The 56,393-nt window shown below is 69.0% G+C and carries 50 protein-coding genes and 1 tRNA gene (1 of these 51 running past the window's edge); 25 read left to right on the plus strand and 26 right to left on the minus strand.

Going from position 1 to position 56,393, the window contains the following annotated elements:
• Positions 1–32: 32 nt before the first annotated feature.
• Positions 33–106 (minus strand) — tRNA-Gly (locus ITJ67_RS15925).
• Positions 107–320: 214 nt separating this feature from the next.
• Between ITJ67_RS15925 and ITJ67_RS15930 the strand changes: the two genes are divergently transcribed.
• The gene (locus ITJ67_RS15930) at positions 321–1,016 is read left to right on the plus strand and encodes a hypothetical protein (protein ID WP_194678290.1); all 696 of its coding nucleotides are present in this window, start codon (positions 321–323) and stop codon (positions 1,014–1,016) included.
• Between the two features lie 68 nt (positions 1,017–1,084).
• Here ITJ67_RS15930 and ITJ67_RS15935 read toward each other — a convergent pair whose 3' ends face one another.
• Entirely contained in the window at positions 1,085–1,258 is a 174-nt protein-coding gene (locus ITJ67_RS15935; protein ID WP_194678291.1) for a hypothetical protein, read from the minus strand.
• Positions 1,259–1,305: 47 nt separating this feature from the next.
• Between ITJ67_RS15935 and dcd the strand changes: the two genes are divergently transcribed.
• The 3 genes from dcd to ITJ67_RS15950 all read left to right on the plus strand — a co-directional run bounded on the left by dcd (position 1,306) and on the right by ITJ67_RS15950 (position 3,746).
• Positions 1,306–1,911, plus strand: a complete 606-nt coding sequence (dcd, locus tag ITJ67_RS15940; RefSeq protein WP_104330022.1) for a dCTP deaminase — start codon at positions 1,306–1,308, stop codon at positions 1,909–1,911.
• 156 nt (positions 1,912–2,067) lie between these two features.
• Positions 2,068–3,192, plus strand: coding sequence for a VIT1/CCC1 transporter family protein (locus ITJ67_RS15945; protein ID WP_160073712.1), 1,125 nt, complete (start codon positions 2,068–2,070; stop codon positions 3,190–3,192).
• Positions 3,193–3,197: 5 nt separating this feature from the next.
• The gene (locus ITJ67_RS15950) at positions 3,198–3,746 is read left to right on the plus strand and encodes an NUDIX hydrolase (protein ID WP_194678292.1); all 549 of its coding nucleotides are present in this window, start codon (positions 3,198–3,200) and stop codon (positions 3,744–3,746) included.
• Positions 3,747–3,832: 86 nt separating this feature from the next.
• Here ITJ67_RS15950 and ITJ67_RS15955 read toward each other — a convergent pair whose 3' ends face one another.
• The 3 genes from ITJ67_RS15955 to ITJ67_RS15965 are packed head-to-tail and all read right to left on the minus strand — an operon-like array spanning position 3,833 to position 6,933.
• A complete protein-coding gene (locus ITJ67_RS15955; RefSeq protein ID WP_194678293.1) occupies positions 3,833–4,897 on the minus strand; it encodes a DUF4333 domain-containing protein in 1,065 nt (354 codons plus the stop codon).
• Between the two features lie 48 nt (positions 4,898–4,945).
• A complete protein-coding gene (locus tag ITJ67_RS15960) occupies positions 4,946–5,851 on the minus strand; it encodes a hypothetical protein (protein WP_160073718.1) in 906 nt (301 codons plus the stop codon).
• Positions 5,851–6,933, minus strand: a complete 1,083-nt coding sequence (locus ITJ67_RS15965) for a trypsin-like serine peptidase (protein WP_194678294.1) — start codon at positions 6,931–6,933, stop codon at positions 5,851–5,853. Before ITJ67_RS15965 ends, ITJ67_RS15960 begins: the two co-directional genes overlap by 1 nt.
• A 191-nt stretch (positions 6,934–7,124) precedes the next feature.
• On the opposite strand from ITJ67_RS15965, the gene ITJ67_RS15970 reads away from it, so the two are divergent.
• Entirely contained in the window at positions 7,125–8,228 is a 1,104-nt protein-coding gene (locus ITJ67_RS15970) for an LLM class flavin-dependent oxidoreductase (RefSeq protein WP_323741485.1), read from the plus strand.
• A 3-nt stretch (positions 8,229–8,231) separates the two neighbouring features.
• Positions 8,232–9,911, plus strand: coding sequence for a methyltransferase (locus ITJ67_RS15975; protein WP_160073722.1), 1,680 nt, complete (start codon positions 8,232–8,234; stop codon positions 9,909–9,911).
• Positions 9,912–9,956: 45 nt separating this feature from the next.
• On the opposite strand, the gene ITJ67_RS15980 is transcribed toward ITJ67_RS15975, so the two are convergent.
• Positions 9,957–10,898: a 2-hydroxyacid dehydrogenase gene (locus ITJ67_RS15980; RefSeq protein WP_194678295.1), complete on the minus strand. Its 942-nt coding sequence runs from the start codon at positions 10,896–10,898 to the stop codon at positions 9,957–9,959.
• A gap of 130 nt (positions 10,899–11,028) precedes the next feature.
• On the opposite strand from ITJ67_RS15980, the gene ITJ67_RS15985 reads away from it, so the two are divergent.
• From ITJ67_RS15985 to ITJ67_RS15995, 3 genes are read left to right on the plus strand one after another with little or no spacing between them, the layout of a single operon-like run.
• Complete coding sequence (locus ITJ67_RS15985) at positions 11,029–12,471, plus strand: GntP family permease (RefSeq protein ID WP_194678296.1); 1,443 nt, start codon at positions 11,029–11,031, stop codon at positions 12,469–12,471.
• A gap of 41 nt (positions 12,472–12,512) precedes the next feature.
• Positions 12,513–13,763, plus strand: a complete 1,251-nt coding sequence (locus ITJ67_RS15990; protein ID WP_194678297.1) for a CaiB/BaiF CoA transferase family protein — start codon at positions 12,513–12,515, stop codon at positions 13,761–13,763.
• A complete protein-coding gene (locus tag ITJ67_RS15995; protein ID WP_160073728.1) occupies positions 13,760–14,692 on the plus strand; it encodes a hydroxymethylglutaryl-CoA lyase in 933 nt (310 codons plus the stop codon). The genes ITJ67_RS15990 and ITJ67_RS15995 overlap by 4 nt, the downstream gene beginning before the upstream one ends.
• Positions 14,693–14,701: 9 nt before the next feature.
• Here ITJ67_RS15995 and ITJ67_RS16000 read toward each other — a convergent pair whose 3' ends face one another.
• The 13 genes from ITJ67_RS16000 to ITJ67_RS16060 form a co-directional block, all read right to left on the minus strand.
• The gene (locus ITJ67_RS16000; protein WP_194678298.1) at positions 14,702–15,505 is read right to left on the minus strand and encodes an IclR family transcriptional regulator; all 804 of its coding nucleotides are present in this window, start codon (positions 15,503–15,505) and stop codon (positions 14,702–14,704) included.
• A gap of 49 nt (positions 15,506–15,554) precedes the next feature.
• Positions 15,555–16,082 (minus strand): hypothetical protein, encoded by a 528-nt coding sequence (locus tag ITJ67_RS16005; protein WP_228503118.1) that lies wholly within the window; start codon positions 16,080–16,082, stop codon positions 15,555–15,557.
• Positions 16,083–16,211: 129 nt separating this feature from the next.
• Complete coding sequence (locus ITJ67_RS16010; RefSeq protein WP_194678299.1) at positions 16,212–17,201, minus strand: CPBP family intramembrane glutamic endopeptidase; 990 nt, start codon at positions 17,199–17,201, stop codon at positions 16,212–16,214.
• A gap of 159 nt (positions 17,202–17,360) precedes the next feature.
• Complete coding sequence (locus tag ITJ67_RS16015; RefSeq protein WP_160073732.1) at positions 17,361–18,404, minus strand: hemolysin family protein; 1,044 nt, start codon at positions 18,402–18,404, stop codon at positions 17,361–17,363.
• On the minus strand, positions 18,397–19,776 hold the full coding sequence (locus tag ITJ67_RS16020; protein ID WP_160073734.1) for a hemolysin family protein: 1,380 nt from the start codon (positions 19,774–19,776) through the stop codon (positions 18,397–18,399). The genes ITJ67_RS16015 and ITJ67_RS16020 overlap by 8 nt, the downstream gene beginning before the upstream one ends.
• A gap of 144 nt (positions 19,777–19,920) precedes the next feature.
• Positions 19,921–20,973 carry an aldo/keto reductase gene (locus ITJ67_RS16025; protein ID WP_194678300.1) on the minus strand — a complete coding sequence of 351 codons (1,053 nt, stop codon included), beginning with the start codon at positions 20,971–20,973 and terminating at the stop codon, positions 19,921–19,923.
• Between the two features lie 77 nt (positions 20,974–21,050).
• Positions 21,051–21,611, minus strand: coding sequence for a histidine phosphatase family protein (locus ITJ67_RS16030; protein ID WP_194678301.1), 561 nt, complete (start codon positions 21,609–21,611; stop codon positions 21,051–21,053).
• Complete coding sequence (locus ITJ67_RS16035) at positions 21,608–22,711, minus strand: ABC transporter ATP-binding protein (protein ID WP_194678302.1); 1,104 nt, start codon at positions 22,709–22,711, stop codon at positions 21,608–21,610. Before ITJ67_RS16035 ends, ITJ67_RS16030 begins: the two co-directional genes overlap by 4 nt.
• Positions 22,708–24,486 carry an iron ABC transporter permease gene (locus tag ITJ67_RS16040; RefSeq protein WP_323741486.1) on the minus strand — a complete coding sequence of 593 codons (1,779 nt, stop codon included), beginning with the start codon at positions 24,484–24,486 and terminating at the stop codon, positions 22,708–22,710. Before ITJ67_RS16040 ends, ITJ67_RS16035 begins: the two co-directional genes overlap by 4 nt.
• On the minus strand, positions 24,483–25,649 hold the full coding sequence (locus tag ITJ67_RS16045) for an ABC transporter substrate-binding protein (protein WP_194678303.1): 1,167 nt from the start codon (positions 25,647–25,649) through the stop codon (positions 24,483–24,485). Before ITJ67_RS16045 ends, ITJ67_RS16040 begins: the two co-directional genes overlap by 4 nt.
• Before the next feature lie 95 nt (positions 25,650–25,744).
• Positions 25,745–26,575, minus strand: coding sequence for a MurR/RpiR family transcriptional regulator (locus ITJ67_RS16050; protein WP_104243669.1), 831 nt, complete (start codon positions 26,573–26,575; stop codon positions 25,745–25,747).
• 133 nt (positions 26,576–26,708) lie between these two features.
• Positions 26,709–28,163: an MFS transporter gene (locus ITJ67_RS16055; protein WP_160073744.1), complete on the minus strand. Its 1,455-nt coding sequence runs from the start codon at positions 28,161–28,163 to the stop codon at positions 26,709–26,711.
• Positions 28,164–28,399: 236 nt separating this feature from the next.
• Positions 28,400–30,025: an ABC transporter substrate-binding protein gene (locus ITJ67_RS16060; RefSeq protein WP_194678304.1), complete on the minus strand. Its 1,626-nt coding sequence runs from the start codon at positions 30,023–30,025 to the stop codon at positions 28,400–28,402.
• Between the two features lie 277 nt (positions 30,026–30,302).
• Between ITJ67_RS16060 and ITJ67_RS20315 the strand changes: the two genes are divergently transcribed.
• From ITJ67_RS20315 to ITJ67_RS16090, 6 genes are all read left to right on the plus strand, one after another.
• Positions 30,303–31,544, plus strand: coding sequence for a DUF418 domain-containing protein (locus ITJ67_RS20315; protein WP_323741487.1), 1,242 nt, complete (start codon positions 30,303–30,305; stop codon positions 31,542–31,544).
• 100 nt (positions 31,545–31,644) lie between these two features.
• Entirely contained in the window at positions 31,645–32,391 is a 747-nt protein-coding gene (locus tag ITJ67_RS16070) for a MerR family transcriptional regulator (protein WP_194678305.1), read from the plus strand.
• A gap of 168 nt (positions 32,392–32,559) precedes the next feature.
• A complete protein-coding gene (gene dnaK, locus ITJ67_RS16075; RefSeq protein ID WP_104243663.1) occupies positions 32,560–34,425 on the plus strand; it encodes a molecular chaperone DnaK in 1,866 nt (621 codons plus the stop codon).
• Positions 34,426–34,427: 2 nt separating this feature from the next.
• A complete protein-coding gene (locus ITJ67_RS16080) occupies positions 34,428–35,138 on the plus strand; it encodes a nucleotide exchange factor GrpE (protein ID WP_160073752.1) in 711 nt (236 codons plus the stop codon).
• Positions 35,139–35,253: 115 nt separating this feature from the next.
• Positions 35,254–36,264: a DnaJ C-terminal domain-containing protein gene (locus tag ITJ67_RS16085; RefSeq protein WP_104243659.1), complete on the plus strand. Its 1,011-nt coding sequence runs from the start codon at positions 35,254–35,256 to the stop codon at positions 36,262–36,264.
• A gap of 8 nt (positions 36,265–36,272) precedes the next feature.
• Entirely contained in the window at positions 36,273–36,815 is a 543-nt protein-coding gene (locus tag ITJ67_RS16090; RefSeq protein ID WP_194678306.1) for a heat shock protein transcriptional repressor HspR, read from the plus strand.
• A 295-nt stretch (positions 36,816–37,110) separates the two neighbouring features.
• Here the strand turns inward: ITJ67_RS16090 and ITJ67_RS16095 are convergent, their stop codons facing one another.
• The 3 genes from ITJ67_RS16095 to ITJ67_RS16105 form a co-directional block, all read right to left on the minus strand.
• A complete protein-coding gene (locus ITJ67_RS16095) occupies positions 37,111–37,881 on the minus strand; it encodes an SDR family NAD(P)-dependent oxidoreductase (RefSeq protein ID WP_194678307.1) in 771 nt (256 codons plus the stop codon).
• Positions 37,882–38,175: 294 nt separating this feature from the next.
• On the minus strand, positions 38,176–39,021 hold the full coding sequence (locus tag ITJ67_RS16100; RefSeq protein WP_194678308.1) for a helix-turn-helix transcriptional regulator: 846 nt from the start codon (positions 39,019–39,021) through the stop codon (positions 38,176–38,178).
• A 9-nt stretch (positions 39,022–39,030) separates the two neighbouring features.
• Positions 39,031–39,966: an SDR family oxidoreductase gene (locus ITJ67_RS16105; RefSeq protein ID WP_194678309.1), complete on the minus strand. Its 936-nt coding sequence runs from the start codon at positions 39,964–39,966 to the stop codon at positions 39,031–39,033.
• 238 nt (positions 39,967–40,204) lie between these two features.
• Between ITJ67_RS16105 and ITJ67_RS16110 the strand changes: the two genes are divergently transcribed.
• Together ITJ67_RS16110 and ITJ67_RS16115 are read left to right on the plus strand one after the other, a co-directional pair.
• The gene (locus ITJ67_RS16110; RefSeq protein WP_194678310.1) at positions 40,205–41,200 is read left to right on the plus strand and encodes an NADP-dependent oxidoreductase; all 996 of its coding nucleotides are present in this window, start codon (positions 40,205–40,207) and stop codon (positions 41,198–41,200) included.
• A 52-nt stretch (positions 41,201–41,252) separates the two neighbouring features.
• Positions 41,253–42,113: an alpha/beta fold hydrolase gene (locus ITJ67_RS16115; RefSeq protein WP_194678311.1), complete on the plus strand. Its 861-nt coding sequence runs from the start codon at positions 41,253–41,255 to the stop codon at positions 42,111–42,113.
• A gap of 212 nt (positions 42,114–42,325) precedes the next feature.
• Here ITJ67_RS16115 and ITJ67_RS16120 read toward each other — a convergent pair whose 3' ends face one another.
• Positions 42,326–43,039, minus strand: coding sequence for an SDR family oxidoreductase (locus ITJ67_RS16120; RefSeq protein WP_104300042.1), 714 nt, complete (start codon positions 43,037–43,039; stop codon positions 42,326–42,328).
• 155 nt (positions 43,040–43,194) lie between these two features.
• Here ITJ67_RS16120 and ITJ67_RS16125 point away from each other — a divergent pair, with 155 nt between their 5' ends.
• A complete protein-coding gene (locus ITJ67_RS16125) occupies positions 43,195–43,797 on the plus strand; it encodes a TetR/AcrR family transcriptional regulator (RefSeq protein ID WP_194678312.1) in 603 nt (200 codons plus the stop codon).
• Positions 43,798–43,868: 71 nt separating this feature from the next.
• On the opposite strand, the gene ITJ67_RS16130 is transcribed toward ITJ67_RS16125, so the two are convergent.
• On the minus strand, positions 43,869–46,106 hold the full coding sequence (locus ITJ67_RS16130) for a beta-glucosidase family protein (protein ID WP_194678313.1): 2,238 nt from the start codon (positions 46,104–46,106) through the stop codon (positions 43,869–43,871).
• Positions 46,107–46,153: 47 nt separating this feature from the next.
• The gene (locus ITJ67_RS16135) at positions 46,154–47,593 is read right to left on the minus strand and encodes a helix-turn-helix domain-containing protein (RefSeq protein WP_160073774.1); all 1,440 of its coding nucleotides are present in this window, start codon (positions 47,591–47,593) and stop codon (positions 46,154–46,156) included.
• Positions 47,594–47,718: 125 nt separating this feature from the next.
• Here ITJ67_RS16135 and ppsA point away from each other — a divergent pair, with 125 nt between their 5' ends.
• From ppsA to ITJ67_RS16150, 3 genes are all read left to right on the plus strand, one after another.
• On the plus strand, positions 47,719–50,136 hold the full coding sequence (gene ppsA / locus ITJ67_RS16140) for a phosphoenolpyruvate synthase (RefSeq protein ID WP_194678314.1): 2,418 nt from the start codon (positions 47,719–47,721) through the stop codon (positions 50,134–50,136).
• Between the two features lie 86 nt (positions 50,137–50,222).
• Positions 50,223–51,050, plus strand: coding sequence for an alpha/beta fold hydrolase (locus ITJ67_RS16145; protein ID WP_228503121.1), 828 nt, complete (start codon positions 50,223–50,225; stop codon positions 51,048–51,050).
• 193 nt (positions 51,051–51,243) lie between these two features.
• On the plus strand, positions 51,244–51,963 hold the full coding sequence (locus ITJ67_RS16150; protein WP_194678315.1) for a riboflavin kinase: 720 nt from the start codon (positions 51,244–51,246) through the stop codon (positions 51,961–51,963).
• A 14-nt stretch (positions 51,964–51,977) separates the two neighbouring features.
• On the opposite strand, the gene ITJ67_RS16155 is transcribed toward ITJ67_RS16150, so the two are convergent.
• A complete protein-coding gene (locus ITJ67_RS16155; protein WP_194678316.1) occupies positions 51,978–53,048 on the minus strand; it encodes a helix-turn-helix domain-containing protein in 1,071 nt (356 codons plus the stop codon).
• Between the two features lie 279 nt (positions 53,049–53,327).
• On the opposite strand from ITJ67_RS16155, the gene ITJ67_RS16160 reads away from it, so the two are divergent.
• The 4 genes in view from ITJ67_RS16160 to ITJ67_RS16175 are tightly spaced (at most 31 nt apart) and all read left to right on the plus strand, a layout consistent with a single transcriptional unit that may run on beyond the window.
• A complete protein-coding gene (locus tag ITJ67_RS16160) occupies positions 53,328–54,524 on the plus strand; it encodes an LLM class flavin-dependent oxidoreductase (RefSeq protein ID WP_194678317.1) in 1,197 nt (398 codons plus the stop codon).
• Positions 54,525–54,555: 31 nt separating this feature from the next.
• Positions 54,556–55,077 carry a cupin domain-containing protein gene (locus ITJ67_RS16165; protein ID WP_194678318.1) on the plus strand — a complete coding sequence of 174 codons (522 nt, stop codon included), beginning with the start codon at positions 54,556–54,558 and terminating at the stop codon, positions 55,075–55,077.
• A gap of 2 nt (positions 55,078–55,079) precedes the next feature.
• On the plus strand, positions 55,080–56,033 hold the full coding sequence (locus ITJ67_RS16170; RefSeq protein WP_194678319.1) for an isocitrate lyase/PEP mutase family protein: 954 nt from the start codon (positions 55,080–55,082) through the stop codon (positions 56,031–56,033).
• Positions 56,030–56,393 carry the 5' portion of an SDR family NAD(P)-dependent oxidoreductase gene (locus ITJ67_RS16175; protein ID WP_194678320.1) on the plus strand. The gene runs 404 nt beyond the window's last position, so the window shows 364 of its 768 coding nt (coding positions 1–364); it begins with the start codon at positions 56,030–56,032; the stop codon falls past the right edge of the window. Before ITJ67_RS16170 ends, ITJ67_RS16175 begins: the two co-directional genes overlap by 4 nt.

Consider the following 56,393-nt stretch of genomic DNA (forward strand, 5'->3'; position numbering starts at 1 on the left):
CGGTCGCGTTCAGCGACCGGCCTGGCCTTTTTTGGAGCGGATGACGGGAATCGAACCCGCGCTATCAGCTTGGGAAGCTGAAGTTCTGCCATTGAACTACATCCGCGCATTCAGCACCCCGGGGCGATGAACTCCACCATCGTACAACGAAGCCGCCTGGGGGTGGTGGCGGCGCGGTCGTGAGGGCCCGGCTGAGGTGCCCGTCCAACTCCCCAGAATGTTGCGGTCCAATCGGTGGTCTGTCATCGTGGGCGTCACGCTGCAGTGAGGCCAGGCATGGGGGAATGTCGGTTCACTGTTCACTAACTCCGGGGGGACACATGAGCGATATTCTGCGCGCCGAGAAACAAGAACCGAGTCGACGAGCGGTCGCATCCGTGGTGGCGTGGGCGCTGCCGACCATTGCCGTCGCGGTCTCCGCGCCTGCCCGGGCGAGCTCAGGTGTTCCGGCTCAACCCGCGGGCCTGAACGGGTGGATCCTCTTCAAGATGCCGGGCGACAGCACGGGTGCCTACCGCGTTGAGGGACGCCCTGGCGAGACTCACCAATACGGAAGCTACGGGCTCTGGGTGACGAACACGACGAGGAGATCCGTCATCACGGATACGCGAATCATCCTGCACTACCTTCCCGGACCGAGCTCGTGGTCGCCGAGCACTTCATCGGCCTGGAGCGATCTCAATCAGATCGGCACACACGACTTCCCGGAGGGCAGGCACGAGAGCTACGAGATGACCTACCTGAGCACCATCGTGCCGACGGAGGGCGTCACGAACCTCGTCAGCGACATGGTCTTCACGGGCGACGTCCGCGTTGACGGCACTGAACCGTCCCTCTACGTCGACAGGTACGTGACGGTGGACGGCGTGGAGCTCGCGTTCCGGCGGAAGTACGGCACGAATGTGTACACGCCGCTCAACAGCAACACCCCACCGAGCACGCCGAACACTCCTCGTGACCGGCGCGCGTTCACCGCACCCGATGAGGAGCTCGAGTCGGACGCCACACCAGCGTGAAGCAGCACTCCTGAGGGTGCGCGTCCGAACTGCACCTCTGAACCCGACCGGTGGTGCGCCGGTCGGGTTCAGTCGCGTTTGGCGACGAGCGCGCGGATGACGAAGAACACGATGACGGCGACAACGGCGACGATGCTCAGTCGCGCCACCAGCCAGGCCAAGTGGAAGAGCACGTCGACGAGCCACCAGGCGATCACGACGGCCACGATGACGCCGATGACGGTCCACACGTTTCTGCTCACGTCGTCAGCCTAGCTTCGCGCATCCGTCGACCAACTAGGCTGACGACGTGCTTCTCAGCGATCGCGACATCAAGCAGGGCGTCGAAGCGGGCCGTATCGGCCTCGAGCCGTACGAGCCGGGGCTGGTACAGCCCTCGAGCATCGACGTGCGCCTCGACAGGTACTTCCGGCTGTTCGACAACCACAGGTACCCGTTCATCGACCCGGCGGAGGAGCAGCCGGAGCTGACGAGGCTGGTCACGTCGAAACCAGACGAGCCGTTCGTGCTGCACCCAGGCGAGTTCGTGCTCGCCTCCACGTTCGAACGCGTCACCCTCGGCGACGACGTCGCGGCCCGGCTCGAAGGCAAGAGCTCTCTCGGCAGGCTCGGACTGCTCACGCACTCGACGGCGGGATTCATCGACCCCGGCTTCACGGGGCACGTGACGCTGGAGCTGTCGAACGTCGCGACGCTTCCCATCAAGCTCTGGCCCGGCATGAAGATCGGCCAGCTCTGCTTCTTCCAGCTCTCGAGCGCCGCGGAGCACCCATACGGCTCCGCGATCTACAGCTCCCGCTACCTCGGGCAGCGCGGCCCGACCGCTTCGAGGTCGTTCATGAACTTCACCCGCGCCGACGTGTCGGTCACCGAGGCGGGCGCGCCGGGCGAGTAACTCGAGAGGTGCGGCGAGCCGCGCCGCTCCGGTGCGCCGAACTTCTGTGCGAGGTTGCGGAAACCGGGGCATGCGCACGTAGCGTTGGGGCAACGTTGTCAACGATGCCCGTGCTCCATTCGGGCTCGAGGTGTCCCCACGAAGGATGCATGGCCCATGCCACAGACACCACCCCCGCAGCGCGGGCCTGGAACCGGGGATCTCACTCGCGAGCCGAGCGCTGCCGATATTCGCCGTTGGCGCCGGTACCTCGCCGATGAGCGCGCCGAAGGGTCCGTGTACCGAGACCTCGCGGCGAAGCGCGAGGGTGAGGAGCGGGAGATCCTGCTGGGTCTCGCGAGTGCCGAGGTGCGGCATGAGGAGCACTGGCTGAGTCTCCTCGGCCCAGCCGGTGATGGCGGGGTGCGCGCGCAACTCGGCACGCGCCTCTTCGGCTGGTTCGCGCGGCGCTTCGGCTCCCTCTTCGTGCTGGCGCTCATCCAGCGAGCAGAGTCTCGTTCGCCGTACGAGCGCGAGGCGGATGCGACCCCCGAGATGGCAGCGGACGAACGCATCCACGAGGAGGTCGTGCGGGGCCTGGCCATGCGCAGCCGGTCCCGCATGTCTGGCGGCTTCCGGGCGGCGGTGTTCGGTGCCAACGATGGGCTCGTCTCGAACCTCGCCCTCGTGCTTGGCATCGGCGCGACCGGTGCACCCACGGTGATTATCCTGGCGACGGGCCTCTCCGGGCTCCTCGCCGGTGCGTTGTCTATGGCGGCGGGAGAGTACGTGTCCGTCCGGTCGCAGCGTGAACTCCTGGAGGCGTCGACGCCAAGCCCGGACACTCCCCAGACCATCCAGCGGCTCGACGTGAACGCGAACGAACTGGAGCTCGTCTACCGTGCCCGCGGCATGGGCGAGGACGAGGCTCGCAGCTACGCGCACCGCGTGTTCGCGCTGCAGGGCGCCGATCCGGAGTCCGGCCCCATCTCGCTGCAGTCCGCAGAGGAGGAGCACGAGGAGCTCGGTACCGCGTGGACTGCGGCCCTGTCCAGCTTCTGCTTCTTCGCAGGTGGCGCGCTCCTCCCGGTGCTTCCCTACATCTTCGGTATGAGTGGGATCGCCGCCGTTGCGGTGTCAGCGGCGGTCGTCGGTGTCGCGCTTCTCGCGACGGGCGCCATCGTCGGCGTGCTGTCGGGTGGTCCGCCGTGGCGTCGCGCCGGACGCCAGCTGCTCATCGGCTTCGGGGCCGCAGCCGTGACGTACGTGCTCGGCCTCGTCTTCGGAGTTGCGGTTGGATAGGGCCCATGCCCATTCCTGAGTTCGTCTCCGAGCTGCGCGCCAAGATCGGGCCGGAGCATCCGCTCTGGCTCGCTGGTTCGACTGCCGTCATCATCCGCCCCGCGACAGCACCCGCTGGTGTGCCCGCTGCCAGCGGTGAGGAGGTGCTGCTCGTGCGGCGTTCCGACAATGGGGTGTGGAGCCCGGTGACGGGCATCGTCGACCCTGGCGAGCATCCGGCGACGGCCGCCGTGCGGGAGAGCCTCGAAGAGGCGATGGTCGAAGTCCGCGTCGAGCGCCTCGTGCGGCTCAGCGTCTCGCCGAAGATCGTGCACGCGACGGGCGACCGCGCCCAGTACTGCGACCTCGTGTTCCGCTGCTCCTGGGTGTCCGGGGAGGCGGCGGTCGGTGACGACGAGTCGGTGGACGTCGCCTGGTTCCCGGTGGATGCTCTGCCCGAGATGCCTGAGCACCTCGCCTCCCGTGTCGCCGTCGCCGTCGCGGATCGGCCCGAGTGCGAGCTGCTCGTCGACGGGGTGCCGCTGCCGATCGTCGGACCCGGAGGGTCTCGGTAGACCTGCCGGTGCCGGTGCCGGTGCCGGTGCCGGTGCCGGTGCGAGTGCAGCTGTGAGTGCGGGGCGGGTGCTGTGGCGCTGCCGGTCTACTCCGGCGCGCCGACGACAACCTGCCCGTCGGCTGACGACACCGTGACGGTCACGGACTGCTCCTGCTCTGCGTACGTGAACGTGCACTGGAACTCGGCACCTTGATCGGCCTTGACCTGCTCTGGGCAGACGACGTCGGTCACTTCGACGAGACCGAAGTCGTCTTGCAGCACGCGCGTGACCTCAGCCTGCAGCGGCTCCGCCGCGAGTACGCTGCCGTTGCTCTGCCCGATGAAGTAGCCGCCGAGACCAGCGACGAGCGCCGCCGCGGGAATCGCGAGGATCAGGAGCAGACGAGAGTTGCGTTTCGGCTTGCCGGCCGGTGCGAGACCGGGCCCCGGCCCGTACTGCTGGCCTTGGACGCCGGGCCCTTGGGCGCCTGAGCCTGGGTAGCCAACCGGCGGCTGCTGGTAGCCGAAGCCCTGCTGTGTCGAGGATGCGGGGGCTGGCACGCCATAGGTGGCGCTCGGGACGCCGTAGGCGGCGTTCGCGGCCGCATAGCCGGAGCCGTACCCGGAGCTCGGTCCAAGCCCGTAAGCGGACGCGGACGCAGCTTGAGGACTGGGACCGTACGCGCTGGGGGTTGACCTCGCTTCTGTCGTCGATCCGAACTGGCCGTTCTGGGCGGCCTGACCGGCGTTGCTCGCGCCCGGCGTCGCCGAAGCGGCCGGGTCTCCGGGCTGGGGATACGGCTGTCCGTACTGGAAAGGCTGCTGGTGCGGTGCCGGCTGCTGCTGACCCTGACCCTGACCCTGCTGACCCTGACCCTGCTGACCCTGCTGGCCTTGTCCCTGCTGCCCCTGCGCCTGGCCCTGCTGGCCATGGGCCTGCGCATACTGCTGGCCCTGGCCCTGGCTCTGGCTCTGGCCCTGGTTCTGGCCGTGACCGTACTGCTGGTTCTGGTTCTGGGCGTAGTGCTGTTCTGGCCCCGACCCTGACCCCGACCCCTGTCCAGGCCCGTGCGGTGGCCCGGCCTGCTGCCCCTGCTGCCCCTGCTGCGGGTCGCGTGGATCGTTCGGGTCGCGCGGCCTCTGCGGGCCGCCCTGCGGTGGAAAGGTCATCGTGGTTCCTCCAGCTTGATTGCTGCGAAGCGCATGAGCGGGCCCGGGCTAGCCGGTTCTCGCGTTCCCGATCGCATCCCAGAACGCGCTCGCCTGATCTGCGGTCACGTTGGTCACGTACTGGGGCGCGAGCGACGCTGGGTCGTCCGGCAGATCGTCCGCAGAGGGCGTGCCCGTGATCTCGAATCCGAACTGCACCTCGACGTCGAGCGATGCAGCATCCATCGTGCCGTTCACCTCGATCTTCTGCACGATGCCATCCGTGCCGACCCACACGTGCAGGGGCAGCAGCGTGCCGAGCTCGTCGTCGCTGAGCTGCGAGCGGAGATCATCGCCCAGTGTGTACAGCCCGGCCTCCTCGAGCGAGTCGAACGTGACCGCCGACGTGAAGTGCTTGCTGCCATCGGCCGAGACCTCGAGCTTCTCGGGAAGCTCCTCGCCGTTGCTCTCCTTCGACAGCTGCCATGCCTTGACGAGATTGCACATGTAGATGACGGTGCCGAGGATGCACGTGCGCTGCGGGTCGTTCGCGCGGTCGAGGTCGCCCATCGGCAGGCGCGCCCACGGGGTCGAGACGACCGTCGTGTAGGCGCTGCCGAAGAGGTAGTAGGTGTAGCCGCTGCCCGCGATGTGGACCTCGTCGATGGAGGTTCCCGGCTCGGCGGTCGATTCCTTCGTGACGTAGGACGCGCCGACCACGCTCGTCTCGTGCTGTGTGCTGAGCGTCGCCCCGGTCGAGGCCTTGCCGTGCGTGTAGGCGGTGGCGGAGAAGTTCTCGACCTTGGCGAGGCCCTCCACGAGGGAATCGCCGAGCAGCTCCGCGCCGGTGTCGGCGTGGTACTCGAGCTTCGCCTCGTGGTTCGCGACCGCTGTCGGGGTTGTCGTCGCGCATCCGGAGAGCGCGAGTCCGACGAACAGTGCGGTCGCGCCTGCGATGAGGCGTTGGCTGCGCATCAGGACCCCCCGAGCTCGTTGTACAGCGAGAGCGCGGTCTGGCCGAGCACCGAGCCCTCCCACCGGAACGGCGGGTTCGCCGATGAGAGGACCGTGGACGAGGTTGCGGCGACGTAGCCGGCCCCGATCGCCGTGTCGTAGTAGACGAGCCAGGCCCCACCCGATCCTCCCGGCGTCATGCTGCACATATGGGTGTACCCGCCCGCGGAGCCTTCCCGCCACTGGCTGGAGGCGCACATGTACTCCTCAGAGCCGTCGTAGGGGCTTGCGCTCGGGTAGCCGACCTGCGTGATCGCCTTGGCAGGGACTCCGAAAGCGATGCCCTGCCCGCCCGTCACGTCCTGGATGCGCTCGCCGTCTTTCTCCTCCATCACGAGGAACGCGAAGTCGTTGTTCCATCCCTCCCCGTACACGCCCTGATCGCCGTAGTTGGCGTTGTCGAGGAAGTGCTGCGGGATGCTGTAATCGGTGGCCGCCCAGCGGCCGTAAGGCTGCTCGGCCCCGTCGCCGCGGTCGCCCGGGATGAAGACGACGTTGCTCGCGATGGCCTTGTTGCTCTCGAAGTCGACGAGGCAGTGCGCCGCCGTGACGACGATGTTGCGCTCACCGGAGTTCACGACCGTCGCAGAGCACACCGCGAGACCACTCGCGAACGACATGTACAGGCGACCGAAGGTGGACGCGCCGAGCCCGGCGCGGTCGTAGGGCACCGCCTCCGAGACATCGCCGTAGCCGTTCGCCGACTCGGCAGCGGGCACCGGGGTGGTCGGTGGCACGAACGCGCCGGTCGCCGGGTCGCCGACGCCGACCGTGATGCCGTTGTCTGGTGCCGTGTAGTCGAAGCCCTCGGCGTCTTTGAACATGTCGGGGTCTGACCAGAAGTCGTGCGATTCCTGCGCGGAGGACTCGAACGAATCGCGCAGGCTGACCGTGCCGCCCTCGATGGGCGCATCGACGGCGTCGTACCCGTTGGCCGAGGGGGTCGCCGTCGCGCTCACCGAGCACCCCGCGAGCAACGCGACCGCAGCGAGCGCGCCGATGCTCGCGAGCACAGCCCGTGGTCGGCGACGGTGTCGGGTCATGGGGTCTCCTTCGGCACGCTGGGTATGCCGTTCGTTGTCATGCTACGCAGAGCCACCGACACTCAGGCCGCGAACCTGCCGAAAACCCCGGTGGTGGGGACTTCTCCCCGGGGCTGCCCGGGGAATGCGTCGCCTTCACCTGGTGGGGCGTGAGGAGCGCCTGATGGAGCGTGAGGAGGACCGGGTGCGCCGTGAGGAATAGGGAAGCCGGGGCGCGCGTTGCCCCGACCATGCCAGGAACGCCCAAGCTCTCCGTGCTGGACCTCATCCCCGTCGCCGAAGGGCAGTCCAGTGCCGACGCTGTAGCCGCATCCGCCCGCCTGGTGCGGCGAGCCGACGAGCTCGGGTACCACCGCTACTGGGTCGCTGAGCACCACAACACCGAGCTCGTCGCCTCGACGACACCGCCCGTGCTGCTCGCGGCTCTCGGCGCGGGAACGCAGCGCATCCGCCTCGGCTCGGGTGGCGTCATGCTGCCGAACCACGCCCCCTTCGTCGTCGCCGAGCAGTTCGCGACCCTCGAGTCGCTCTACCCCGGGCGCATCGATCTCGGTCTGGGCCGAGCGCCCGGCACCGACCCGTTCACCGCCGCCGCGCTTCGTCGTGACCTCTCCCGCGATCGCGTCGACGAGTTCCCCAACGACGTGCTCGAGCTCCTGGGCTACCTGGGTGACGTGAGGGCGGAGCACGACCGTGAGGTGCTCAATCGCCTCCGCGTCAGCCCAGGAGCGGCGACGAACCCCCAGATCTGGTTGCTCGGCTCGAGCCTCTACGGGGCCGAGCTGGCCGCCGCCTTCGGCCTGCCGTACACCTTCGCGCACCACTTCGCGATGCACGCAGACCCTAAGGCCGCCGCCGACCACTACCGCGACCACTTCGTGCCGTCGCCCGTGCTCGCCGAACCGCACTTCATGGTGTCCGTCTCCGCGATCGCCGCGGAGACGGTCGATGAGGCCACCCGTCTCGCGCTCCCCAGCAGGGCGGCCATGCACCAGATCCGATTCGGTCGCCCCACGAGGGTCCTCTCCCCGGAGGGCGCTGCCGCGTACGCGGACCGGATGCAGGACCGCTCCCTCTACGACGCGACGACCGGCACGCAGCTCATCGGAACCCCCGAGATGGTCGCCGACGGCATCGACCGCCTCATCGAGCGCACGGGGGCCGACGAGGTCATCCTCGCCGCCACGACGCACGACGTTGAGGTGCGCATCCGCACGATCGAGGCGCTCGCAGAGCTGCGCGACCCCGCATCCTGGCAGCCGCGCGCGACTGTCGGTGCACATCCGCATAATTGACGGGTGACTTCACACGCGCGCCATGCCTCTTCCGCCTCCACTCCTGACGACTTCACGTTCGACGACCCGAGCGACGCCCCCGACAGCACCGACGAGGTTCTGCTCCGCGCGCTCGCGGTGACGTTCGCCGGCGCTGGCTTCACCGTCGACGGCGTCGAGTCGCGTCTGGGGGCCGAGGCTGCGGATGCGCTGCACCGCGACCTGCTCGAGCCTGCGTCGTTCGCACTCTCGCGCGAGCCGGACGACGCGCTCTCCGCACTCATCCGTCTGTTCGTGCTCGCGGAGACCGTCGAAGCGAGCGACGTCCCGGCGCTCGACGAGCTGCTCGCTGCTCGTCTCGTCGCTCGCGTCCCGCGCCGGAGCGCCACGGAATCGGGCGAGGAGGCCAGCGCCGAGGAGCTCGTGGACGAGCTCGTGGCCGCACTCGTCGACGTGCGCCCGTACGCGAGCGAGGGTGTCAACGGCAGCGTCGAGATGTGGGTCGCCTCAGACCTCGGCGGCGTGCAGCTCGGCCGAGATCAGCCGCTGCGCCGCGACCACGTCGTCGGCATCGGGCCGGCGACGACGCTGCTCGCGCAGCTCACCCCGCGGGAACCCGTCGCCCGCGCGCTCGACCTCGGCGTCGGCATGGGCGTGCAGACCATGCACCTGCTCGCCCACACCAGGCACGTCGTCGCAACCGACATCTCGGAGCGCGCCCTCGCGTTCGCGAAGTTCAACCTGCTGCTCAACGCCGAGGCGCTCGGTATCGCCCCCGGTGGCCTCGAGGACCGGGTGAGCCTGCGCCTCGGCAACATGCTCGAGCCCGTCGCCGGCGAGCACTTCGACTTGTTCGTGTCGAATCCGCCGTTTGTCATCACGCCCCGGCGCGAGGGTGAAGGGGGAAGCGACCAGTACACGTACCGTGACGGTGGCAAGCCGGGCGACAGCATCGTCGAGGGGCTTGTGCGCGACCTCGGCACGGTGCTCGCCCCGGGTGGTGTCGCCTGCATGCTCGGCAACTGGGAGGTGCGGGAAGGCGACGCCAACTGGCACTCGCGCCTCGAGACGTGGCCCGCGAACGACGTCGACCTGTGGGTCGTGCAGCGCGAGGACGCGACACCGGTCGAGTACGCCGACATGTGGCTGAAGGACGCGGCTGAGAACGCCGAGCTCTCGAGCTGGCAGCACGCATTCCGCCGCTACCTGCAGGACTTCGCGAGCCGCGACGTCGAGCGCATCGGCATGGGCATGTTCTTCCTCCGTCGCACCCACGAGGGCGCCGTCGGTGGTCCGCTGCGCCGTTTCGAGCACCTCACGCACGCGCTCGGACACCCGCTCGCCGCGCACATCCGCGACGGCTTCGAGGCCATCACCTGGCTGCGCGGGGTCGACGACGACGAGCTCTTCGACGAGCCCCTCGTCGTCGCCGGCGACGTCACGGAGGAGCGCCACTCGCGGCCAGGCGACGAGGACCCGAGCATCATCATGCTGCGCCAGGGTGCGGGGTTCCGCCGCACCATGTCGATGTCGACGGAACTCACCGGCTTCGTGTCGGTGTGCGACGGGGAGCTCGTCGGCTCACAGATCGTCACCGCCATCGCATCGCTTGTCGAGGTCGAGGAAGACGCTTTGCGCGCGAGCCTCGTGCCCGATGTGCGCGAGCTGGTGGCGCTCGGCTTCCTCGAGCCGCGCTGGCGGTAGAGGGTCAGCCCGGCCGGCGACGCCGAGCGTGGCCGCTTCCCGCCGTCAGGGATGCGCCACGACGTTCCCCGGCTTCTCGTCGGCCAGAAGTGCACGCAGCTGGCGGCCGATGAGCGCGACCATGCGCGGATGCATCGCCGAGGAAGCGCCCCCGACGTGCGGGGTGATGAGTGCGCCGTCTAGATCCCAGAGCCGGTGCCCCAGCGGCAGCGGCTCGGGGTCGGTCACGTCGAGGGCGGCCCGGATGCGGCCGGCCTCGAGCGCGGCGACGAGCGCCTCCGTGTCGACGACCGGTCCGCGCGCGACGTTCACGAGGAGCGACCCCTGTCGCATCGCGGCGAGGAAGCTCGCATCGACGAGGTGCCTGGTCTCGTCGGTCAGTGGCACCGTGAGGATCACCACGTCGATCTCGGCGAGCAGCGCCTTGAGGCTCGAGATTGGCTGCACATGGTCGGGTCCGCCCTCGGCCCCGCGGGCGGAGCGCGCGAATCGGAGCACGTTCGCCTCGAAGCCGCTCAGTCGATGCTCGATGGCCTTGCCGACGCCGCCGTATCCGACGATGGCCACCGTGCGGTCGGCGAGGCTCTCGCCGGGTTGCTGGTGCCACGCGTGCCGCTGCGCCGCCGTCGTGTACTCGGGGATGCGCCGGAGCGACGCGAGCGTGAGCCCGAGTGCGAGCTCGGCCGTCGAGGTCTCGTGCACGGAGCGCGCGTTGGCAACCGTGTGGCCAGCGGGCAGGTGGGCGAGCACGTCCTCGTACCCGATCGTCTGGGCCTGGACGAGTCGCGTCGTCGTGGGCCCGAGGCTCGCGGCGAGGCGCGGCTCCTGCTGGTAGGGAAGCACGACGAGGTCGATGTGCGGGGCGGGTGACGGCGTCGTCAGATCCCAGGTGATGCACTCGAGGCTGGCGGCGACCTCGAGCTGCGCGATCGAGGCCGCGAGGGAGGGGGTGGGCACCGAGACGAGGAGTCGCTTGCTGCGGGTCACGATATGGGCTCTTGCTTACATAATGAGTTCATGCACATAATGTAAGCCAGACGCGGTCACAGGCCAAACAACTCCTGTTCCTACCCGGCAAGGCTGAGACCGCGCGAGACCCCACCTCGATTGGACGACAATGACGTCAGAGATCATCACGATCATCCACACGGCGATCGCCATCCTCGGCGTCGTCGTGCTCATCACGCGCTTCCGACTGAACCCCGCTGTCGCCCTCGTCATCGGCTCCCTCTACCTGGGACTCGCCACGGGGCATCCGCCAACCGAGACCATCGGCACGATCACTGGCGGCTTCGGGGAGATCATGGCCGAGGTCGGCCTGCTCATCACCTTCGGCGTGCTCCTCGGCTCCATGCTCAGCGAGATGAACGCCATCCAGCGACTCGTGTCGCACCTGCTGCGCGTCTTCGGGCCGAGAGGGCTGCCGTACGCGATGGGCCTCACGATCGGCACCGTGCTCCAGTCGATCTTCCTCGACGTGCTGCTCGTCATCTCGGCACCCCTCGCACGCAAGATGGCGCCGCTCATCGGCAAGCACGGCACGCCGCGCATCGCGACTGCCCTCGCCATCAGCCTCGAGTGCGGCATCGTCTTCATGGTGCCGGGCGTGGCAGCCCTCGCGCTGGCGGGCGTCCTCGGCGTCCCGCTCGGCCAGATGCTGCTCTTCGGCCTCATCGTCATCGTGCCGACGATCGTCATCTCGATCTTCATCATGACGCTGCTGTTCCGCGTCGGCTTCTGGAACCAGAAGCTGGACGAGACGCAGCCCCTCGAAGGAGAGCACGCTGACGCCAGCGACGAGCCGGAAGTTCAGCTCGCGCCTCTCAAGACCGAGAGCATCCCAGTCGGCGACCGACTCAGCAAGGTCGGCGGTGTCCCCCGCGGCGTCGCCGTCGCCGAGCGCACCACGACCTCCGAACCGAAGCTCATCCTGCTCTTCGCGCCGCTCCTGCTCTGCCTCGGCCTCATCGCGACGGGCGCGATCCTGCAGATCGTCGGCGTCGAGATCGACGCGCTTGTCCTCGTGACCGACCCCGTCTTCGCGCTGCTCCTCGCCGTCCTCGGCACGAGCATCATCGGCAGGCTCACGGTCGGCGGCAAGTCGGTCGAGAAGTCGGTTGTCGCGGGCTTCCGCGAAAGCGGTCAGATCCTCATCCTCACCGGTGTGGGCGGCTCGCTTGCGGCGACCGTCGCCGCGACCGGCCTCGGCGACATCCTCGGGCAGGCGTTCAGCGCAAACAGCTTCGCGCCGCTCCTCATCGTGTGGGCCATCGCGGCCGTGCTGCACATCGCCGTCGGGTCGGTGACGATCTCGGCGATCACCGCCGCAGGCATCCTCGCGCCCATCGCGTCCGTCATCGGCCTCGACCCGATCCTCATCGCCCTCGCGGCGGGAGCCGGCTCGCTCTTCGCGGTGCACGTCACCAGCAACACCTTCTGGCTCCTGCAATCGTTGCTCGGACAGACGACACGGGGCACGCTCAAGACATGCACCGTCGGTGTGTCCGTCGCCTCGGTGGTCGCGTTGCTCGTGACCCTTGTCCTCAGCATCTTCATCTGACCCGCACGCCCCGACCGATCACCCGTCCGGAAAGGACCGACATGCACACCAACGCCAAGATCGCCCCGCTCGCGGGAGTCCGCGTGCTCGAGCTCGGGAACTTCATCGCAGCCCCGACGGCAGGGCGGATGCTCGCCGACTTCGGCGCCGAGGTCATCAAGGTCGAGCGGCCCGGAACGGGTGACGAGCTGCGGTCGTGGCGCCTGCATCCCGGTGCGACGACGTCGATGCTGTTCCACACCATCAACCGCAACAAGAAGTCGATCACCCTCGATCTCCGGACCGAGGAGGGGCGGAATGCGGTGCGCGCGCTTGCCGCCGACTGCGACGTGGTCCTCGAGAACTTCCGTCCGGGCACCATCGAGCGGTGGGGTATCGGGCCGGACGTGCTCAACGAGATCAACCCGGGAATCGTCATCGGCCGTATCTCCGCCTTCGGGCAGACAGGGCCGCTCTCGAGCAGGCCAGGGTTCGCCGCCGTCGCGGAAGCTATGGGCGGGTTCAGGAACCTCGTCGGCGACCCGGACCGCGCCCCGGTCCGCGTCGGCGTCTCGATCGGCGACTCCATCGCGGGCGTCTACGCCGCCTACGGCGTCATGATGGCGATGTTCCAGCGAGAGCAGCGCCGTGGCGCCGGCCTCGGGCCCGCGCCGCTCGAGGAGCGGGTCATCGACGTCGCCCTCAACGAGGCCATGTTCTCCATGATGGAGTCGCTCATCCCCGACTACCAGGCGCACGGTGTGGTTCGTGAGCGGGTCGGCGGGCGCATGGAGGGCATCGCGCCCACCAACGCGTACGTGTGCGGGGATGCGAAGAGCGTCGTGATCGCGGGCAACGCCGACGCGATCTTCGTGCGCTTCATGGGCATCATCGGGAGAGACGACCTCGCCCGCGACCCGGGCCTCGCGACCAACAATCTCCGCTGGGACCGGCGCGATGAGCTCGATGCCGCGATCGGCGCGTGGACGGCGACGCTCCCCGCCGAGGAGGTGCTCGACATCCTCGACGACGCCGGCGTGCCCTCTGGCCCGATCTACACTGCCGAGGACATCAGTGCGAGCCCGCAGTACGCGGCCCGCGACATGATCCAGAAGTTCGACGTGACCGACGGAGACACGACCGTCGAGGGTGTCGGCTTCCCGGGCATCGTCCCGGTCCTCGGCGGCACCTCTCTGCCGATTCGCACGCTCGCCCCGGGGCTCGGCCAGGACACCGAGGCGGTGCTCGCGGCCTACGCGGGCCGCGGCGGGCAGACGCAGACCGACGACAACAGCAAGGTGGACGCACGATGAGCCAGAACCCGATCACCTCCGCGCGTCTGCGCGACGTCACCCTGCGCGACGGCCTGCAGCTCACCGGCAAGCTGCTGTCGACCCAGCGCAAGGTCGAGCTCGCCCGCGAGCTCTTGGCAGCCGGGGTGCCAGAGCTCGAGATCGGCTCGATGGCGCGCGGCGACCTCGTCCCGCCCATGGCCAACACGCTCGAGGTCATCGAGGCGCTCACCCCCGAGGAGCTCGAGCACAGCTGGGTGTGGGTCGCGACCCCGCGGCACATCGAGAAGGCCGCGGCCGCGGGGGCGAAGAACTTCCAGTACTGCCTCTCGGTCTCCGACGCCCACAATCAGGCGAACATCGGCCGCACCACCGATACGAGCCTCGCGGCCATGCCGGACGCCGTCGCCCTGACCCGTCAGGCCGGCGGGCGCATCCAGCTGTGCCTCGCGACCTCCTTCACGTGCCCCTTCAACGGGCAGGTCGACCCAGACCGGGTGATCCGGATCGCCAACGACCCAAGGGCCGAGGGTGCTGAGGACATCGTCATCTGCGACACCCTGGGCCAAGCGCACCCTGGACAGGTGTCCTCGCTCATCTCCAGGGTCGTCGCCGAGACGCCGAAGCGGGAGATCGTGTTCCACGGCCACGACACGTGGGGTGCGGGCGTCACGAACTCGATCGCGGCGGTCCTCGCGGGCGCGAGCGTCGTCGACGGCGCGCTCGGCGGGCTCGGCGGATGCCCGTTCGCTCCGGGGGCCAGCGGCAACACGGCCACGGAGGACCTGCTCTTCGCGATGCGCCCCGAGTGGCTCACTCCGGCGGCGTTCGCCCAGATCGTCCGCGAATCGGAGACGCTGCTCGTCGACCTCGAAGAGCCGAACCGATCGAAGGCCCGCCAGGGCGCTCGCTCCAAGGCCCCCGCGTTCGAATGGGTCGTGCCGGCGTAGGCCGCGCCGCTACTCGGCGGGAGCGCGACCGCCGATGAGGCGCGTCGCGCGTTCGGCCGTCTCGACGAGCATCGGGGCCCAGTCCTCCAGCATCTGCGGCTGGATGCGGGCGGCCGGCCCGCTCACTCCCAGCGCCATCCGCACCCGTCCGCTCGGCTCGAATACCGGGGCCGCCACCCCGACGAGGCCGTCGATGCGCTCGTTGCGGGTGATCGCGAACCCGTCGTTCCTGGTCTGCTCGAGCACGGCTCGCAGCTCGACCGGGTCGGTGATGGTGCTCGCCGCGAGGTCCGGGATCGGTCGGGCGAGGATGCTCTCGCGGAGGTCCGCGTTCCAGGCGAGCAGGACCCGGCCCGCGGAACCGACCGTGAGCGGCGCGACCTTGCCGACGTGGACATCCTGCTTCAGCTCATGCCGCGTCTCGTCGACTGCGATGCAGACGCGGTAGTCGTCGTCCGCCCGGAAGAGGGTTGCGCTCTCGCCGGTCGCCTGACGCAGCTCGCGCAGGAGCGGCGCGAGGAGGTCGATCGCCTTGATGCCGCGGACGGCTGGCGCAGACCAGTACGCCATCTTCAGCCCGATCCGGAAACGGTCGTCGTCGCGGTCGAGGAAGCCCTGCGCGACGAGGTTCGTCACGAGACGCTGCGTCGTGGAGGTGGGGAGGCCGGTCTTCGTGCGGATCTCCGCGAGCGACAGCGAAGGCGACTCGAGCGTGAAGCTGTCGAGGATGTCCGTGATCTTGCCGAGCACCAGCAGCGGGGCGACGCCCGAGTTCCCGGTGGCGGGCGGGGCTGCGCTGCCGGAATCAGTCATACATGGAATCTAGAGCATCGGCCCGCTCGGCCGCCCACGACGGCGTGGTTCAGCGCTGGCCCTGGGCGTCGTCGCGCCGGAACGGGGTGAGCAGCTCGCGTCGGTCGCGCCACGCGGCGGTCGACCAGAGCGCCAGAGCGATGAGTAGCACCTGGAACGGCAGGCGGAGGAGTCGGGCCGCGTCCGTATCCAGGCCGAACGCATCCGTCCCCGTGACGTACTGGGAGATGTTGCCGGGGAAGACCGCCAGGAAGAATGCGGCGACGACGAAGCCGACGGCGACCCGCCAGCGGCCCGCCGCGATGAGCGCCAGCCCCAGCAGCACCTCGACGACGCCGGAGGCGAGCACGACGAAGTCCGCGTCGAGCGGCAGCCACGTCGGCACCTGTGCCTGGAACTCGGCGCGTGCGAACGACAGGTGCGCGGTTCCCGCGAACAGCAGGAATCCGCCGAGCACCACGCGGGCGATCGTACGCGGCACCGAGGTCCGCGGCGTGCGCCCCGCGTGCACCGTGCGCGCGTCCTGTGGCGCGCTGGAGCGGGCCGGTCGGTGGTCTGCTGGCGGTGAAGTCTGCATCCGCCAAGTCTGCGCCCTCTCCCTGCGCCCTTGCCCTCTGTTCCTGCCCCTGCTTTCCCTTTGCGGCCCTTCCCCTTGCCCTTCCCCCTTCCCGCCGCTCAGGAGTGAGCCGGATGCAGGTTCAGGAGGTCACGAGGCTGCTTCTTGCTGACTCCTCGTCTCCGACTGCTGGCCGGGCAGAGCCGGCGCGGGCTTGGGTGGCGCGAACTGCTTCGTCGCGAGGAGCACGGCCACGAAGATGAGCGGCACGATCCATCCGGTCCAGCCGAGGATCGTGGCCTGCGTCGTGTCGACCCGCTCGCCAGCCGCGGCGAAAAGCAGGTACGAGCCCGCTGCGGCGTTGAAGGCTCCGTGCGCGAGGGCCGCCGGCCACACCGATTCCGAGCGGATGCGGAGCCACGCGAACACGGCCCCGACGAGGATGCACATCCCCGCCATCATGGTCAGCCCGAGCCAGCCCGGCGCATCCACGTAGTTGTAGCCGAGGAGGATCAGCGGTGCGTGCCAGAGGCCCCAGATGACGCCCGAGATGAGCAGCGCGGGGACGGTGCCGAGACTCAGGAGCTTCGGGAGCAGCCAGCCGCGCCACCCCAGCTCCTCGCCAAGGGCGGGGATGAGGTTGAGGAACGCGCCGACGGGGATGCTCACGAGCTGCAGCAGCACGAGCACGACAACCGGGATGGGGAGCTCGAGGTTGCCGACGCCCTCGGCGGCGAGCTGCTCGTCGAGCATCGCCTGGAAGCCGGAGAAGTTCACGAGGTCCATGGAGTAGACGCCGAAGAGGGCTCCGATGGGCAGGGCGGCGAAGATGAGGGCAACCGGAACGACGACGGCGAGCGCCAGGTACGCGATGAGTCTGCGCACCGGCTTCAGCGGCACGATGCCGAGCGTGCGCCACGGCCGTGCAGGGCGCTCGACGGCGAACACCGTGACGAGGGCGGCTATTGCCGGGGTCAGCATCATGGCGATCGAGATGACGGGGAACCAGGGGTTGGCGAGCCCATCGCCGAGCCAGAGGGGGAGCGCGACCAGCCAGGAGAGGCCGAACGCCAGCGCCAGGAAGACCCCGACGGCGAGTTTGTCGCGGGTGGACGGTGTTGTCGGCGTTGTCGTCTGCACCGTTCCAGCCTGGCGTCATCGAACGCATCCTGTCAAAGAAACGCGAGCAACGCGGCGAGAGGCAGCAGCGGCAGCGGCAGCGGCAGCAGATGCGGAAAAGGGATGCTCCCGCCCGTTTCCGAGCGGGAGCATCCCCTTCTGCGAGATCGAAGCGGTGGGCTACGCGGCCGCGGTGGTCGCGTTCACCTCGCCGACGAGCACCTCGAGGACGTCCTCCAGGAACAGGAGACCCGTCACCCTGCCATCGGAGTCGAGGGCCTTGGCGACGTGCGCGCCGCGGTCGCGGAGCACCGCCATGGCGTCTTCGAGTTCCGCGTCGCGCGACACGGAGACGAGGCTCCGAAGCCGCTTCTGCGGGATGGGCGACGTGAAGGCGTCAGCACCCATGAGGTCCATGACGTCCTTCATGTGGATGTAGCTCGTCGGCTCACCTCGCTCGTCGGTGACGACGTAGCGGGAGAAGCCGTGCTCGGCGACCGCCTTCTGCACGTCGATGGGGCGCGCGCCTGCCGGCAGGAGCACCATCTCGGCGATGGGCACATCCACGTCGCTGACCTTCTTCTCGGTGAACTCGAACGCGCCAGCGAGCGTGCCGGACGTGTCGCTCAGCGTTCCCTCTCGGGTCGACTGCTCGACGATCCCGGCCACCTCCTCGAGCGTGTACGTGCTCGTCGCCTCGTCCTTCGGCTCGACCTTGAAGAGGCGCAGCACGCCGTTGGCGATCGTGTTGAGGCTCCAGATGATCGGGTTGAAGATCTTGGAGACCACGACGAGGGGCGGGGCGAGCAGGAGGGACGCGCGGTCAGGCACCGAGAACGCGAGGTTCTTGGGGATCATCTCGCCGAACACGACGTGCAGGAACGTGACCAGCACGAGGGCGACCGCGAACGCGATGACGCTGATGGCCTCGGCCGACAGCGCGGTGAGCCCGAGCGGGATCTCGAGCAGGTGGTGGATGGCCGGCTCGGAGACGTTCAAGATGAGCAGCGAGCAGACGGTGATGCCGAGCTGGCTCGTCGCCAGCATGAGCGTCGCGTGCTCCATCGCCCACAGGGTGGTCTTCGCGGCGCGGCTGCCCCGCTCGGCGAGGGGCTCGATCTGGGATCGCTTCGCCGAGATGACGGCGAACTCGGCGCCGACGAAGAAGGCGTTGCCGATGAGGAGGACGAACAGCCACAGGATTCCTGGCAGGTACTCACTCATTGGTCATCACCTCCTTGACTCGGTCGTGAGCTCTGTCGAGCGCAAGCTCCTGGTTCGTCATGAGGCTCTGGTCGCCGTCCGGTTCGTTGGGCAGGTACCGCACCCGCACGATGCGGGTGCCGTCGATGCGCTCGACGCGCAGCATGCCCGCCTCGATGGCGACCTCGTCGCCCAGCTCGGGGAGACGCTCGAGGGTGTCGGTGATGAATCCGCCGACGGTGTCGTAGTCGCCGTCCTCCGGCACCTCGATGGCGAGGCGGTCGAGGACCTCGTCTGGGCGCCAGGAGGCGTCGAACGTGACGGAGCGGCCGCGCCGGATGAACCCGGTCTGGTGTCGGTCGTGTTCGTCCTCGAGCTCCCCGACGATCTCCTCGACGAGGTCTTCGAGCGTGACGATGCCCGCGGTGCCGCCATGCTCATCCACGACGACGGCGACCTGGTGGCGTTCGGCGCGCAGGAGGGTCAGCAGGGCTGATGCGCCCATCGACTCCGGCACGCGGAGCGCTTCGGTCTGCAGCTCGCCCGCGGTGACCTCGGTCTGACGTTCCACGGCGACCGCGAACGCCTGCTTGGCGTGCACGAATCCCGTGATGTTGTCCGGGGTGCCGTCGACGACCGGGAACCGGGAGTAGCCGGTCTCGATGGCGAGGGTGATGATCGCCTGCGCCGTGTCGTCGACTTCCACGCTCGCCATGCGCACGCGGGGCGTCATGACGTCGGACGCGTCGTGCTCGGCGAACTTGAGGGTGCGCCGCAGCAGGGCCGCGTCGTCTTCCTCGAGCAGGCCGGAGAGCGCGGAGTGGCGGATCAGGTAGGACAGCTCGTCGGCGCTTCTGGCACCGGAGAGCTCCTCCTTGGGCTCGATGCCCATGGAGCGGATGATGGCGTTCGCGGTGTTGTTCAGGAGCAGGATCACGGGCTTGAACACCGTCGTGAAGAGCGCCTGGAACGGGATGACGACCTTCGCGGTCGCCCGGGGGAGGGCGAGTGCGAAGTTCTTCGGGACGAGCTCGCCGATGATCATCGAGAACAGCGTCGCGAGGATGATGCCGACGATGGCCCCCGCGACGGGCACGAGGCCCGCGGGAACGCCGACGCCGGTGAGGGGTTCCTCGAGGAGGGAGCTGACGGCCGGCTCGAACGTGTATCCCGTGAGCAGGGTCGTGAGCGTGATCCCGAGCTGCGCGCTGGAGAGGTGCGTCGACGTGATCTTCAGGGCCTTGATGGTGGGCCCGAGTCGCTTCTCTCCGCGGCTTTGCCGTTTTTCGAGTTCGTTTCGGTCGAGGTTGACGAGCGCGAATTCACTCGCGACGAACAACCCGGTTCCTACTGTGAGAACGAGGCCGATGCCGAGCATCACCCATTCGTTCATGCGTGGTGCCTCCAGACTGTGGCGGCCGAGGGGTCGGCCGGAACGTCGAGAGGCTTGGGACTATGACTGGGAGGGTCTTCCATGAGGAGAGATTCTAGTTGGCCTTCGTTTGCCCGCAACTCGGAAAGCTGGGGATCCGCCTGGTCAGGAGCGCGTGAGCTGGGCCTCTTCGCGGCCCTGGGAGGTCCAGGCTGGGTCGGCGGAGCGGTGGCCGATGACCTGGTCGGCGAGCGCGTCCAGCTGCTGCAGCTGCTCGCCGTTCAGCTCGAGGCCGATGGCACGCAGGTTCTCGTCGACGCGCTGCGGGCTGCGGGTTCCCGGGATGGGGGACACGCGCACGCCGAACTCCGCCGACTTCGCGTACACCCAGGCGAGGGCGACCTCGGCGACCGAGACGTGGCGGTCGTGCACTTCGCTGAGCTGCTGGGCGACGGCGGCGACCTCGCCGGCGAGCGCGCGGTTCACGGGCAGGTTCTCGGGGAAGAAGCGGGGGAAGTTGGCGCGCACATTGGGGGAGACGGCGTCGAGCTCCGCCCAGGAGTCGGTGAGCAGGCCGCGGCTGACGGGCGAGTAGGGCACGAACCCTGCTCCGACCTCGCGGATGGCGGGGATGACGTGCGCCTCCAGGTCGCGGCTGAAGATGCTGTACTCGCTCTGCACCGCGGAGATCGGGTGGATGGCGGCCGCGCGGATGATCTCGGCGCCCGTCGGCTCGCTCAGCCCGATGTGGCGTACCTTGCCTTCGGCGACGAGCTCGGAGACGAACCCGACCGTGTCCTCGATCGGCACGTTCGGGTCGACGCGGTGCTGGTAGTAGAGGTCGATGTGATCGGTGCCGAGGCGCTTGAGGGAGAGCTCGACCTGCTCGCGGACGTGCTCGCGGTCGCCGCGCACGCCTCGCTTGCCGACGCCGTCGCCCTTCGTGATGCCGAACTTCGTGGCGAGCTGGATGCGCTCCCGCTGTGCCGGGAAGATCTTCGCGATGGTGCGCTCGCTGCGGCCGTCGCCGTAGATGTTGGCGGTGTCGAGGAACGTGATGCCCGCATCGACCGAGTGCTGCAGCGTGCGCAGTGCCTGCGCGTCGTCGATGGGCCCGTAGGCATCGCTGAGGCTCATCGCGCCGTAGCCCTGCACGGTCGTCACGAGGCCGTCGCCGAGGAGCGTCGTGGGGAGCTTGCCTGCCGAGCTGTTCGTCATGGCGTCAAGTCTCGTGCTGACCACCGACATTTCGCCAGTGAGCCGCGCCCCGGGGGTAATACTCGGGGCGCGGCTCGCTACCGCGCCACGTTGAAGGCGACGAGCCGAGCCGAGCCGTCGAGCTGCACGTCGATCGCCGTGAGGCTCGGCGCGGCGACGGGCTCGATGACGTCCGCGGTCAGTCCGATGTAGCGCGCGAGGACCGCGCGGATCGTGCCACCGTGGGTGACGACCAGCACCGGTCCGGGCCGGCGAGCCGCATCGGCGACTGCTCCCTCGATGCGGGCTCGAAGCGCCGGCGCCGACTCGCCGCCAGGCGGCACGAGCCGCCCCGCACGCCACTCGGCGTAGTCCGGCCCGATCTCCGCTGGCACGCGCCCCTCCCATTCGCCGAGCGTCGCTTCCGCCCAGCGCTCGTCGATCGACGGCTCGAGGTCGCTGAGGGCCGACGCTGTGGAGCGAGCACGGAGCAGCGGCGAGGCGACCACGCTGGAGGGGGCCCACACCGAGACGGCGTCCCGCAGTGCCGCCGCATCCGCTCGGCCCTTGGCGGTGAGGTCGATGTCGGTGCGCCCCTGCAGGCGGCGCTCGGCGGTCCACGAGGTCGCGCCGTGGCGAACCAGCAGCAGCGCGGTCATCGGGTCGCCCCTGCGAGCTCGGTCCCCGCCGCGTCCCCGGCGGTCGCGAGCCGCGAGCCCTCCGCCGAGAAGATCGCGTCCGGATGCTCCGGCGGCTGCAGGCGCGTCGCCTCGCCAGGCTGGTGGGCCCGGTCGGTGACGATCGAGAGGCGGTCGGAGCCAGCGAGGCCCGTCGTGATCCATCGTCCCGCGACCGGGGTCGACTCGAGCACCTCGAACTCGAGGAGCCCGCCGGCCCCGACCGAGATCGACTCCGGCGCGTACATGGCGTGGAGCGTCGTCCCGTCCGGGACGCCGGGCACCTCGGCGAGCGGTGCCACGCCTCGGAAGAGGCGCCCCCGGCCGACCTCCCCGCGGAGCATGACCTTGGCGGGGCTCCCCAGGAAGGAGGCGACGAACGCGGTCGCGGGCCGATCGAGCAGCTCCTGCGGCGTGCCGAACTGCTCGATCGCCCCATCACGCATCACCGCGATGTGGGTCGCCATGGCGAGCGCCTCCACCTGGTCGTGCGTGACGTACACGCTCGTCGCACCGCTCAGCCGGTGCACCTTCACGAGCTCGGCCCGCGTGTCGAGCCGCAGGCGCGCGTCCAGATTGGAGAGGGGCTCGTCGAAGAGGAGCACGCCGGGCTTCGGCGCGACGGTGCGGGCGATGGCGACGCGCTGCTGCTGGCCGCCGGAGAGCTCGGCCGGGAAGCGATCGGCGAGGCCGTCGAGCTCGAGCATGCCGAGTACCTCGGCGACGCGAGCGTCACGCTCGGCGGAGCCCCAGCCGGCGACCTTGAGCGGCCAGCCGATGTTGTCGCGCACGCGCATGTGCGGCCACAGCGCGTAGCTCTGGAACACCATGCCGAGCCCGCGCTTGCTCGCCGGAACGGACGCGCCCGTGTCGCCGTCGGCGACGACCCGGTCGCCGAAGCGGATGCGCCCCGACGATGGCTCCTCAAGCCCCGCGAGCATGCGCAGCGTCGTGGTCTTCCCGCATCCGGACGGCCCGAGCAGCACGACGAAGGCGCCGTCCGGGATCTCGAGGTCGATGTCGCGCACCGCGCTCTGGCGGCCGAATGCCTTCGCGAGGCGGTCGAGGGTGATGGCGGTCACGTGGTGCTCCCGGCGTTTCGGTCGCCCTGCAGTCTGCGGGCGAGAAGGGTGGCGGCCACCGAGATGGCGGCGATGATGAGGGTGATGGCGTTGGCGTGCTGGGTGAACCCCTCGGAGGCGTACCGGAAGGTCATGGTCGAGAGCAGCGGGGTGGCTGGCGTGACGAGCAGCACGACAAGCGACAGGTCGCGCACCATGGTCACGAAGACGAGCACGCCTCCGCCCACCACGCCCCTGGCCGAGAGTGGCAGCAGGATGCGCGCCAGCCGTCGCGGTCCACGGGCCCCGGCGACGGTCGCTGCCTCCTCGAGCTCGTTCGAGACCTGGCCGAGCGCGGCCCGTGAGGTCTGGAACGCGAACGGGATGCTCGCCGCGACGCCCGCGAGGACCAGGATCCAGAAGGTGCCGTAGAGCGAGGGGAGCGGGCCGATCGGCGTTCCGAACTGCGCGATGAACGCGGCCCCGAACGCGACGCCTGGGATGAGGAAGGGCACGTACGACAGGAACGAGATCGTCCCGGACGTGACGCGCGCTCGCGGGAGGCGACGCAGCACGTAGGCGCCGAGCACGCCGAGGATGATCGCCCCGACCGCGACGGAGGCCCCGAGTGCGAGGGTGCCGCCGAGCGCGGTGATGACGGTCGGGTCGGTGAGGATGCCCCGCACGCCCTGCGCGATGCCGGGGTCGGACCCGCCGGTCCAGAAGTGCAGCGTGAAGCCGCCGTCGACGCGCCCAGTGCGCCGCAGCACGGTGCTCACGGCGAGCACGATGCCTGGAACGATCGCCGTGACCAGCACCAGCGTGGATGCTGCGACGAGCAGCGGGATGCGCCAGGCACCGGTCCTGACGGCGCGGGCCCGCGTCGCCTTTCCGGTGAGTGTCGCGAACGAGCCGCGCCCCGTGGCCTTCGTGCCGAGGAAGAGCACGGCCGCCGCGATGACGACGAGGAGGATCGAGAGCACGTAGCCGCGTTCGACGTCGCCCGTCGAGATGGACCCGTAGAGGCGGGTGCTCAGGGTCTGGAAGCGGACGGGCAGGCCGAGTAGGGCGGGCACGGCGAAGTTGCTGACCCCTTCGGCGAAGGCCAACAGGAACCCGGAGAGGAGCGCGGGGGCGACCGAGGGCAGCGTCACGCGCAGGGCGATGCGCAGCCTGGAGGCTCCGGTCAGCTCGGCGGCCGCGAGCAGGTCCCCGCCGACGTTCGCGAGGGCCGCGGCGACGACGAGGAACGACAGCGAGAAGTAGTGCGCGACGAGCGTGAGCGTGATCGGCACGACTCCCCAGGCCAGCGCATCCGGAACCGCGATGCCGAACGACTGGAGCAGGCCGGGGGAGCCGCCGATGCGGTCGTTGCGGAAGACCGTCTCCCAGGCGAGCGCGATGGCGAAGCTCGGCAGGGCGAAGGGCACGGCGGCGAGCGCGCCGATGATCTTCCGGCCGGGCACGTCGCTCATGACGACGACCCAGGCGAGGAAGGCGCCGATCACGGTCGAGAGGAGTCCCGTTCCGAGGCCGACGAGCAGCGAGTTCCCGAGCGGCTGCCAGAAGAGGTTGCCCGCGATGCGCCCGACGAACACGTCGCCCCACGCGCCCGCACCCCGCTCGCCGACGGTCGCGGCGACGAGGCCGCCGAGGGGGAGCGCCACGAGGACGACGAGGATGGCGATGACGACCGCCGCGAGCACGCCGATGCGGCCTCGCGATGCGACCGTCCGCCAGCCGCGGCCCCGCGCGGGGGTGGGGCCGCGACCGATGGACCTGGTGAGGAGCGTCACTGGATGCTGAGGAGGAAGTCGGCGATCTCGTCGCGGCGCTCGGCGGACGACTCCGGCTCGATGCGCCACGCGCCGAGTTCCTCGAGCGAGACGGCGTCGGCTGGCGCGACCACGTCGCTGCGCGTGGGGTAGTCGCCTGCGACGTAGAACGGCTCGAAGCCCTCTCCGCCCGTCTCGGTGTCGTCGCCCATCATGTAGTCGATGAGGAGTCGCGCGGCTGCCGGGTTCTGGGCGTTCGCGGTGACGCCGAGCATCGCGGGGAACGCGATGCCGGGCGACGGGGCGACGTTCGCGGCCACCTGCAGCGCCCATCCCTCGTCCTCGTTGTCGCGGCGGTCCGAGTACGAGGTGAAGCCGACGGGAGGGTTCGCCTGGCCAGTGGCGCCGATCGCGGCGTTGACCGTGTCGGTGTCATCGACGAGCACGACGTCGTTCGCGTAGAGCTCGGAGATGAACTGCAGGCCCGCGTCGTCCACTCCCTCGTCGAGCACCACCGGCGTGCCGAAGTGCTCCTCGTACGCGGCCGCCATCTCGTCGGCGCGCAGCGACATCTCCGTCACGAGGTCCAGGTAGTCGCCGCGCACGTTCGGGTCGACCATGACGACCTTGCCCGCCCAGGCCGGCTCGGTCAGCTCCCACAGGTTGTCGACCGGGGCGCCATTCGGATGCGCCTCCTCGTTGTACATGAGCACCTTCGTCGAGAGGCGGTTCGCGACGAGGGGCGCTTGGAACTCGGCGGGTAGCGACTCGGCGACGCGCGGCGGCACGTAGGGCGTCAGCACCCCGTCGGCGAGCAGCTCGGTGACGACGACCGGGGCGTCGCTCACGTAGGCGACATCCGCGGTCGTGCTGCCCGCGGTGTGCTCGCTCGCGAGTCGCTGGATGAGCTCGGTCGAGGAGAGGTCGCTCGAGACGACGTCGATGCCGGGGTAAGCGGCCTCGAAGCTCTCCTCGATGCTCGCGACGCGGCTCGTGAACGCGTACACGGAGACCGTGCCTTCCTCTTCGGCCATCGCGACGAGCTCGTCGTGGCTGAGGGAGTCCCAGTCGACTGCGGATGCGTCGTCGTCGCCGGTGGTCGGGCTGGTGGAGCATCCGGCGAGGAGCGCGAGGGCGGTGAGCGCCGCGGCGGACGTCACGAGAGGGCGGGCGGGGAAGCGCATGGGTGTTCCTTCGTTGTCTGTGGAGCGCAGAGCGGAGAGGGGTGGATGCGTCGAGGCGCATCCGGGTGCTGGGGTGAAGCTGGTCGTGGTGCTGGTCAGGAGTCGAGTCGGTCGAGGAGCGTGCCGAGGCGGTCGAGGGAGCGCAGGGAGGGCTCGGCACGGCGGGCGATGGTGAGGATGAGTGCGTTGCTGATCGCCATCGGCACGGTCAGGGAGAGGTAGTCGTCGCTGCCGCCGCGGGGCGCGGCGATGATGGTCGACGGGCGCGGGGCGGGCCACACGACGGTGTCGGTGATGAGGGCGCTGTGCGCGCCCGCCTCGGCCGCCACGTCGAGCAGCGGCCCGAGCACGGCGGGCGCCCGGCGGAAGGCGAAGGCCAGGAGGAGGTCGCCCGCCGAGAGCCGCGCGATCCGCTCGGCGATGTCGCGGCGCGACCCCGTGAGCTGCACGGTGCGCATCCCGAAGCGCTGCAGGCGGCGGCTCATGAGGTCGACGAGCACGGTCGCGTTGCCCTGCGCGAAGAGGTGCACCTCGCCGGCGCGCAGCACCTGCTCGGCGAGCGCATCCAGCTCGCCCTGCTGCACGTGGCGGGGGAGGTCGGACAGCGCCGCGAGCTCGTCGTCGACGAAACCACCGAGCACATCGCTCGCCTGATGACGCTCGAGGCGACCCCTGATGCGCTGCGAGGGGCCGTCGCCGCCGTGGTAATCGGCGCGCAGCGCATCCCGAAGCTGCGGGTAGCCCTCGAAGCCGAGGCGCTGCGCGAGCCGGGTCGCCGCGGACTGGTGCAACTGAAGCGGGCCGGTCAGCTCGGCCGCGCTCCAGAAGGTCGCCTCGAGCGGCTGCGATTGCAGGGCCGAGACGAGCCGACGGTCGGTCGGCGTGAGCAGGTGACCCTGCTGCTTGGCGAGGCTGATGATGAGCACGCGAGGAACGCTAAGTGCAAAAGAACTTGCAATGGGTGCAAGTCCTGCACGTTCACGTGTCGTTCATCGAGTGTCCGATTCGGCGTTCCTTGAGACGCCGCCGGAGTGCCGCGGGAGCGCCGCGGAGTCCGCGCTACGCGCTCGCCTGCTTCACCTTGCTCGGCACGGGCAGCATCATGAGGAAGCCGACGGCGAGCACGATGCCGATGCCGATGATGCCCATCTTCGGGTTGCCGGAGAGGAACACGAAGAGGCTGAACAGGGCGGGCGTGATGAAGCTCGCGACGCGGTTCGTGGTGGCGTAGAGGCCGAACAGCTCGCCCTCGCGCCCGGGAGGCGTCGCGCGCGACAGGTAGGAGCGACTCGCCGCCTGCGCGGGACCCACGAAGAGGCACAGGGCGAGGCCGAAGATCCAGAACACGGTCTGCTCGGACGGCAGGAAGAGGAGCACCACGGAGAACGCGGTGAGCGACACGAGCGACGCCATGATGACGAGCTTCGGGCCGAAGCGGTCGTCGAACCAGCCGGCAGCGAGCGTGCCGAGGCCGGCGACGAGGTTCGCGGCGACCGCGAAGTAGATGACCTCGCTCGGCGCGAAGCCGTACACCTGCGCCGCGAGGATCGCCCCGAACGCGAAGATCGCCTGCAGGCCGTCGCGGAAGACGGCGCTCGCGGCGAGGAACAGGAGCAGCTTCGGGTCGCTCTTCGCGAGCTTCCCGATCACGCGGAAGAGAACGCCGTAGGAGGCGAAGAAGCCCACCTTCGGGCGGTTCTCGTCCTTCGCGATCTCCGGCACCTTGAACATGACGGGGAGCGCGAAGACGACGTACCAGACGGCCGCGAGCACGATGGCGAAGCGGATGTCGAGCGCACCCCCATCCACCCCGCTCGGCACCCCGAGCACTCCGTTCCGGCCCTCCACGCCGAACGACTGGATGAACAGCACGAGCAGCAGAACGAGCAGCACGATGCTGCCCAGGTAGCCGAGGCCCCAGCCGATGCCAGAGATGCGGCCCACGTTCTTGGGCGTCGAGACCTGCGAGAGCATGGCGTTGTAGTTGACGCCGCTCAGCTCGGCGAAGATCGTGCCGACCGCGAGCAGCAGTGCGCCCCAGAAGAGGTACTCCTCGCCCGGCTGGATGAAGAACATGGCGAGCATGATGAGCACCGTGATGCCCGTGAAGATGCCGAGCCACAGCTTGCGCTTGCCTGAGCCGTCCGAGCGCTGGCCGAGGACCGGCGCGATGAGCGCGACGAGCAGTCCAGCGACGGTGCTCAGGTTCGCGATGACGTTCGTGGATGCGGCCTGAGCCGCCAGGTACTGCGGGTCGAGCGGGTTCGCGTCCCCGAGCGCCGCGACCTGCGGGTCGATGAAGAGGTCGCTCGCGAGGTAGGTGGCGAAGACGAACGTGACGACGACGGCCTGGAAGGCGGAGTTGCCGACGTCCCACAGCGCCCAGGCGGTGGCGCGCTTCTTGAGTTCCTTCGGCGTCACCGCCGCCCCGCCGTCGACGGTCTCGACCCGCCCGCTCGGGGTCGCGTCGCTGGGTGAGGTGGCGCCGTCGTCGGCGCGGCCTGGGAGTGCCATGCGCGGAGTCTATGCGCGGGAGGCGGCGCGCAGGGGAACGCGCGGACGGTGGGGTGCGCGTGGATGTCGGAGCCCGCTCCGGCCCGCTCCGGCCCGCTCCGGCCCGGTCCGGCCCGGTCCGGCCAACTTCCGTGATGGTTCGGGGCTGCCCGCCCGGATGGACGTCATTCGGGCTGAATCATCACGGAAGTTGGCCAGTGCGGTGCGGTGCCTGCGTGCAGGCGCGCCGCCGGCGACTACTGGCCGAGCCAGGTGTCGTAGAAGTACGGGCGGCCGACGGCGTTGGTCTCGATGCCGTGCACCTCGGGGCTCGTGACGAACACCTGGTAGTTGTCCACGATCGGCACCGTGTAGGCCTCCTCGAGGACGCTCTCCTGCAGCTTCGCGAGGTTCGTCGCGCGTTCGTCGGTGCCGTTTGCGGTCTGGGAGACGCCAAGCAGCTGCTCCTCGAGCTCGCCGCCCGTCAGCTGGAACTGGTTGGTGTAGTCCTGCCCCCAGTACTGGCGCAGCGTCGTCGCGTCCAGGAACGAGTTGGCGACGGGGAAGATCGGGGTGCCGCCTGCTGCGAAGACGTCGCTGTACGTGCTCGCGTCCGTCTGGCGGATCTCGAGCTGGATGCCGATCGCCTTGAGCTGCTGGGCGGCGAGCTCGAGGATCTGGCCGGAGCCGTTCACGAACGGCGACGTGTAGGCGGGGATCGTGAGGCGCGTGCCGTCCTTCACCCGGTAGCCGTCGCCGTCCTTCTCAGTCCAGCCGGACTCGTCGAGGAGCGAGTTCGAGAGGTCCTGGTCGAAGGCGAGGTTCTCGCTGAGGTCGACCCAGCCCGGGGTCGCTGCCTGCACGGAGGAGGTGGCGGGCTTCCAATTGGAGTTGAAGACGGTGTCGACGATCTCCTGGCGGTTCACGCCGTGCTGGATCGCCTGCCGCACGTTGACGTCGTTGGTGATGTCGGCGTTGGGGCGCAGGACGAAGTTGATGGGCGTGCCGAGGTACTCGCCGTAGATGACGTTGAAGCCGTCGTCGATGAGGCGCTGCTCCTCGCTGGGCTGCACGAAGTGCACGGAGTCGACCTGGCCGGACTCGAGGGCGCCCTGGCGTGCGGAGTCCTCCTCGAGCACGTTGAAGGTGATGGAGTCGAGGTAGGCGGGGCCCTCGTGGTCGAACGCCTCGCTGGCCCAGTTGTAGTCGGCGCGCTTCGTGAGCACGATCTCGCGCTCGGGTACCTGCGACTCGAAGACGAACGCTCCGGTACCGACAACGTTCGCGAGGTCCGCCTGCTCGTCGAGCGGCAGGTCGATGGTGCTCTCGCCGAGGATGCCGGCCGCGAAGAAGCCGAGGCTGGGGATGAACCCGCGGTTGGGTGCGCTGAGAGTGACGAGCACGGTCGAGTCGTCGACGGCCTCTGCGCTCGCGAACTCGCCTGGAACGATGGGCGAGCGCGTGATGCCCTTGCTCTCGTCGCCGAGGCCAAGCACCTCGAGGTTCTTCGCGACGACGGCCGCGTCGAGCGGGGTGCCGTCGGAGAAGGTGACGCCTTCGCGGAGCTTGAGCGTGTACTGCAGCCCGTCTTCGCTCTCCTCCCACGACTCGGCGAGCCACGGGTGCACCTCGCCGGTGTTGTCGACGTAGACGAGCGTCTCGACGAGCTGCGTCCACACCTGGCTCTTGTACCAGTTGTTCGACTGCTGCTGCTGCCAGCCGTCGGCGATCGCGGTGACGGCGTGGACGAGGTTGCCGCCCTCGACGGGGGTGTCTGAACCCGCGCTCGCGGTGCTCTGCCCGGTCGCGCATCCGCTGAGGAGGAGGGAGGTGAGGGCCGCGCCGATGACGGCGGCGGAGAAGATGGAGCGGCGTCTGGTCATGACGGTCCTGTCGTGCTCGGAAGGTGCGGGGGAGTTCGCCGAGGGTGGCGGGTTGGCGAGAGCGTGGCAGGAAGCTCAGGCGGCGTCCAGGAACCGCGTAACAGAGCCGCTGGGGCGGTCGTTCGGTGACGCCCCGCGCAGGAACCTGACGCGGCATTACCCGTCTGCGGCGTCGGCGGTGGATGCGCGCGCAGCTCGCTCCCGCGTGCGGGCTTGACCCTGTGGTGACCACACGGTGTGCGATGGAGGCATGCAACCCCACGAAGGAGCATCCACCGTGACCACCACCGCATCCTCTGGCTCAGCGCCTGCCGCCCAGGCACCCGTCGCGCCTGCGCCGACACCCATCTCGGAGCGCGCGATCGCACCCGATCTCGCCCGCGGCATGATGCTGCTGCTCATCGCGCTCGCGCACACGCCCTGGTTCCTCTTCACGTCCGAGATCGGCGTGACGCTCATGCATCCCGCCGACGGCGACGTCGCCGACCGCATCGCGCAGGCATTCACGATCATCGTCGTCGACACGAGGACGCACACGATGTTCGGCTTCCTCTTCGCCTACGGCATCTGGCAGCTGTACTCGCGGCAGGTCTCGAAGGGGCTGCCCGCGAAGGACGCGCGTCGGCTGCTGCGGACGCGGCACTGGTGGCTGCTCGCGTTCGGCCTCGTGCACGCCGTGCTGCTGTGGCAGGGCGACATCCTGGGCACGTATGGGCTCATCGGCCTCCTCATGGTTCCGCTCTTCTTCAACCGCAGCGACACGACCTTGAAGGTCTGGATCGGCGTCTTCCTCGCGGTCGGCCTCGTCTTCAGCGTCGGATCGTTCTTCGCGTTGCAGATGCTGCCGCCAGGTCCCGCGGTGCCGAACCTGCAGCAGCCGATCATCGCCGAGCGCGACTTCCTCACGGCGATGCTGTTGCGCGTGGCCGCCTGGTTCCCCGGCCTGCTGAGCGGCGTCGCCTCGCTCGCCCTCCCGACCGCGTTCCTCTTCGGGCTGCTGGCGGCCCGGCACCGCGTCCTCGAGGAGCCGGGCAAGCACCTTCCGCTGCTTCGCATCGCGGCCTTCGGCGGGATCGCGGTCGGCTGGTCAGCCGGGGTCATCCAGGTGCTTGCGCACTTCGGCATGCTCGAGGTCCCGAACCCGGCGGCGTTCGGTTCGGTGCACTTCTTCACCGGCATCTTCGCTGGCGTCGGATACGCGGCCGCGTTCGGTCTCATCGCGCACGGAGTCCAGTCACGTGGGGCCCGGTTGCGCCTGCCCGGTCGCGCACTCCTCGCGCTCGGGCGCCGCTCGCTGAGCGGTTACCTCTCCCAGTCCATCATCTTCGTGCCGCTCCTCTCCGCCTGGGGCCTCGCGCTCGGCGCGCACCTGTCGAGCTGGTCGGCAATGCTCGTCGCGATCGGGGCGTGGATGCTGACGGTGGCGGCCGCCTACCTGCTCGACCGACGCGGCGTGCGCGGCCCGGCGGAAGTCGCGCTCCGGAAGCTCAGCTACCGAACCCTGCGGAAGAGCTCGTGACGTCACCTGTCTGCCTCGCTCGCCGCGCTTTGTCGGCGGCCACTGCGATACTCGGCGGATCGACGAGGGCGCGAGCAGATCAATGACGGGGAGGGAACGCATGGTCTGGAGCACGAGCCAGCTCGCCGAGCTGGCGGGCACCACGGTCAACACCGTGCGCCACTACCACGCGCTCGGCCTGCTCGCTGAGCCGGAGCGGCGGGCGAACGGCTACAAGAGCTACGGCGTGCAGCACCTTGTTCGGGTGCTGCAGGTGCGGAGGCTGAGCGAGCTCGGCGTGCCGCTCTCGAAGGTCCCGGATGCGGTCGCGGGTGGTGACCAGCGCGAGCTGCTGCGTGAGCTCCACTCGGAACTCGAGACGAGCATCCGGCACCTCGAGCGCATCCGCGACGAGGTCGGCTCCCTCATGGCGCATGGGGCGCCGCTCGATACACCGTCGGGTTTCGAGGGCATCGCCGACGGGATGACGCCGACAGACCGCACGCTCGCTTCGATCTTCGGGCAGGTCTACGACGACCCGGCCATGCAGGACATCAGGGCCATGTTCGAGGACGGCCAGGCGCGTTTCGCGGAGCTCGACGCGACGTTCGAGGCGCTCACGGTGGATGCGAGTGAGGAAGCGCGGAGCGCGGTCGTGCAGCAGATGCTGCCCGCGTTGCGCGAGAACCTCGAACGCTACCCGTGGCTGCTCACCGAGCCGCGCACTCGACAGACGCCGCCGCTCGCGCAGAGCGCGCTCATCGAGTCGATGCGCGCCCTCTACAACGACGCGCAACTCGAGGTGCTGCTGCGCGCCCTCGCTCAGGTGAGGTCCGAGATCGACGCACACGACGACGGCAAGACTTGAGTCGCTCACACTCAACTCTCAGGCGACCAGCTTGACGAGCGAACCCCGGCGAGTAAACTTGAGTCCATACGGCTCAGGTCTGCACCAGCCTAGTGGGGTAAGAAATCGAGACAGCAGGCCGAGCCGACTCAGACTCACACAAGCAGCTCAACAAAAGGAGAACCACACATGTCACGTGCTGTTGGAATCGACCTCGGAACCACGAACTCCTGCGTCTCGGTCCTCGAGGGTGGTGAGCCCAAGGTCATCGCAAACGCCGAAGGCTTCCGCACCACCCCGTCGATCGTCGCATTCACGAAGGACGGCGACGTCCTCGTCGGCGAGACCGCCAAGCGCCAGGCCGTCACGAACGTCGACCGCACCATCGGATCCGTCAAGCGCCACATGGGCACCACCTGGACCCAGGCCATCGACGACAAGAAGTACACCGCGCAGGAGATCTCCGCGCGCATCCTCGGCAAGCTCAAGCGCGACGCAGAGCAGTACCTGGGCGACAAGGTGACCGATGCGGTCATCACCGTCCCCGCGTACTTCAACGACGCCGAGCGCCAGGCCACGAAGGAAGCCGGCGAGATCGCCGGTCTCAACGTGCTCCGCATCATCAACGAGCCCACCGCCGCCGCACTCGCGTACGGCCTCGACAAGGGCAAGGAAGACGAGCTCATCCTCGTCTTCGACCTCGGTGGCGGAACGTTCGACGTCTCCCTCCTCGAAGTGGGCAAGGACGACGACTTCTCCACCATCCAGGTGCGCTCCACCGCGGGTGACAACCGCCTCGGCGGCGACGACTGGGACGACCGTCTCGTCAAGTACCTCATCACCGAGTTCAAGTCGCAGACCGGCGTCGACGTCGCCAACGACAAGATCGCGCTCCAGCGCCTCAAGGAAGCCGCTGAGCAGGCGAAGAAGGAGCTCTCCAGCTCCACCAGCGCCAGCATCCAGCTGCCCTACCTCTCCCTCACGGAGAACGGCCCCGCGAACCTCGACACGAGCATCACGCGTGCGAAGTTCGAAGACCTCACGAAGGACCTCCTCGAGCGCACCCGCAAGCCGTTCGAAGATGTCATCCGCGAAGCCGGCATCAAGGTCGACGAGATCGACCACGTCGTCCTCGTCGGTGGCTCCACCCGCATGCCCGCCGTCGCCGAGCTCGTCAAGAAGCTCAGCGGCAAGGAGGCCAACAAGGGCGTCAACCCGGATGAGGTCGTCGCAGTCGGCGCCGCACTCCAGGCCGGTGTGCTGAAGGGCGAGCGCAAGGACGTCCTCCTCATCGATGTCACGCCCCTCTCCCTCGGCATCGAGACCAAGGGCGGCATCATGACCAAGCTCATCGAGCGCAACACGGCCATCCCGACCAAGCGCAGCGAGACCTTCACGACGGCCGACGACAACCAGCCGTCCGTGCAGATCCAGGTCTTCCAGGGCGAGCGCGAGTTCACCCGCGACAACAAGAACCTCGGCACCTTCGAGCTCACCGGCATCGCACCGGCCCCCCGTGGCATGCCGCAGATCGAGGTCACGTTCGACATCGACGCCAACGGCATCGTGCACGTCTCCGCAAAGGACAAGGGCACGGGCAAGGAGCAGTCGATGACGATCACCGGCGGTTCCAGCCTCGGCAAGGAAGACATCGAGCGCATGGTCCGCGAGGCTGAAGAGCACGCGGAAGAAGACAAGAAGCGCCGCGAAGGCGCCGAGCAGCGCAACATCGCCGAGACCACGGTCTACCAGGTCGAGAAGGTGCTCACCGAGAACGACGACAAGCTCCCCGCCGACGTCAAGAACGAGGTCCAGGGCGACGTCGACGCGCTCAAGACGGCCCTCGCAGGCGACGACGACGCGGCCGTGAAGTCGGCGCTCGACAAGCTCAACACCAGCCAGACGAAGCTCGGCGAGGCCATCTACGCCGCAGCCCAGGCTGAGCAGGCAGCAGAGGCCCCCGCGGCTGACGCACCCGCCGGAGACCAGGCAGCCGACGACGACATCGTCGACGCCGAGGTCGTGGACGACGAGGACGACAAGGACAAGAAGTAACCATGGCTGAAGAGCGAAACGAGTCAGAAGCACGCGGCCCCGAGAACTCGGGAGAAGCAAACGAGCCGATCATCAACGACAAGCGTCGGATCGACCCGGAGACTGGCGAAGTTCGCGACCTCGGCACGGCTGCTGGGGCCGAGTCGGCGGAGTCCACAACGGACGACGCCGACCCGGCCGCCGGCGAGGCTGCTGAAGCCGCGGCTGAAGGCCTGAGCGTCGAGGATCTCGAGAAGCTCCTCAGCGGCGAAGGTGCAGAAGACGCGCCAACGGAAGGCGCCCCCGGCGAGAGCGATCTCGCAGTGGAGCGCCTCCACGACCTGCAGCGCGTCCAGGCGGAGTACGCCAACTACCGCCGCCGCACCGACCGCGAGAAGACCGAGGCCTACGACGCCACCAAGGCGGAAGTGCTCCGGTCCCTCCTCCCCGTGCTCGACGACCTCGACCGTGCCCAGAAGCACGGCGACCTCATCGAGGACACCCCGGTCGCCGTCATCGCGAACAAGCTGCGTACCGCAGTCGAGCGCCTCGGCCTCACCGCCTACGGTGAAGCCGGAGAGGCCTTCGACCCCCAGCGGTACGAGGCCATCGCGCAGCTGCCGAACCCCGACGTCACGAGCGACACGATCGCTGACGTAGTCGAACGCGGCTACACCATCGGCGAGCGCGTCGTCCGCGTCGCGAAGGCAGCAGTCTTCGTACCCGCTTCATAAGCACCGCGATCGGCGCATCCGCCCGATCGAACACGGGAGGGGGCACCGCAGCTGCGGGCCCCCTCCTGTCTTCATCCGGAAGACACGTGCTCATCCCTAGGAACAGAAGGACCATATGGCCAGTCAGGATTGGTTTGACAAGGACTTCTACGCGGTGCTCGGCGTATCGAAGGACGTAGACGAAAAAGACCTCAAGAAGCAGTACCGGAAGCTCGCGCGTCAGTATCACCCTGACTCGCACCCGGGCGACACTGCCGCAGAGGCGAAGTTCAAGGAGATCTCCGAGGCCTACTCGGTCATCTCCGACCCAGAGCACCGCGCCGAGTACGACCAGATGCGCGCCATGGGCTCAGGAGCCCGCTTCCAGCAGGGGCCAGGCGGCCCAGGGGGCGCGGGCTTCGAGGACGTGTTCGGCGGCATGTTCAACGGCGGCGGCGGACGCCGCGGCGCGTCGAACGCCGACTTCGAGGACCTCCTCGGTTCCATGTTCGGCGGCGGGGGCGGCGGCTTCGGCGCAGGCAGCTTCGGCGGCGGCGCCGGCGGGCCTGCCGGGTTCCAGACCGGACCGCAGAAGGGGCGCGACCAGAGCGCATCCACGACGCTCAGCTTCATGACCGCCATCCACGGGGACACGGTCGAGCTGCAGGGTCAGGATGGGCGGGTCGTGAAGGTCCGCGTGCCCGCCGGCGTCGAGGACGGGCAGAAGATCCGCCTCCGCGGCAAGGGCGGGCAGAGCCCGAACGGCGGCGAAGCCGGAGACCTCATCCTCACCGTCGCCGTGCGACCCGACCCCGTCTTCACGCGCTCGGGCCTCAACCTGGAGGTGACCGTGCCGGTCTCCTTCGCTGAGGCAGTGCTCGGCGCCACCATCGAGGTGCCGACCGTCGACGGCAAGACCGTGCGAGTCAAGGTCGCTCCGGGAACGCCGAACGGGAAGACGCTCCGCGTGAAGGGTCGAGGCATCGAGTCCAAGAAGGGCAAGGGCGATCTGCTCGTGCACCTCGAGGTCGCCGTGCCGAATCACCTGTCGAGCGCGCAGGAGAAAGCGCTCGCCGACTTCGTCGCCGCATCCGGAGACGAGAGCCCCCGCGAGGACCTGCTGCGTCTCGCGCGCCAAGGCAGGTAGGGGCGCCCATGGCATTCCCCTCCGACCTCGACGAGGACGCCCCGATCTTCGCGATCGCCATGGCGGCGGAGCTCGCGAACATGCACCCGCAGACGCTTCGCCAATACGACCGGATGGGCCTCGTCACGCCTCGGCGCACGGCCGGGCGCGTGCGGCGGTACTCGCTTCGCGACGTCGCGCAGCTGCGCGAGATCGCGGTGCTCTCGAACGAGGGCGTAAGCCTCGAGGGCATCGCCCGCGTGCTCGAGCTGCAGCGCGAGGTGCTGGGACTGCGCCGCCGCGTCCGGGCGCTCGAGGCTGAACTCGCCGACGAGCGCCTCACGAGGCTCGGCGGTCGCATCTTCGCGGCCGGGGAGCGCGGCGACGTCGTGCCCCTCGCCCACGGGCGCCGCACGGCTCGCCGCACCGAGGTCGTCGTGTGGCGGCCGGCGCGCATCCACGATGCCGAGGACGAAGCCGACGCCGAGGAGCCGCGCCCGAAGCGCACTCGCGCGAAAGCCGCGGCACCGCGTTCGCGCGCTCCCCGCGCCAAGCGGCCGCCGGACGCGTAAGCGCGCGCCCGCTGCCGCTCCCGCCGTCTTCCGCGCCGCTCCTGCTCCTGCTCCCGCGCCCGCGTCGCTTCGCGCCGCACCGCCGCCCGCACCCGCACCCGCACCCGCTTCGCGACCGCCGTCTTCCGCGCCGCATCCCGCCGAACTACCCGCGTCTCGAGCGCCGAACTACCCGCTTCTCAAGCGCCGAAAAGGTCAGTTTGGCCCCATCCTGAGGCCCAGGATGGGGCGAAACTGACCTCTTCGCGTCGTGTGCGGCGCGCGGGGTGGGTGCGGAGGCGCGGGGTGCGCGGTGCTAGCGGGCTCCGTTGCCGCCGTCGACGCGCCACTGCGCGCCAGTCACGAACGACGCCTCGTCGGAGCCGAGGAACACGACGACCCGAGCGATATCCAACGGCTCGGCGTAGCGGCCCATCGGAATAGCGGCCTGGAACCCGGCCTTCGCGGCCTCCGTGTCGCCGCCGCCGAAGCCCTCCTCCAGCCGCCGCACCATCTGCGTGTTCACGCCGGACGGGTGGATGCTGTTGACTCGCACCCCGGTCGGGGCGACCTCGAGTGCGGCGGACTTCGTGAAGCCGACCACGGCGTGCTTCGACGCGACGTAGGCGGAGACTCCGGGCGCCCCGTCGAGGCCCGCCTCCGAGGACGTGTTGATGATGCTGCCGCTGCCGCGCTCGGTCATGACCTTGAGGACATGCTTCATGCCGAGGAAGACGCCGCGCACGTTGACGGCGAACACCTTCTCGTAGTTGTCGACGCTCGCTTCCGTGAGCGGGCCGACGGCGCCTTCGATGCCCGCGTTGTTGAAGAACACGTCGATCGTGCCGAACGCCTCGACGGCCTCGGCGACGTAGCGCTCGACGTCGGCCTCGTCGGTGACATCCGCGGCGATCGCGATGACCTCGCCGTGCGCCGCGAGGCGTTCGCGCGCGGCCTCGAGGGGCTCCGGGAAGAGGTCGATCAGGGCCACGCGGGCGCCCAGCTTGAGGAACTCCTCAGCTGTCGCCGCCCCGATGCCGCCCGCGCCGCCGGTGATGACCACTGAGCGTCCGGTGAAATCTGTCATGTCGCAACTCCTTTGTCGTCTGGTTGTCCGCGTGACGTCGCTCGCCCGCGGCAGTCGTCGGCCGCCGGAGCTGTATCTCCAACGGCGCCGCCAGGCTAGGTGCCGCGCATGCGCATCCACTGTGTACCGACACAGCGAAAGCGACAAAGGGCCCGCGCCGTCTGAGCAGAGGCACGGCCAGCGCAGAGTTGTGGCGTGATGTCGTGGCGACGTCGCGCAGCAGCAACAGGCCACAACTCCACGGCCTGGGCGCGGCCGTTCCGGGCGCCGGGGCCGGACGCCGGGTGCCGGAGGTCAGATGTCGGATGTGAGGCGCTGCGTTCCGATGACCGAGAGCAGCTGCAGCCGGTCGTGGCTCTCCGTGCCAGGCGTGGCCGTCAGCACGAGCAGCGTCTGGCGCTGCGCGGGGTCGATGAGGAACTGGCAGTGCACTTCCATGACCCCGAGCTCGGGATGCTGCACTCGCTTCTCGAGCTCGTGCGTCGCGTTGATCTCGTGGTCGGCCCAGATCTCCGCGAACTCCGGGCTCTCGGCGAGGAGCGCATCCACGACCCGCTGCGCTCGAGAGCCTGGACCCTGCTGGGCGGCGAAGCTGCGAGCATCCGCGGCGAACGCTCGAGACAGCTTCTCGTGGTCGGTCGACGGGTAGACGTCGCGGGCGCTGGGTGCCGTGAACCAGCGGTAGACGACGCTGCGGGCGTTGCCGGCGAAACGGGTCTCGTCGCCGAAGAGGGCACGCGCGGCCGGTGTCTGCACGAGCGTCTCGCCCATGGCCGTCATGACCTGCGCCGGTGTGTCGGCCAGGCGGTCGAGGATGCGCATGAGGCCGGGGGCCACGTGCTCGCCGCTGATGGCACGCCGCGGTGCCTGGTGGCCGGCGAGGTGGAAGAGGTGGTCGCGTTCCGCGGCCGTCAGTCGCAGGCCACGCGCCATGGCGGCGAGCATCTGCTGCGACGGCTGGGGGCCGCGGCTCTGCTCGAGGCGACTGTAGTAATCGACCGACATGTCGCTGAGTGAGGCGACCTCCTCGCGCCGCAGCCCCTGCGTGCGGCGGCGGGGCCCCTTCGTCAGGCCGACGTCCTCGGGCTGCAGCGCCTCGCGGCGGCTGCGGAGGAAATCGGCGAGCTGGGCTCTGTCCATGAGGCGAGGCTAGCGGGCGACGTGCTCGGCGACGAGCTGCTCGGAGAGCTCCCACAGGCGGCGCGCATCCGCTTCGCTCGCGACGCGCGAGTAGAGCTTCTGCTCGGCCGGGCGTCCGCCGATGTGGCCGGGGCTCTTCGGGCCGTAGAGGCGGCCGCCCCTCGCGTCGGGGCTCGTGGCTGCGAGGACTGCCGGGAGGGCGGCGCTCTGCGGGGATCCGGTGATGCCGACCCGCGAGAGGAGGCGGATGGCCTTGACCTCGGTGGTGTCGCTGGCTCGCCCCATGCCCGGTTGCGCGGCGAGGAGGTTCGTGGGGGAGACGCCAGGGTGCGAGAGGTTGCTCTGGATGCCCCAGTCGTTCGCCTCGCTGAGGCGGTGCAGGTGCATCCCGAGCAGGCCGGTCGCGATCTTCGACGAGCTGTACGAGCCCATGTTGCTGTAGCTGCGCTCCCAGTTCAGGTCGTCCCAGTTCACGGCGCCCTGGTTGGCGGCGATGCTGATCTGCGTCGTGACGTGCGCCTTGCCCTCCTTGAGGAGGGGGAGCAGTCCGGTCGTGAGGGCGAAGTGGCCGAGGTGGTTGGTGCCGAACTGCAGCTCGAAGCCGTCGCTCGTGGTGCGACGCTCGGGTGGCGTCATGACGCCAGCGTTGTTGATGAGGAGGTTGACGGGGCGTCCTTCCGTCAGGAGTTCCTTGGTGAGGGTCGAGACCGATGCCAGCGATGAGAGGTCCAGCTGGCGCAGCTCGAGCTTCGCGTCCGGGTTCGCGCCTCGGATGCGCGCGGCTGCTTTCTCGCCCTTGGCGCGGTTGCGGACCGGCATGATGACCGTCGCGCCGGCGCGGGCGAGCCTGGCGGCGATGTTGATGCCGATGCCGTCGCTCGCACCTGTGACGAGGGCGAGCTTGCCGGTGAGGGAGGGGACTGGGATGTCGCGGTTCTTGGGCACGGGATGCTCCTGAGTGGTGTCGATGTCGAGATCGCTTCACCGGTGAGGCGAAGGTGCAGTCTGGCTGCCGGAACCACTCTGCTGGGTCGATCTTCTTCGATTCAGGGCTCGCTTATCCAGGGATTGGTGGTCCCTGGGTGAGGCTGGTTGACATAATTACTGAGCTAACTCAGAATTGAGTACGCTCGGCAAATGCCGGGCGATTCACCAACGCCATCCCGAAGCCGGAGTCTCACCCATGCGAGCGTTCACCTTCTCCACGTACAAGACGCCCCTGCGAGAGGTCGATATCCCGGAGCCGATCATGGGAGAGCGCGACGTGCTTGTCCAGGTGCAGGCCGCCGGCGTGAACCAGCTCGACGAGAAGATCCGCATCGGCGAGTTCAAGCAGATCCTGCCGTACAAGCTGCCGCTGACTCTTGGGCACGATGTCGCCGGTACGGTGCTGCGGGTCGGCGCCGCGGTTCGCGGGTTCCGTCCGGGAGACGAGGTCTACGCGAGGCCGCGCGACCACCGCATCGGCACGTTCGCCGAGCGCATCGCGATCGACGAAGCGGATGTGGCACCCAAGCCGTCCTCCATCTCCATGGAAGAGGCGGGCTCGCTCCCGCTCGTCGCCCTCACCGCCTGGCAGGCGCTCGTCGAGATCGGCAACGTGCAGCGCGGGCAGAAGGTCCTCATCCACGCCGGCTCGGGCGGAGTCGGATCCATCGCGATCCAGCTCGCGAAGCACCTCGGAGCAGAGGTTGCCACCACCGTCAGCGCCCCCAACGCGGCGTTCGCTCGCGAGCTCGGCGCCGACCATACGATCGACTACCGCAACGAGGACTTCGAGCAGCTCCTCAGCGGCTACGACTTCGTGCTCGACAGCCTCGGCGGCGAGAACCTCGAGAAGTCGCTCCGCGTCCTGGGGTCTGGCGGAATCGCCGTCGGTATCTCCGGTCCCCCCACCCCCGACTTCGCCCGGAGTGCCGGCCTGAACCCCGTGCTGCGCCTCGCGATCACCGGGCTCAGCGGCAAGGTCCGCAAGCAGGCGAAACGCCTCGGCGTCGACTACCGCTTCCTCTTCATGCGCGCGAGCGGCGAGCAGCTGCGTGAGATCTCCGCGCTCATCGAGCGTGGAGCGCTCAAGCCCGTGGTGGGGCGGGTCTTCCCCTTCGACGAGACCGTGCGCGCGCTCGAATCGCTGAGGGACGGCGGCATCCGCGGCAAGGCAGTCATCAGCAACCGCTGACCGTCGGCGGTCACACCCCACCAACCCCCTCAAGGTTTCAAGAGAGAACATCATGAGCGCTGCATCCAATGAGCCCGTCGTCACCTCCTACGCGCTCGCCCCGGCGAAGAGCATCACCGCGGGCGGCATCAGTTACGCCTACCGCGAGCTGGGTCCGAAGGAGGACATCCCCGTCATCTTCTTCGTGCACCTCGCGGCCACGCTCGACAACTGGGACCCCCGCATCGTCGACCCCATCGCCGAGAAGCGCCATGTCATCACCTTCGACCAGCGCGGCGTCGGCGCCTCGACGGGCGTCGTCCCCGGCACCATCGAGGAAGCCGCCGACCACGCGTACGAGTTCATCACCGCGCTCGGCTACGACAAGGTCGACATCTTCTCGTTCTCCATGGGCGGGATGATCGCGCAGGACCTCGTCGTCAAGCACCCGGACCTGGTGCGCCGGCTCGTGCTCACGGGCACCGGTCCGCGGGGCGGCAAAGACATGGACAAGGTCGTCGGCGTCACCTACCTCGACCTCGTGCGCTCCATCCTCACCCGCTCCGACATCAAGGAGTTCCTCTTCTTCAACCGAGACGACCGGGGCAAGCGGGCCGCGAAAGCGTTCGTCGCCCGGTTGTCCGAGCGCACGGTCGACCGCGACAAGTCGATCAGCACGAAGGCGTTCCAGACTCAGCTCAAGGCCATCCAGCGCTACGGCCGCTCCGCGCCCTCCGACCTCTCGACCCTCACGCAGCCGACCCTCATCGCCAACGGCGACAACGACCGCATGGTGCCGTCGGTGCTCTCCACCGACCTGCACGGGCGCATCGCCGGCTCCGAGCTCGTCATGTACTCCGACTCGGGCCACGGCGGCATCTTCCAGTACCACCACCAGTTCGCACCGGTCGCCGTCGAGTTCCTCACCCGCTGACGCGGCGCGAGACAAGAAGAGAGCATGACTCGACGCGCTGGCACGACGCCAACGCGTCGGCGGTTCCCATTCCGCGGATGCACGTGCTGGGTTTCGGTGACTGGTGATGGGAAAAAACCCATCAAGTTCAACGAAACCCAGCACGATCCGATGCGGGGGAGGGGCGCCGCTTGGTGGCGGCGCCCCTCCCCGGTCGTGCGTGCTGCGAGCCGCTAGCTGGTCGCCCGGCTGAGCTGCGGGTAGACCGCCTCGAGCGGGGCGCTGAGTCCTGCCCTCAGCTGCACCGACGTCTCGTCGGCGAGCACCTCGTACTCGCCTGCCTCGGTCGCGTCGAAGACCTTCGAGACGAGCACGGCCGGGTCGGTCTTCGGGTCATCGGTGTGCGCGGCCATGGCCGTGTCGACCCAGCCGACGTGGACGCCCACGACGTGCACGCCGGCTGGCTGGAGTTCGAGGCGCAGCGAGTTCGTCGCCGACCAGAGTGCGGCCTTCGTGGCGCTGTAGATGCCGTTGACCGCGTACCAGCTGAGTGCCGAGTGCACGTCGATGATGGCTGCGCCCTCACGGTTCGAGAGGAGCGGCGCGTAGGCGCGCGCGAGGAAGACGGGTCCGAGGAAGTTGGTCGCGACGTTCGCCCGGATCTCCTCGTCGCTGTGCGACAGGATGCCCGGGGACGAGACCGAGGCCCCGGCGTTGTTGATGAGCACGGTCACGTCGGGTGCCGCCTCGACGACGGCGGCGATGGATGCCGAGTCGGTGACGTCGAGGGCGAGGGGCACGACCCGCTCGTCGTCCCAGGTGCGTGGCGTGCGGGCCGTGGCGTAGACCTTGGCGGCGCCGCGGGCGAGCGCCTCGCGGACGAAGTTCGTGCCGATGCCCCCGTTCGCGCCGGTGACGAGGACAACTGCTCCGTTGAGTGAAGGCATGTGCGGCTCTTTCTAGTCGGTGGGTTGTCGCGGACCTCGGGGCAGCGGATGGGCGCTGCGGCGGCGTGGAAGAATCGGCACGGGTACCGAACCCTAACGTTAGCGACTAAGCTCATAACTGAGCATGCTCACGAATTATTCCCGGGGAGATCTGGATGACCACCGACGCCCGCCCGATGGGTCGCCGCGAGCGAAACAAGCTCGACAAGCTCGAGCGCATCACGGCGGCTGCTGGCGAGCTCTTCGCCGAGCGTGGGGTCGATGACGTCACCACGCAGGAGATCGCGGACCGCGCCGACATTGGCACCGGAACGCTGTTCCTCTACGCCAAGACCAAGGGCGAGCTGCTGCTGCTCGTGCAGAACTCCATGTACGAGGCTGCGCTCGAGGAGGGTCGCGCGGCTGCGGCCGAGACGACCGGTGCGCTCGACGGCGTCCTTGCCGTGCTTCGCCCCGTCGTCGCCTGCAACCGCAAGCAGATCGAGAACGGCCGCACCTACCTGCGGGAGATGGTCTTCGGCGACCCGGAAGAGCCTCGGCATGCAGAGGCGCTGGCACTGACGAGCCAGACCCAGGACCTGGTCGCCGACGTCATCGAGCGGGAGACCGCCGCCACGACCGATACCGCGCGCACGCTCGCGCAGGTCGTCTCCGCCATCATGTTCACCACCATGGCCGCGTCGATCAACGCCTCGCTGTCCGACGACGACCTCGTCGAGCAGGTGCGCGCGCAGGTCCGGGCGGTGCTGCCCGCCTGACTCGACGTGCCGGTCCGGGAATCCCCGAACCGGCACGTCGCCGACGCTCCGCTCGCTCTTCGCGCTCCCCGTTAGTTCTTCGCGCTCTCGACGAGCTCGCCGAGCGCCGCCTCGTCGAGTGGGCTGCCGGGGAACTTGGACACTCGCCCGAGCGGCATGGAGCCGAGCATCTTGAGCATCTCCGGGTCGGCCAGCATCCCTGCCAGGCCGCTGGCGCCCTCGAGCAGCGCGGTGCGCAGCAGCGGGCCACCCCGCTCGTCGTCGAGCCACTCGGCGATCGTCGAGGTCTCGTCGAGGGTGAGCGCGAGCTCGTCACCCGCGACCGCTACCTGCGTCGAGGCGCGGAGGTCGCGGCTCGAGGCGCCAATCTCGACGAGATACTCGCCGCCTTCGACCGTCCACTGCCCGGCGATCGGGTGGAAGTAGGCGAGCTCGGAGCGCGGCACCTCGATAGTGACGGCGACTGTCGAGCCGGCAGCCACCTCGACGACAGCGAACGCAGCGAGCGAGCGCGTCGCGCGCGGCACGGCGGAGCCGGGGAGGCCCGTGTAGACCTGCACGACCTCGCGGCCGTCCCTGCTCCCCGTGTTGGTGAGATCAACCTGGATGCGCAGGCCGCTGTCATCGACCGCGACGGTGAGGTTTTCGTAGGCGAAGCTCGTGTACGACAAGCCGTGGCCGAAGGGGAACGAGACCTCGCTGTTTCGCGCGTCGTAGCCGCGGTAGCCGACGAAGATGTCCTCGCCGTAGCGCACGTGGCCGAACGCGCCGGGGAATCCGACGTGCGCCGGGGAATCCTCGAGGCGCACGGGGACCGTCTCGGCGAGGCGCCCGGACGGGTTGACGACGCCGAAGAGCACATCGGCGATCGCGCCGCCGCCGGCTTGCCCGAGGAGCCAGCCCTCGACGATCGACGGGGCGAGGTGCTGCCACGTCGAGGTGCGGACGACGCCGCCGTTGGAGAGCACCACGACGACGTGCTCGTTTGCCGCGTGCACGGCCTCGAGCAGCTCGAGCTGGTCGGCGGGGAGGTCGATGTGTGCGCGGTCGAAGCCCTCGGACTCCTCGTGCGCGGGCAGGCCGAGGAAGAGGAGCGCGACGGATGCGCTCGCGGCGGCCTCGACCGCATCCGCTCGCAGTGCGTCGGCGTCGCCGGAGTCGTCGAGCGTGAAGCCGGGCGCGAAGCGGACCCGGTCGCCGGCGACCCGGCTCAGCTCCGTGAGGGCGTCGTCGAGCCGGGTCGGGTTGATGAGCGAGCTGCCTGCGCCCTGGTAGCGGGGAGTGCGCGCGAACTCGCCGATCACCGCGATGTGCTCGCTCGAAGCGGGGTCGAGTGGCAGCAGCTCGCCCTCGTTCTTCAGCAGCACGATGCTGCGCCCGGCGGCCTCGCGGGCGAGCGCGTGGTGTGCCTCCGCGTCGTAGCTGGCGGATGCGTCTGCGCCCGCGACGATCTTGTCGACGAGCTCCAGCGCGCGGCGGGCGGCGGTGGTCACGTGCTGCTCGTCGAGGTCGCCGGAGCGCACCGCATCCACCAGCTGAGCGTCCGTGCGCCCGCCGCTGGCCGGCATCTCGAGGTCGAGCCCGGCCGCGATGCCGGTGACGCGGTCGTCGACGGCGCCCCAGTCGGAGACGACGAGGCCCTCGTAGCCCCATTCCTCGCGGAGGACGGTGGTGAGCAGCCAGTGATTCTCGGAGGCGTAGACGCCGTTGATCTTGTTGTAGGAGCACATGACGGTCCACGGCTGCTGCTCGGTGACGACGCGCTGGAAGGCGCGCAGGTAGATCTCACGCAGCGGGCGCTCGTCGACGTCGGCGCTGATCCGCAGCCGGTCGGTCTCCTGGTTGTTCGCGGCGAAGTGCTTGAGCGACGACCCGACGCCCTGGCTCTGCAGCCCGCCGACGAGGGCAGAGCCCATGACGCCGCTCACGAGCGGGTCCTCGGAGAAGTACTCGAAGTTGCGCCCGCACAGCGGGGACCGCTTGATGTTGATGCCGGGGCCGAGCAGCACGCCGACACCTTCCGCCTTCGCCTCCTCGCCGAGCGCTGTGCCCACTCGGCGGACGAGGTCCGCGTCCCAGCTCGAGCCGAGGGCGACGGCGGGCGGGAAGCACGTGGCCGGGACGCTGTCGGCGAGGCCGAGGTGGTCACCGCCCTCCCGCTGCAGGCGCACCCCGTGCGGCCCATCCGTCAGCGTCACCGCCGGGATGCCGACACGCTCGACCGCCTTCGTCGACCAGAAGCTCCCGCCACTCGTCAGGGAGGCCTTCTCCTCGAGGGTGAGGTCGTCGAGGTGCTCAGCGTGGGTCATCGTCGTGCTCCGATCTGTCGTGCGGGGGAGTGCTCGCGCCCCGGAGATCAGGGCGCGTGGCGTTCCAGATAAGCGTAGATCTCACTGTCGTCGACGCCTGGGAACCGGCCAGCCGGGAGGGAGGCGAGGATCTGCGCGTGCAGGCGGGCGCTCGGCCAGGCGCGCCCGGACCAGCGTGCTGCGAGGGCCGGGTCGGGCCGCCGGCAGCAGGTCTCGTCGGGGCAGCGCGACACCTGGCGGTTCTCGGTGTCGCGGCCGCGGAAGTACTTCGCGTCGTCGAACGGCACCCCGAAGGTGATCGAGAAGGCGCCCTCGGCGGACCGGCCAGTCTGGATGGTGCTCCAGAACGTGCCGGCGGGCGTGTCCGTGTACTGCCAGAACTCGGTCGTTCGGTGCTCGATCTCCGTCGCACGCCTCGCACCCCAGCGGCGGCAGACGATCTGCCCTTCGACGGCGCCGGTCACGTCGAGCGGCAGGGGGAGATCGTCGTTCTCGTAGGCCTTGTAGACCTCCCCGACGGCGCCGACGCGGAGGAAGTGCACCCGCATCCCGAGGTGCTCGGTCATGAGGTTCGTCATGCGCAGGGCGGCCGCCTCGTGGGTGACGCCGAAGGCATCGCGGAAGTCCTCCACGGCGAGGTCGCGGTCCTTCTTGCGGGCGCTCAGGAAGTCGACGGCCTGCGTGCGCGGGATGAGGCAGGCGGCCGCGAAGTAGTTGATCTCGAGCCGCTGCCGCAGGAAGTCGGCGTACGAGTCGGGAGGCGTGTGGCCCAGGATGCGGTGGGCGACGGCCTGGAGGGCGATGGAGCGCAGCCCGTGCCCGCCCGGGATCGACTCCGGCGGCAGGTAGATGCGCCCGTTCTCGAGGTCGGTGATGCTGCGCGTGGAACGGGGGAGGTCATCGGCGTAGACGATCTCGAGGCCGAGCTGCTCGACCATGAGGTGCACCTCGCGGTGCGTGAGGGCCCCGGCGACGTGCCCGACCTGGCGGAGGCGCTCCTCGGCGACCGCCTCGATCTCCGGCAGGTAGTTATTGCGCTCCCGCATCCACGCCCGCTGCTGCGTGTTGCGGATGCGCGCCTCCTCGGGCGTCGCAGAAGCGGCCTGCGCGCGTCGCTCGAGTTCCCGGTGCAGGCCGACGAGCGTCTCGAGGGTGTCGTCTGGCATGCCCTTGCCCCCGCGCAGCTTGGGGAGCCCGAGCCCCGCGAACAGCGGAGAAGACTGGGCGCGCTTCAGCTCGAGCTCGAGCGCGGCGCGGCTGTTCGGCGCCTCGGCGCGCACGAGGTCCTCGACCGTCACCCCGAGGGCCCTCGCGAAGGAGGGGAGCTCTGACGGCTTCGGCTCGCGGCGCCCGTTCTCGATGAGCGAGATGCGGCTGGGGCTCGTCTCGAGCTGAGCCGCGAGGTCGTCGAGGGTGAGCTTCGCGAGCGAGCGGTAGTGGCGGATGCGGGCTCCGAGCACGGAGGCGGTGTACACGTCGGCGGGCATGGCATGACGCTAGCGCAAGAACGGCAATTCTTTACACACATTTCCGCGAAAGAGTGCTCAGTTCGCGACGAATACTGAGTTCATCCCGCAACTACCGTCAACGACGACACCCAGAAGGACTCACCATGACGCTGCTCCACGAACCCCCTACCTCCGCAGACGCATCCACGAGCAACGAGGCGTACGTCCTCCCCTTCAGCGCGGTGCGCCTCTCGAACATCCCCGAGGTCGGCGGCAAGAACGCCTCCCTCGGCGAGCTCATCGCGAACCTCACGGACGCCGGAGTGCGTGTGCCGGACGGCTTCGCCACGACGGCGAGCGCCTTCAACCGGCACCTGCGTGAGGCGGGCATCGACGCGTGGATCCGCGGTGAGATCGTGGGCCTCGACGTCGACGACGTGGCGCGCCTCGCGATCGTCGGCGCCCGCATCCGCGCTCGCATCGAAGCCGCCCCGCTCGCCGCGGAGCTCGAAGCAGCCATGCGCGAAGCCTTCGCCCGTCTGGACGCCGAGACCGACGGCCAGCTGCTCGTCGCAGTGCGCTCGAGCGCCACCGCGGAGGACCTGCCGGACGCGTCGTTCGCGGGGCAGCAGGAGACGTTCCTCAACATCGCCGGCATCGAGAACGTGCTCGCCGCGACCCGCAAGGTCTTCGCGTCGCTCTTCACCGACCGCGCCATCGCGTACCGCGTGCACCAGCGCTACGCGCACACCGGCATCGCGATCTCCGTCGGCGTGCAGCGCATGGTGCGCTCCGACGAGGGCGCAGCCGGGGTCATGTTCAGCGTCGACACCGAGTCGGGCTACGACGGCGCCGTGTTCGTGACGAGCGCCTACGGGCTGGGCGAGGGGGTCGTGCAGGGCGCGGTCAACCCCGACGAGTTCACGGTGCACAAGCGCACCCTCCGCGAGGGGCGGCCCGCCGTGCTGTCGCGCCGAGTCGGCAGCAAGGCGACCCGCATGGTCTTCACGGACGACACCCGCGTCGGGCGCACCACCGAGTTCGTCGAGACGTCACTGGATGCGCAGCGCCAGTTCTCCGTCACCGACGCCGAGGTCACCGAGCTGGCCGAGGCGGCGCTCGCGATCGAGGAGCACTACGGGCGGCCCATGGACATCGAGTGGGGCAAGGACGGCATCGACGGACGCATCTACATCCTGCAGGCCCGCCCGGAGACCGTCGTCTCGCGGCGAGCTGCCGGCACTCTCGAGCGGCACAGCCTGCTGGAGCGCAGCGCGACGCTCGTCGAGGGTCGGGCGATCGGGCAGCGCATCGGCGCTGGCGTCGTGCGCCTGCTCACCTCCCCATCGCAGATGAGCGAGTTCCGCCAGGGTGACGTGCTGGTCGCCGACATGACCGACCCCGACTGGGAGCCGATCATGAAGCGCGCCTCCGCGATCGTCACGAACCGCGGCGGCCGTACCTGTCACGCCGCGATCATCGCCCGCGAACTCGGAGTCCCCGCCGTAGTCGGGGCCGGCGACGCGACCGAGCGCCTCTCGGACGGCGACGAGGTCACCGTGACCTGCGCCGAGGGCGAGACGGGCGCCGTGCTCGCCGGCATCCTCCCCATCGAGGTCGAGCGCATCGAACTCGACTCCTTCCCGGAGCTGCCGGGCAAGATCATGCTCAACGTCGGCAACCCGGATGCAGCGTTCACGCTCGCCGCCCTGCCGAATGACGGCGTGGGGCTCGCGCGCATGGAGTTCGTCATCTCCCGCCAGATCGGCGTGCACCCTCGTGCGCTGCTCGAGCTCGACGACCAGGAGGCGAGTATCCGCGCTGCCATCGACGAGCGCATCGCCGCCTACGACTCTCCCGCCGACTTCTTCGTGCGCCGCCTCGCCGAGGGCGTCGCGACGCTCGCCGCCGCGTTCGACGGGAAGCCCGTCATCGTGCGGCTCTCCGACTTCAAGTCGAACGAGTACGCGGGGCTGCTCGGGGGCGCCCGCTACGAGCCCGTCGAGGAGAACCCGATGCTCGGCTTCCGCGGTGCCGCGAGGTACATCTCCGACGACTTCGCCGAGGCGTTCGCGCTCGAGTGCGAGGCGATCAGGGTCGTCCGGGATGACATGGGGCTGACGAACGTCAAGGTCATGATCCCGTTCGTGCGCACGGTCGAGGAGGCCCGCGCGGTTGTCGAGCGCCTCGCGGAGAACGGGCTGCGCCGCGGCCAGAACGGCCTCGAGGTGATCATGATGTGCGAGGTGCCCTCCAATGCGCTCCTCGCTGAGCAGTTCCTGGAGCTCGTCGACGGCTTCTCCATCGGCTCGAACGACCTCACGCAGCTGACGCTCGGCATCGACCGCGACTCCGGCCTCATCTCCGACAGCTTCGACGAGCGCAACCCCGCGGTGCTTCGCCTCATCGACCTCGCGGTCGACGCCTGCACGAAGCACGGACGCTACGTCGGCATCTGCGGGCAGGCGCCGAGCGACCATCCCGAACTCGCCCAGTACCTCTTCGACCGCGGCATCTCCTCGCTGTCACTCAACCCCGACAGCGTCGTGGAGACGTGGACGAGGCTCGCCGCGAACCTCTGAGGCGGAGGGCTGGCGTGCCGCCTTCGAGCGGGACGCCAGCTCGCCGTCACAACCGGGGCCGCTCGCGCGGCTGACACAATCGGTGGATGATGAGCGACGAGAGCCTGCCCAACGTGTTCTCCTGGCGCGGGAGGACCGTGCGCTGGGACAGCTTCGGGGAAGGGCCAGCCCTCGTCTTCCTCCACGGCACCCCGTGGTCGTCGGCGCTGTGGCGGCCGATCGCGGAGGCCCTCTCCGCGCAGTTCACCGTCTACCTGTGGGACATGCCCGGCTACGGCTCCTCGTCGAAGGACCCGTCGCATGCCGTCGACCTCGGCGTGCAGGGCGAGCTGTTCGCTGAGCTGCTCGACTCCTGGGGCCTCGACCGGCCGCACGTCGTCGCCCACGACTTCGGCGGCGCGGTGGCACTGCGTGCTCGACTGCTCCACGGGGCCGCATACTCGTCGCTGGCACTCGTCGACGTCGTCGCCCTCTCGCCGTGGGGGTCGCCGTTCTTCAACCTCGTGAAAGAGCACGCGCCGGTGTTCGAGCAGCTGCCGGCCGCGGTGCATCGCGGCGCCGTGGAGGCGTACATCCGTGGCGCCAGCCATAGGGGCCTGAGCGCAGATGACCTCGCCATGCTCGTGGATCCGTGGGCGGATGCGGAGGGGCAGGCGGCGTTCTACCGGCAGATCGCGCAGGCTGACGAGCGCTTCACGGCGGAGGTCGAACCGCTCTACGGCACCCTCACGGAACCCGTGCATATCGTGTGGGGGCGCGAGGACACCTGGATCCCGAGCGACCGAGCGCAGCGGCTCGGCGAGCGCATCCCGAACGCCTCGATCGCCCTCATCGACGGCGCCGGTCACCTGATCCAGCTGGACGCTCCCGCCGCGCTCGCGGCTGAGCTCACGCGGTGGCTTGAGTCCGTCTGAGCGGACCTCAGCCCGTCGTCCGGAACTGGCGCGTATTCCGGGTGAAGTGGCGCTCGAAGCGCTTTCGGCAGTGACAGCAGATGTCTAGCGTTGCTGGCGAATCATCACTGGTCGAGCTTCATCCTCGGCCGACACGATTCGGCCCACGTCGGGGCGCTCAGCCCTGAGTACTTCAATGGAGGAGCTGAGGACGATGAACGATCTCGAAGTCACCTCAAAGAACGCCCCGCGAGCTGTGGTCGATGGAGTCGTCGAGCACGGCGACAAGCGCGGACGCCTGCTCGGGTTGCCGACGGCGAACGTGACGGCAGAGGCCGCCGCCGTCGAGGACGGAGTCTGGGCCGGGACCATCCAGCTCGCACCGGATGCGGGCGGTGCTGTGCACGTCGCCGCCATCTCTCTGGGGACGCGACCCACCTACTACGGGGCGGAGGGTGCCCGACTGCTCGAGGTCTTCCTTTTCGACTTCGCCGGCGACCTCTACGGCGTGCCGGTTCGAGTCACGTTCCACCAGCGAATCCGCCCGCAGGAGCGCTTCGAGAGCGAGGCGGCGCTCGTCGAGCAGCTGTCCAGGGACGTCGAGGCCGTCCGCGCTTGGTCGCGGCGGGAGGCTGATGAGGGTGCCTCGACTCGGCCTGGTCGCCGCGGCTGGGGGCCCTCGCAACGCCGTCGCTCTCGAGACCGGAACGAAGCGCTTGTGCTCAGAGAGCGGCGCCGAGCGGCGTCCGTTCTCGAGGCGATCATCGCGTGCCCTGCAGAGCACCTCCTGAGCTTCGAGTGGGTGTCCTCATGGACGGGACTCAGGACGGAGTACCTGCGCTGGCGCTACCCGACGCTCGACGATCTCAGGTCGCTTCGGCAGGGACGCTTCGATGCCCCGCGTGATCCTTCGGCGCTCACCGAAGCCGGCTGATCCGGGGCTGGCGGTCAGCTGGGGGTGCCGTCATACCGTGCGGCCTCGCGAAACGCTGATGGGGGAACTCCCGTCCACCGCTTGAACGCGATGGTGAAGCTGGCCGGATCTGTGTAGCCCAGCGTCTGGGAAATCTGGGCGATGGACTGATTGGTGTTGGAGAGCAGGTCTCCCGCGAGGTCGTTCAGCGCCTTGTCGCGGATCTCCCCGAACTCGCGTCCGGCACTGTCCAAGCGTCGCTGCAGTGTCCGCGGGGAGACGCGGAGCACGGCGGCCACATTGGCGAGCTTTCGCGTGAGCTCCGGCCGTGACCTCACGACCTGTGCGACGGTAGCGGGCCAGTCACCCGCTTCTCGGAACGAGGTGATGACCTGTTGGTCCGCTTGGACCCAGGCGGCGTGCTGGAACGCGTTGCCGTAGGGCAGCGCCTGCTGGGAGACGTCCGGGTCCCACCAGAGGCGGAGCGCATCCGACCGGGTGTCGATTCGGCAGCCGACGTCGGCGAGTTGATCCGCCGCGATCGCGGGGATGGGGACTTCCACGCGAGTGAACGGGAACGGGCCGGCGTGCAGCCAGGCGAGTGAGCGCGAGGCGATGGTGAGGTCCCGGTACACGCTGAAGGGGATGAGCTCGCTCGGCGTCTCCGAGTAGTTGAACTCGATCCCCGCCACCGCCCTTGTCGGCGTGCGCAGTGGCGTGATGATGAGCATTCCCGGGGCATAGTCGGTGCTGCTTGCCACCTCGCTCCACGCCGCTACGGTGGGTGCCGTCGCCAGCGCCATCCCCCTCGCACCGGTCGTGCTCGACGCGTAGGCGCGAGCAGCGCGAAGCCATAGATCGATGCGATCAGGGGTGAGCGAGACGAACTCCCGCTGGAACGCGAGCTCCTTGTGCGCCGGGATCGTCCCGCCGGCCCGCTGGACCACGGTCGGGGCGATGTCCGCCCGGGCGAGCGCCCCGCGCCAGTCGAGGCCCGCTTCCTCGAGGATCTCCCGGAGGAGATGGACGCTGAAGTTGGGAACGCTGAGGTTCCGATACGAGTCCAGCCTCACCCTGACCTCCCTGTCGACGGATGCGATGCTCACCACCATCTTGCGTCGCAGTTGTTCGTGCGGGGCGATCCTGGCGCGATTTCCCGTCGAGATGTCGTGGTTGAACGGGGATGAGTGGCGCTCTCGCTCGTAGCGTTGTGGATGTACCGATTCGAGCCACGCAGCCGTCGGACATCCCAGAGTCTCAGTCCCATCACAGCCGATGGGCCCGAGGTTTTCCATCCGAGCCCCCCATCGCTCGGTCTCAGCTGCGTGCTCCCCACATCCGCGAAGCGCGACTGCGCGCTCGTGAACTCGACTTGGAGATCAACGATGACTGTTGTCGAACCGAACCTGACTGCTCCGTCCCGCGATTTCGTCGCCGACAAGACGGTGCAGCGCGACGGATCCCCCATGATCGGCGGTGACAACGCCTTCAAGGTTGCTGTCTTCGGCGCGAACGTGTCCACCGGGCAGGGCGGCCTGAACCTCGCTGAGAACACGATCAGTCTCGGCAACTGGAGCGAGATTGAAGAACTCGCTAAGAAGGCTGATGGCTACGGGGTGGACGGGTTCATCCCGATCGCGCGTTGGATGGGGCTCTCCGGCCCCGACCGGCCCTGGGGGCGGCAGTACGAGACGTTCACGTGGGCGGCTGGACTGGCGGCGGTCACGCAGAACATCCAGATCTTCGCCACCTGTCTCATCCCCTTCATCCACCCGATCATGGCAGCGAAGATGATGGCGACCGTTGACCACATCAGCGGTGGCCGAATGGGCCTGAACGCGACGGCGGGATACTTCAAGCCCGAGTACGCGATGTTCGGCGTCGACGTGCCCGAGCATGACGTGCGCTACGAGCTCGCTGACGAGTGGATGACCCTCGTCGAACGACTCTGGGCGAGTGACGAGGATGAATTCGACTTCAAGGGCGACTTCTTCGAACTGCAGGGCGCGCAGTCGCACCCGAAGCCGGTGCAGGCGCCCGGCCCGATGGTGATGAGCGCGGGCTCCAGCCCAGCAGGCCAGCAGTTCGCCTTCAAGCACGCGAACATCTTGTTCGCGGCTATCAGCAGCGTCGAACAGAGCGCGCACGTCACCCCGAAGCTCCGCGCGAACGCGAATGCCGCCGGCCGCGAGGACCTCGGGTTGTGGTCCGGGGCGCACATCATCTGCAAGGACACGGAGAAGGAAGCCCGCGAGTACGCCGAGTACATCGAGGAGAAGGGCGACTACGAGAGCGCCCTGAAATATAAGCACATCATCGTCAACGGGGACTCGCGGGGGTGGAGCTGGGACCACTACAAGCAGTCCGCGGACCCGAAGCAGGACGAGACGATCAAGACCTTCTTCAGGGCAGGGCTCGTCCCGCTCGTCGGCACCCCGGAGATGATCGTCGATGGCCTTCTCAAGCTGCAGGAGTCGGGGATCACCGGCATCTGCACCGGGCTCGTCGACTACGACGAGGGTCTCGACCGGATGAACGAGCAGATCTTCCCGCTCATGCGCGATGCGGGCCTGCGGGCCTAGGCGCGGTCACGGACAGAGAGGACTTGACCCCATGATCTTCCCCGACCCTCAGCAGTTCCGTCTGACCGTCGCCGGCCCGACGCCGAACGGTGACGCCGACTTCCTCGACGTGCAGGGGCCCGCGCTCATCGACCTCCCCGGCGTCGCGGCTGGCGCGTTCTACTGGGCTGTCGACGGCGGGCACAGCGCAGACAACTTCGGCAGCGTGCCGAGCGCCGTCCGGCTCGCTGGCCCCGACGGGTCGACGTTCGGAGTGAACAGCTTCCCTGCTCGATCGGCTGGCAACGCCGCAGACCCCGATGACCTCGGCGACAGCATGACTGTCACCGGCGACGGTGGAGATCCGGCCATGCACGCGAGCGACACGATCGACTACGAGGTCATCATCTCCGGCAAGGTCGATCTCGAGCTTCCGGGAGGAAAGACCCGGACGCTCCGCCCGGGGGACTTGCTCGTGATGGCAGGGGTTCCTCACGCGTGGAAGAACCCGTACGACGAGGACTGCGTCTATGCCGTCGTCACGGTCGGCTTCACCGCGAACGGGGGTCGGTGAAGATGACCGTCACTTCCCCCGGTTCCGCCTTGCGGCAGATCTTCGAGAGCGCTGAGACAAGGATCGTGCCCTTCGGCTCCCTGCCCATCCACGCGCAGATGGCACAGCACGCAGGGTTCGACGCCTTCCAGCTCTCCGGCGGCATGTCGGCTTGGTGGCAAGGCGTGTCGGACACTGGCTGGCTGACTCTCACCGAGGTCGTCGAGCATGCGCGGCGCACCGCTCGTGCCGTCGACATCCCCATCTACTGTGACGCGGACACCGGTTTCGGTGCCCCGATCAACGTGCAGCGCACCGTAGCTGAGTTCATCGACGCCGGCGTCGGCGGCATCCACATCGAGGACCAGCGCGAGCCGAAGAAGTCAGGTGGGGTGTCCGGAATCGAACTGGTCTCGGACACGGAGGCCATCGGCCGCCTGAACGCGGCGACGGATGAGCGCGACCGGCGAGACGAGGACTTCGTCATCGTCGCACGCACTGACGGCTACGGAGCGGCCGGAGGCGGAATCGACGAGGCCATCCGCCGCGGGCAGCTCTACAAGGCTGAGTCCGGAGCCGACGTCGTCTTCTATGAGGGCTTCCACACCTGGGAACAGGCGGAACTCGCCCTCAAGGAGACACCGGGGCCCGCCTACGCGATCGGCGTCCCCATGATCGGCCGCAAGACCGTCGCGGAGATGACTGCGCTCGGCCAGGCCATCATGCCCGCCGCGTTTGTGCTCCCAGGCATCAACGAAGTCTGGCGTCTCCTCATGCAGGTCAGGGAGAGCGGCGAGGTCACCCCCGTCGCCGAGTACATCGACCGGATGAACGCGGAACCGGACTTCCCGGGGTGGGGCGCGAGGTTCGGACTCCCATCCACCGACTCGGTTCGCGAAGCCGAGGAGCAGTACCTGCCGGCGAGCGCGCAGCGCGACTACCTGAACAACGCCCACATCGGAGAGAGCTACTCATGACACACCTCGTAGAAGGAAAAGCCGGACTCGTCACAGGCGCGGGATCCGGGATCGGACGGGCCGGTGCCCTGGCACTGGCGTCGAGCGGGGCCAAGGTGATGGTCTCGGATATCGATGAGGCGGCCGGCGGCGAGACCGTCGAGCTGATCAGGGACGCAGGCGGCACCGCGGAGTTCTTCCGCTGCAACGTCGCCGAAGAGACCCAGGTCGCCGCGCTTGTCGACGCCGCCGTGAGCACGTTCGGGAAGCTGGACTTCGCCTTCAACAACGCGGGCATGAATGGCGTGTTCGCGCCGCTCGACGAGATCGATTCCGCGACCTGGGACCGGGTCATCAGCGTCAATCTCACCAGCGTCTTCT

Origin of the sequence: Pseudoclavibacter sp. VKM Ac-2867 (genome assembly GCF_015351275.1) — a bacterium.
Lineage (GTDB): Bacteria > Actinomycetota > Actinomycetes > Actinomycetales > Microbacteriaceae > Pseudoclavibacter.

What these genes read in the sequence shown, in the direction of transcription:
- ITJ67_RS15930 (WP_194678290.1), top strand. Translation starts at nt 321, where the DNA reads ATGAGCGATATTCTGCGCGCCGAGAAACAAGAACCGAGTCGACGAGCG.
- ITJ67_RS15945 (WP_160073712.1), top strand. Translation starts at nt 2,068, where the DNA reads ATGCCACAGACACCACCCCCGCAGCGCGGGCCTGGAACCGGGGATCTC.
- ITJ67_RS15950 (WP_194678292.1), top strand. Translation starts at nt 3,198, where the DNA reads ATGCCCATTCCTGAGTTCGTCTCCGAGCTGCGCGCCAAGATCGGGCCG.
- ITJ67_RS15955 (WP_194678293.1), bottom strand. Translation starts at nt 4,897, where the DNA reads ATGACCTTTCCACCGCAGGGCGGCCCGCAGAGGCCGCGCGACCCGAAC.
- ITJ67_RS15960 (WP_160073718.1), bottom strand. Translation starts at nt 5,851, where the DNA reads ATGCGCAGCCAACGCCTCATCGCAGGCGCGACCGCACTGTTCGTCGGA.
- ITJ67_RS15965 (WP_194678294.1), bottom strand. Translation starts at nt 6,933, where the DNA reads ATGACCCGACACCGTCGCCGACCACGGGCTGTGCTCGCGAGCATCGGC.
- ITJ67_RS15985 (WP_194678296.1), top strand. Translation starts at nt 11,029, where the DNA reads ATGACGTCAGAGATCATCACGATCATCCACACGGCGATCGCCATCCTC.
- ITJ67_RS15990 (WP_194678297.1), top strand. Translation starts at nt 12,513, where the DNA reads ATGCACACCAACGCCAAGATCGCCCCGCTCGCGGGAGTCCGCGTGCTC.
- ITJ67_RS15995 (WP_160073728.1), top strand. Translation starts at nt 13,760, where the DNA reads ATGAGCCAGAACCCGATCACCTCCGCGCGTCTGCGCGACGTCACCCTG.
- ITJ67_RS16000 (WP_194678298.1), bottom strand. Translation starts at nt 15,505, where the DNA reads ATGACTGATTCCGGCAGCGCAGCCCCGCCCGCCACCGGGAACTCGGGC.
- ITJ67_RS16005 (WP_228503118.1), bottom strand. Translation starts at nt 16,082, where the DNA reads ATGCAGACTTCACCGCCAGCAGACCACCGACCGGCCCGCTCCAGCGCG.
- ITJ67_RS16015 (WP_160073732.1), bottom strand. Translation starts at nt 18,404, where the DNA reads ATGAGTGAGTACCTGCCAGGAATCCTGTGGCTGTTCGTCCTCCTCATC.
- ITJ67_RS16020 (WP_160073734.1), bottom strand. Translation starts at nt 19,776, where the DNA reads ATGAACGAATGGGTGATGCTCGGCATCGGCCTCGTTCTCACAGTAGGA.
- ITJ67_RS16025 (WP_194678300.1), bottom strand. Translation starts at nt 20,973, where the DNA reads ATGACGAACAGCTCGGCAGGCAAGCTCCCCACGACGCTCCTCGGCGAC.
- ITJ67_RS16030 (WP_194678301.1), bottom strand. Translation starts at nt 21,611, where the DNA reads ATGACCGCGCTGCTGCTGGTTCGCCACGGCGCGACCTCGTGGACCGCC.
- ITJ67_RS16045 (WP_194678303.1), bottom strand. Translation starts at nt 25,649, where the DNA reads ATGCGCTTCCCCGCCCGCCCTCTCGTGACGTCCGCCGCGGCGCTCACC.
- ITJ67_RS16055 (WP_160073744.1), bottom strand. Translation starts at nt 28,163, where the DNA reads ATGGCACTCCCAGGCCGCGCCGACGACGGCGCCACCTCACCCAGCGAC.
- ITJ67_RS16060 (WP_194678304.1), bottom strand. Translation starts at nt 30,025, where the DNA reads ATGACCAGACGCCGCTCCATCTTCTCCGCCGCCGTCATCGGCGCGGCC.
- ITJ67_RS16070 (WP_194678305.1), top strand. Translation starts at nt 31,645, where the DNA reads ATGGTCTGGAGCACGAGCCAGCTCGCCGAGCTGGCGGGCACCACGGTC.
- dnaK (WP_104243663.1), top strand. Translation starts at nt 32,560, where the DNA reads ATGTCACGTGCTGTTGGAATCGACCTCGGAACCACGAACTCCTGCGTC.
- ITJ67_RS16080 (WP_160073752.1), top strand. Translation starts at nt 34,428, where the DNA reads ATGGCTGAAGAGCGAAACGAGTCAGAAGCACGCGGCCCCGAGAACTCG.
- ITJ67_RS16085 (WP_104243659.1), top strand. Translation starts at nt 35,254, where the DNA reads ATGGCCAGTCAGGATTGGTTTGACAAGGACTTCTACGCGGTGCTCGGC.
- ITJ67_RS16090 (WP_194678306.1), top strand. Translation starts at nt 36,273, where the DNA reads ATGGCATTCCCCTCCGACCTCGACGAGGACGCCCCGATCTTCGCGATC.
- ITJ67_RS16095 (WP_194678307.1), bottom strand. Translation starts at nt 37,881, where the DNA reads ATGACAGATTTCACCGGACGCTCAGTGGTCATCACCGGCGGCGCGGGC.
- ITJ67_RS16100 (WP_194678308.1), bottom strand. Translation starts at nt 39,021, where the DNA reads ATGGACAGAGCCCAGCTCGCCGATTTCCTCCGCAGCCGCCGCGAGGCG.
- ITJ67_RS16110 (WP_194678310.1), top strand. Translation starts at nt 40,205, where the DNA reads ATGCGAGCGTTCACCTTCTCCACGTACAAGACGCCCCTGCGAGAGGTC.
- ITJ67_RS16115 (WP_194678311.1), top strand. Translation starts at nt 41,253, where the DNA reads ATGAGCGCTGCATCCAATGAGCCCGTCGTCACCTCCTACGCGCTCGCC.
- ITJ67_RS16120 (WP_104300042.1), bottom strand. Translation starts at nt 43,039, where the DNA reads ATGCCTTCACTCAACGGAGCAGTTGTCCTCGTCACCGGCGCGAACGGG.
- ITJ67_RS16125 (WP_194678312.1), top strand. Translation starts at nt 43,195, where the DNA reads ATGACCACCGACGCCCGCCCGATGGGTCGCCGCGAGCGAAACAAGCTC.
- ITJ67_RS16130 (WP_194678313.1), bottom strand. Translation starts at nt 46,106, where the DNA reads ATGACCCACGCTGAGCACCTCGACGACCTCACCCTCGAGGAGAAGGCC.
- ITJ67_RS16135 (WP_160073774.1), bottom strand. Translation starts at nt 47,593, where the DNA reads ATGCCCGCCGACGTGTACACCGCCTCCGTGCTCGGAGCCCGCATCCGC.
- ppsA (WP_194678314.1), top strand. Translation starts at nt 47,719, where the DNA reads ATGACGCTGCTCCACGAACCCCCTACCTCCGCAGACGCATCCACGAGC.
- ITJ67_RS16145 (WP_228503121.1), top strand. Translation starts at nt 50,223, where the DNA reads ATGATGAGCGACGAGAGCCTGCCCAACGTGTTCTCCTGGCGCGGGAGG.
- ITJ67_RS16150 (WP_194678315.1), top strand. Translation starts at nt 51,244, where the DNA reads ATGAACGATCTCGAAGTCACCTCAAAGAACGCCCCGCGAGCTGTGGTC.
- ITJ67_RS16160 (WP_194678317.1), top strand. Translation starts at nt 53,328, where the DNA reads ATGACTGTTGTCGAACCGAACCTGACTGCTCCGTCCCGCGATTTCGTC.
- ITJ67_RS16165 (WP_194678318.1), top strand. Translation starts at nt 54,556, where the DNA reads ATGATCTTCCCCGACCCTCAGCAGTTCCGTCTGACCGTCGCCGGCCCG.
- ITJ67_RS16170 (WP_194678319.1), top strand. Translation starts at nt 55,080, where the DNA reads ATGACCGTCACTTCCCCCGGTTCCGCCTTGCGGCAGATCTTCGAGAGC.